The sequence below is a fragment of the Eupransor demetentiae genome (assembly GCF_963930865.1).
Taxonomy (GTDB): Bacteria; Bacillota; Bacilli; order Lactobacillales; family Lactobacillaceae; genus Eupransor; species Eupransor demetentiae.
The window spans coordinates 53,975-109,723 of record NZ_CAWVOH010000003.1; the positions used below are offsets into that span (position 1 = coordinate 53,975).

At 45.4% G+C, this 55,749-nt stretch carries 56 protein-coding genes and 6 tRNA genes (1 of these 62 running past the window's edge); 43 read left to right on the forward strand and 19 right to left on the reverse strand.

All coding sequences use genetic code 11. From position 1 onward, the window contains the following. From ABSY64_RS06540 to ABSY64_RS06565, 6 genes are all read left to right on the forward strand, one after another. A protein-coding gene (locus ABSY64_RS06540; RefSeq protein WP_349642286.1) for an ABC transporter permease crosses the window boundary here: on the forward strand, positions 1–791 show its 3' portion. 391 nt of this gene lie to the left of the window's left edge; only the last 791 of its 1,182 coding nucleotides appear in the window; its start codon lies off the left edge, out of view; it ends in the stop codon at positions 789–791. Positions 792–831: 40 nt separating this feature from the next. After that, a complete protein-coding gene (locus ABSY64_RS06545; protein ID WP_349642287.1) occupies positions 832–1,317 on the forward strand; it encodes a DUF805 domain-containing protein in 486 nt (161 codons plus the stop codon). An 83-nt stretch (positions 1,318–1,400) separates the two neighbouring features. Next, a complete protein-coding gene (locus tag ABSY64_RS06550; protein WP_349642288.1) occupies positions 1,401–2,111 on the forward strand; it encodes a CPBP family intramembrane glutamic endopeptidase in 711 nt (236 codons plus the stop codon). Between the two features lie 9 nt (positions 2,112–2,120). Beyond that, positions 2,121–2,855, forward strand: coding sequence for a CPBP family intramembrane glutamic endopeptidase (locus ABSY64_RS06555; RefSeq protein WP_349642289.1), 735 nt, complete (start codon positions 2,121–2,123; stop codon positions 2,853–2,855). 17 nt (positions 2,856–2,872) lie between these two features. Beyond that, positions 2,873–3,598 (forward strand): CPBP family intramembrane glutamic endopeptidase, encoded by a 726-nt coding sequence (locus tag ABSY64_RS06560; RefSeq protein WP_349642290.1) that lies wholly within the window; start codon positions 2,873–2,875, stop codon positions 3,596–3,598. A gap of 31 nt (positions 3,599–3,629) precedes the next feature. Then, entirely contained in the window at positions 3,630–4,379 is a 750-nt protein-coding gene (locus tag ABSY64_RS06565) for a CPBP family intramembrane glutamic endopeptidase (RefSeq protein ID WP_349642291.1), read from the forward strand. Positions 4,380–4,453: 74 nt separating this feature from the next. Here ABSY64_RS06565 and ABSY64_RS06570 read toward each other — a convergent pair whose 3' ends face one another. Further along, the gene (locus tag ABSY64_RS06570) at positions 4,454–5,293 is read right to left on the reverse strand and encodes an oxidoreductase (protein ID WP_349642292.1); all 840 of its coding nucleotides are present in this window, start codon (positions 5,291–5,293) and stop codon (positions 4,454–4,456) included. A gap of 189 nt (positions 5,294–5,482) precedes the next feature. On the opposite strand from ABSY64_RS06570, the gene ABSY64_RS06575 reads away from it, so the two are divergent. The 4 genes from ABSY64_RS06575 (at position 5,483) to ABSY64_RS06590 (ending at position 9,043) form a co-directional block, all read left to right on the forward strand. Further along, positions 5,483–7,216, forward strand: coding sequence for a DUF2075 domain-containing protein (locus ABSY64_RS06575; protein WP_349642293.1), 1,734 nt, complete (start codon positions 5,483–5,485; stop codon positions 7,214–7,216). A gap of 173 nt (positions 7,217–7,389) precedes the next feature. Continuing rightward, positions 7,390–7,617 (forward strand): hypothetical protein, encoded by a 228-nt coding sequence (locus tag ABSY64_RS06580; RefSeq protein WP_349642294.1) that lies wholly within the window; start codon positions 7,390–7,392, stop codon positions 7,615–7,617. A gap of 389 nt (positions 7,618–8,006) precedes the next feature. Continuing rightward, complete coding sequence (locus tag ABSY64_RS06585) at positions 8,007–8,600, forward strand: hypothetical protein (protein WP_349642295.1); 594 nt, start codon at positions 8,007–8,009, stop codon at positions 8,598–8,600. Further along, positions 8,597–9,043, forward strand: coding sequence for a hypothetical protein (locus ABSY64_RS06590; protein WP_349642296.1), 447 nt, complete (start codon positions 8,597–8,599; stop codon positions 9,041–9,043). Before ABSY64_RS06585 ends, ABSY64_RS06590 begins: the two co-directional genes overlap by 4 nt. Positions 9,044–9,128: 85 nt before the next feature. Here the strand turns inward: ABSY64_RS06590 and ABSY64_RS06595 are convergent, their stop codons facing one another. Continuing rightward, positions 9,129–10,160 (reverse strand): zinc-binding dehydrogenase, encoded by a 1,032-nt coding sequence (locus tag ABSY64_RS06595; protein WP_349642297.1) that lies wholly within the window; start codon positions 10,158–10,160, stop codon positions 9,129–9,131. Between the two features lie 106 nt (positions 10,161–10,266). On the opposite strand from ABSY64_RS06595, the gene ABSY64_RS06600 reads away from it, so the two are divergent. Beyond that, positions 10,267–10,689: a phosphate-starvation-inducible PsiE family protein gene (locus ABSY64_RS06600; protein ID WP_349642298.1), complete on the forward strand. Its 423-nt coding sequence runs from the start codon at positions 10,267–10,269 to the stop codon at positions 10,687–10,689. A 61-nt stretch (positions 10,690–10,750) separates the two neighbouring features. On the opposite strand, the gene ABSY64_RS06605 is transcribed toward ABSY64_RS06600, so the two are convergent. Beyond that, complete coding sequence (locus tag ABSY64_RS06605) at positions 10,751–11,260, reverse strand: TetR/AcrR family transcriptional regulator (protein ID WP_349642299.1); 510 nt, start codon at positions 11,258–11,260, stop codon at positions 10,751–10,753. Positions 11,261–11,383: 123 nt separating this feature from the next. Between ABSY64_RS06605 and ABSY64_RS06610 the strand changes: the two genes are divergently transcribed. The 5 genes from ABSY64_RS06610 (at position 11,384) to ABSY64_RS06630 (ending at position 17,238) form a co-directional block, all read left to right on the forward strand. Continuing rightward, on the forward strand, positions 11,384–13,651 hold the full coding sequence (locus tag ABSY64_RS06610) for an MMPL family transporter (RefSeq protein WP_349642300.1): 2,268 nt from the start codon (positions 11,384–11,386) through the stop codon (positions 13,649–13,651). A gap of 108 nt (positions 13,652–13,759) precedes the next feature. Continuing rightward, positions 13,760–15,538, forward strand: a complete 1,779-nt coding sequence (locus tag ABSY64_RS06615) for a glycerophosphoryl diester phosphodiesterase membrane domain-containing protein (protein ID WP_349642301.1) — start codon at positions 13,760–13,762, stop codon at positions 15,536–15,538. A 69-nt stretch (positions 15,539–15,607) separates the two neighbouring features. Beyond that, positions 15,608–16,975, forward strand: coding sequence for a DHA2 family efflux MFS transporter permease subunit (locus ABSY64_RS06620; RefSeq protein ID WP_349642302.1), 1,368 nt, complete (start codon positions 15,608–15,610; stop codon positions 16,973–16,975). An 82-nt stretch (positions 16,976–17,057) separates the two neighbouring features. Then, positions 17,058–17,140, forward strand: a tRNA-Tyr gene (locus tag ABSY64_RS06625). Positions 17,141–17,166: 26 nt separating this feature from the next. After that, positions 17,167–17,238, forward strand: a tRNA-Gln gene (locus ABSY64_RS06630). 67 nt (positions 17,239–17,305) lie between these two features. Here ABSY64_RS06630 and ABSY64_RS06635 read toward each other — a convergent pair. The 4 genes from ABSY64_RS06635 to ABSY64_RS06650 form a co-directional block, all read right to left on the reverse strand. Continuing rightward, positions 17,306–17,692 carry a hypothetical protein gene (locus ABSY64_RS06635; RefSeq protein WP_349642303.1) on the reverse strand — a complete coding sequence of 129 codons (387 nt, stop codon included), beginning with the start codon at positions 17,690–17,692 and terminating at the stop codon, positions 17,306–17,308. Further along, the gene (locus tag ABSY64_RS06640; RefSeq protein WP_349642304.1) at positions 17,673–18,074 is read right to left on the reverse strand and encodes a hypothetical protein; all 402 of its coding nucleotides are present in this window, start codon (positions 18,072–18,074) and stop codon (positions 17,673–17,675) included. Before ABSY64_RS06640 ends, ABSY64_RS06635 begins: the two co-directional genes overlap by 20 nt. Positions 18,075–18,141: 67 nt before the next feature. Continuing rightward, positions 18,142–19,428, reverse strand: coding sequence for a GTPase HflX (gene hflX, locus ABSY64_RS06645; protein WP_349642305.1), 1,287 nt, complete (start codon positions 19,426–19,428; stop codon positions 18,142–18,144). A 2-nt stretch (positions 19,429–19,430) separates the two neighbouring features. Beyond that, positions 19,431–20,105: a histidine phosphatase family protein gene (locus ABSY64_RS06650; protein ID WP_349642306.1), complete on the reverse strand. Its 675-nt coding sequence runs from the start codon at positions 20,103–20,105 to the stop codon at positions 19,431–19,433. Positions 20,106–20,277: 172 nt separating this feature from the next. Here ABSY64_RS06650 and ABSY64_RS06655 point away from each other — a divergent pair, with 172 nt between their 5' ends. Together ABSY64_RS06655 and ABSY64_RS06660 are read left to right on the forward strand one after the other, a co-directional pair. After that, entirely contained in the window at positions 20,278–20,727 is a 450-nt protein-coding gene (locus ABSY64_RS06655) for a hypothetical protein (protein WP_349642307.1), read from the forward strand. A gap of 78 nt (positions 20,728–20,805) precedes the next feature. Further along, entirely contained in the window at positions 20,806–23,337 is a 2,532-nt protein-coding gene (locus ABSY64_RS06660) for an excinuclease ABC subunit UvrA (protein ID WP_349642308.1), read from the forward strand. 42 nt (positions 23,338–23,379) lie between these two features. Here the strand turns inward: ABSY64_RS06660 and ABSY64_RS06665 are convergent, their stop codons facing one another. After that, a complete protein-coding gene (locus ABSY64_RS06665; protein WP_349642309.1) occupies positions 23,380–24,807 on the reverse strand; it encodes a hemolysin family protein in 1,428 nt (475 codons plus the stop codon). 380 nt (positions 24,808–25,187) lie between these two features. On the opposite strand from ABSY64_RS06665, the gene nrdH reads away from it, so the two are divergent. From nrdH to nrdF, 4 genes are read left to right on the forward strand one after another with little or no spacing between them, the layout of a single operon-like run. Next, entirely contained in the window at positions 25,188–25,427 is a 240-nt protein-coding gene (nrdH, locus tag ABSY64_RS06670; RefSeq protein ID WP_349642310.1) for a glutaredoxin-like protein NrdH, read from the forward strand. Positions 25,428–25,467: 40 nt separating this feature from the next. Next, positions 25,468–27,639, forward strand: coding sequence for a class 1b ribonucleoside-diphosphate reductase subunit alpha (nrdE, locus tag ABSY64_RS06675; protein ID WP_349642311.1), 2,172 nt, complete (start codon positions 25,468–25,470; stop codon positions 27,637–27,639). 52 nt (positions 27,640–27,691) lie between these two features. Further along, positions 27,692–28,144 (forward strand): class Ib ribonucleoside-diphosphate reductase assembly flavoprotein NrdI, encoded by a 453-nt coding sequence (gene nrdI, locus ABSY64_RS06680; RefSeq protein ID WP_349642312.1) that lies wholly within the window; start codon positions 27,692–27,694, stop codon positions 28,142–28,144. Next, positions 28,134–29,102 (forward strand): class 1b ribonucleoside-diphosphate reductase subunit beta, encoded by a 969-nt coding sequence (gene nrdF / locus ABSY64_RS06685; protein ID WP_349642313.1) that lies wholly within the window; start codon positions 28,134–28,136, stop codon positions 29,100–29,102. Before nrdI ends, nrdF begins: the two co-directional genes overlap by 11 nt. Before the next feature lie 48 nt (positions 29,103–29,150). On the opposite strand, the gene ABSY64_RS06690 is transcribed toward nrdF, so the two are convergent. Together ABSY64_RS06690 and ABSY64_RS06695 are read right to left on the reverse strand one after the other, a co-directional pair. Then, entirely contained in the window at positions 29,151–29,819 is a 669-nt protein-coding gene (locus ABSY64_RS06690) for a phosphatase PAP2 family protein (protein WP_349642314.1), read from the reverse strand. Between the two features lie 135 nt (positions 29,820–29,954). Beyond that, positions 29,955–30,098, reverse strand: a complete 144-nt coding sequence (locus tag ABSY64_RS06695; protein ID WP_349642315.1) for a hypothetical protein — start codon at positions 30,096–30,098, stop codon at positions 29,955–29,957. A gap of 89 nt (positions 30,099–30,187) precedes the next feature. On the opposite strand from ABSY64_RS06695, the gene mutY reads away from it, so the two are divergent. From mutY to ABSY64_RS06725, 6 genes are all read left to right on the forward strand, one after another. Continuing rightward, the gene (gene mutY, locus ABSY64_RS06700; RefSeq protein ID WP_349642316.1) at positions 30,188–31,228 is read left to right on the forward strand and encodes an A/G-specific adenine glycosylase; all 1,041 of its coding nucleotides are present in this window, start codon (positions 30,188–30,190) and stop codon (positions 31,226–31,228) included. Continuing rightward, positions 31,212–32,324, forward strand: coding sequence for an AI-2E family transporter (locus ABSY64_RS06705; protein ID WP_349642317.1), 1,113 nt, complete (start codon positions 31,212–31,214; stop codon positions 32,322–32,324). Before mutY ends, ABSY64_RS06705 begins: the two co-directional genes overlap by 17 nt. A 55-nt stretch (positions 32,325–32,379) precedes the next feature. Beyond that, positions 32,380–32,461 (forward strand) — tRNA-Leu (locus ABSY64_RS06710). Positions 32,462–32,535: 74 nt separating this feature from the next. Beyond that, positions 32,536–32,608, forward strand: a tRNA-Thr gene (locus ABSY64_RS06715). Between the two features lie 56 nt (positions 32,609–32,664). Next, the gene (locus tag ABSY64_RS06720; protein ID WP_349642318.1) at positions 32,665–33,345 is read left to right on the forward strand and encodes a YoaK family protein; all 681 of its coding nucleotides are present in this window, start codon (positions 32,665–32,667) and stop codon (positions 33,343–33,345) included. Positions 33,346–33,389: 44 nt separating this feature from the next. Further along, positions 33,390–34,274 carry an EamA family transporter gene (locus ABSY64_RS06725; protein ID WP_349642319.1) on the forward strand — a complete coding sequence of 295 codons (885 nt, stop codon included), beginning with the start codon at positions 33,390–33,392 and terminating at the stop codon, positions 34,272–34,274. Between the two features lie 34 nt (positions 34,275–34,308). On the opposite strand, the gene ABSY64_RS06730 is transcribed toward ABSY64_RS06725, so the two are convergent. Continuing rightward, positions 34,309–34,394 (reverse strand) — tRNA-Leu (locus tag ABSY64_RS06730). A 107-nt stretch (positions 34,395–34,501) separates the two neighbouring features. On the opposite strand from ABSY64_RS06730, the gene ABSY64_RS06735 reads away from it, so the two are divergent. The 4 genes from ABSY64_RS06735 (at position 34,502) to ABSY64_RS06750 (ending at position 37,726) form a co-directional block, all read left to right on the forward strand. Then, positions 34,502–34,843, forward strand: a complete 342-nt coding sequence (locus ABSY64_RS06735) for an SH3 domain-containing protein (RefSeq protein WP_349642320.1) — start codon at positions 34,502–34,504, stop codon at positions 34,841–34,843. Beyond that, on the forward strand, positions 34,840–35,613 hold the full coding sequence (gene tpiA / locus ABSY64_RS06740) for a triose-phosphate isomerase (protein ID WP_349642321.1): 774 nt from the start codon (positions 34,840–34,842) through the stop codon (positions 35,611–35,613). Before ABSY64_RS06735 ends, tpiA begins: the two co-directional genes overlap by 4 nt. 131 nt (positions 35,614–35,744) lie before the next feature. Beyond that, positions 35,745–37,070, forward strand: coding sequence for a phosphopyruvate hydratase (gene eno, locus ABSY64_RS06745; protein WP_349642322.1), 1,326 nt, complete (start codon positions 35,745–35,747; stop codon positions 37,068–37,070). Positions 37,071–37,165: 95 nt separating this feature from the next. Next, positions 37,166–37,726, forward strand: coding sequence for a DNA-3-methyladenine glycosylase I (locus ABSY64_RS06750; protein WP_349642323.1), 561 nt, complete (start codon positions 37,166–37,168; stop codon positions 37,724–37,726). Between the two features lie 37 nt (positions 37,727–37,763). Here the strand turns inward: ABSY64_RS06750 and ABSY64_RS06755 are convergent. Both ABSY64_RS06755 and ABSY64_RS06760 read right to left on the reverse strand, forming a co-directional pair. Next, positions 37,764–37,835 (reverse strand) — tRNA-Arg (locus ABSY64_RS06755). Positions 37,836–37,853: 18 nt separating this feature from the next. Further along, positions 37,854–38,489: a YigZ family protein gene (locus ABSY64_RS06760; RefSeq protein WP_349642324.1), complete on the reverse strand. Its 636-nt coding sequence runs from the start codon at positions 38,487–38,489 to the stop codon at positions 37,854–37,856. Between the two features lie 18 nt (positions 38,490–38,507). On the opposite strand from ABSY64_RS06760, the gene ABSY64_RS06765 reads away from it, so the two are divergent. From ABSY64_RS06765 to ABSY64_RS06800, 8 genes are all read left to right on the forward strand, one after another. Further along, positions 38,508–39,788, forward strand: a complete 1,281-nt coding sequence (locus ABSY64_RS06765; RefSeq protein WP_349642342.1) for an ATP-dependent helicase ComFA — start codon at positions 38,508–38,510, stop codon at positions 39,786–39,788. After that, positions 39,785–40,456 carry a ComFC family protein gene (locus ABSY64_RS06770; RefSeq protein WP_349642325.1) on the forward strand — a complete coding sequence of 224 codons (672 nt, stop codon included), beginning with the start codon at positions 39,785–39,787 and terminating at the stop codon, positions 40,454–40,456. The genes ABSY64_RS06765 and ABSY64_RS06770 overlap by 4 nt, the downstream gene beginning before the upstream one ends. A 45-nt stretch (positions 40,457–40,501) precedes the next feature. After that, positions 40,502–40,723 carry a DUF1146 family protein gene (locus tag ABSY64_RS06775; RefSeq protein ID WP_349642326.1) on the forward strand — a complete coding sequence of 74 codons (222 nt, stop codon included), beginning with the start codon at positions 40,502–40,504 and terminating at the stop codon, positions 40,721–40,723. A gap of 110 nt (positions 40,724–40,833) precedes the next feature. Next, on the forward strand, positions 40,834–41,823 hold the full coding sequence (locus ABSY64_RS06780; RefSeq protein ID WP_349642327.1) for a rod shape-determining protein: 990 nt from the start codon (positions 40,834–40,836) through the stop codon (positions 41,821–41,823). Between the two features lie 9 nt (positions 41,824–41,832). Continuing rightward, a complete protein-coding gene (locus ABSY64_RS06785; RefSeq protein WP_349642328.1) occupies positions 41,833–42,042 on the forward strand; it encodes a DUF2969 family protein in 210 nt (69 codons plus the stop codon). An 82-nt stretch (positions 42,043–42,124) separates the two neighbouring features. Next, a complete protein-coding gene (locus ABSY64_RS06790) occupies positions 42,125–43,333 on the forward strand; it encodes an FtsW/RodA/SpoVE family cell cycle protein (RefSeq protein WP_349642329.1) in 1,209 nt (402 codons plus the stop codon). Then, on the forward strand, positions 43,333–44,325 hold the full coding sequence (locus tag ABSY64_RS06795; protein WP_349642330.1) for a DUF2785 domain-containing protein: 993 nt from the start codon (positions 43,333–43,335) through the stop codon (positions 44,323–44,325). Before ABSY64_RS06790 ends, ABSY64_RS06795 begins: the two co-directional genes overlap by 1 nt. A 14-nt stretch (positions 44,326–44,339) precedes the next feature. After that, complete coding sequence (locus ABSY64_RS06800; RefSeq protein WP_349642331.1) at positions 44,340–45,482, forward strand: D-alanine--D-alanine ligase family protein; 1,143 nt, start codon at positions 44,340–44,342, stop codon at positions 45,480–45,482. A 37-nt stretch (positions 45,483–45,519) separates the two neighbouring features. Here ABSY64_RS06800 and ABSY64_RS06805 read toward each other — a convergent pair whose 3' ends face one another. From ABSY64_RS06805 to rpsD, 4 genes are all read right to left on the reverse strand, one after another. Continuing rightward, positions 45,520–45,954: a universal stress protein gene (locus ABSY64_RS06805; protein ID WP_349642332.1), complete on the reverse strand. Its 435-nt coding sequence runs from the start codon at positions 45,952–45,954 to the stop codon at positions 45,520–45,522. A gap of 341 nt (positions 45,955–46,295) precedes the next feature. After that, positions 46,296–47,585: a replication-associated recombination protein A gene (locus ABSY64_RS06810; RefSeq protein WP_349642333.1), complete on the reverse strand. Its 1,290-nt coding sequence runs from the start codon at positions 47,583–47,585 to the stop codon at positions 46,296–46,298. 9 nt (positions 47,586–47,594) lie between these two features. Beyond that, a complete protein-coding gene (locus tag ABSY64_RS06815; RefSeq protein ID WP_349642334.1) occupies positions 47,595–47,969 on the reverse strand; it encodes a DUF1694 domain-containing protein in 375 nt (124 codons plus the stop codon). Positions 47,970–48,064: 95 nt separating this feature from the next. Beyond that, positions 48,065–48,670 carry a 30S ribosomal protein S4 gene (gene rpsD, locus ABSY64_RS06820; RefSeq protein ID WP_349642335.1) on the reverse strand — a complete coding sequence of 202 codons (606 nt, stop codon included), beginning with the start codon at positions 48,668–48,670 and terminating at the stop codon, positions 48,065–48,067. Between the two features lie 303 nt (positions 48,671–48,973). Between rpsD and ABSY64_RS06825 the strand changes: the two genes are divergently transcribed. Beyond that, entirely contained in the window at positions 48,974–50,683 is a 1,710-nt protein-coding gene (locus ABSY64_RS06825) for a septation ring formation regulator EzrA (protein WP_349642336.1), read from the forward strand. Between the two features lie 38 nt (positions 50,684–50,721). On the opposite strand, the gene ABSY64_RS06830 is transcribed toward ABSY64_RS06825, so the two are convergent. Further along, the gene (locus tag ABSY64_RS06830) at positions 50,722–52,128 is read right to left on the reverse strand and encodes an APC family permease (protein WP_349642337.1); all 1,407 of its coding nucleotides are present in this window, start codon (positions 52,126–52,128) and stop codon (positions 50,722–50,724) included. Between the two features lie 146 nt (positions 52,129–52,274). Further along, positions 52,275–53,489 carry an APC family permease gene (locus ABSY64_RS06835; protein ID WP_349642338.1) on the reverse strand — a complete coding sequence of 405 codons (1,215 nt, stop codon included), beginning with the start codon at positions 53,487–53,489 and terminating at the stop codon, positions 52,275–52,277. Between the two features lie 195 nt (positions 53,490–53,684). On the opposite strand from ABSY64_RS06835, the gene ABSY64_RS06840 reads away from it, so the two are divergent. Beyond that, the gene (locus ABSY64_RS06840; RefSeq protein ID WP_349642339.1) at positions 53,685–54,245 is read left to right on the forward strand and encodes a guanylate kinase; all 561 of its coding nucleotides are present in this window, start codon (positions 53,685–53,687) and stop codon (positions 54,243–54,245) included. Positions 54,246–54,319: 74 nt separating this feature from the next. Beyond that, a complete protein-coding gene (locus ABSY64_RS06845) occupies positions 54,320–55,507 on the forward strand; it encodes an aminotransferase class I/II-fold pyridoxal phosphate-dependent enzyme (RefSeq protein WP_349642340.1) in 1,188 nt (395 codons plus the stop codon). The last annotated feature ends 242 nt before the right edge of the window (positions 55,508–55,749 follow it).

Genomic DNA, 55,749 nt, shown 5'->3' on the forward strand with positions numbered 1-55,749 from the left:
TTGATGTCGTGGCGGGTCACAAGTGGACCAGCTCCGATAACCAACAGGGCAACCAAGTGGCCATGATTTCTGAAAGTCAGGCCAAGCGTTTCTTCAATAGCACCAGCGACGCCGTTAAGGGTGCGGTAACAATTAACAACGCCTCTTATACGATTGTTGGGGTTTATAAGTCCAATCCGGATAACATCGACGTGCCAGAATTGTACGTGCCCAAGAAGACCTACTTCCGGGGCCAATCTTCTGAAACGGGAAACACCCTAGCAGTCGTTGTTGCCAAGGGCGGTAACGTTTCCAAGGTCGGAAAAGAAGTGCAGTCCCTCTTGCATCAAAAGGGTACTCACTATGATGAAGGATACTACTCCTTTACCGACATGGCTCAAATGCTCGAAGGAATTTCCGCCGTTATTGATTCCTTGACCTACTTCATTGTTTTGATTGGTTCAATTTCCCTTGTGATTGCCGGCATTGGCGTGATGAACATGATGTACATCTCGGTTTCCGAGCGTACGCAGGAAATTGGAATCCGTTTGGCAGTGGGGGCTACGTCGAGGCAAATTATGTGGCAGTTCTTGCTGGAAGCCGTGGCTTTGACGCTGACGGGTGGCCTAATTGGCTTTGTTCTGGGAGCGGTGCTAGCCATTGTAATTTCCCAGTTCTTGCCCTTTAACGCCATCGTTACTTTCGGCCACTTCTTGCTGGCCTTTGGCGTTTCAACGGCCGTCGGTATCATCTTCGGCCTCTTGCCAGCGCGACAGGCCGCTAATAAGAACTTGATTGATATCCTGCGCTGATTTGTTACACTGAAAGTAACGAGTCATTCAAGGAGTCACGATGTTTAAAGCTTACGGAAATTTTTGGAAACAGTATTTTGATTTCAAAGGCCGCACCAGCCGCAAAGGCTATTGGTGGGTTGTCTTGGCCAACGCTTTAATCAGTCTCTTCTTTTATGTCTGCCTCTTGATGGCAATGGGCCAGATGTTGGCTTCTAACGTCGATGCAACGCCGGGTGGCAAGTTTCCGGGGATGATTATTTGCATGTTGTCGATTTTAGGCTTGATTGGTCTATATCACCTTGCCATCATCATTCCTAGCTTGGCCATTTCGGTCCGCCGTTATCGCGATGCCGGCCTCAACCCTTGGTGGGTCTGGCTTTTGCCGCTGTCTGGCTTAGCCATTGTCGCCGCAGCGATGACACAAACTTTCAGTACGCAGTTGGGTTCACTCTTGCTGGCTTTCTATATCGTCAGCGTCGTGATGTCCCTTGCCAACTTAGTCATCTGCGCTCTACCCAGTGACTACATCGTCAAAAATAAGTAATTTAAATGAAACGTCCGCTTGGACGTTTTTTTAATGCTCTTAAAAATTTGCTATACTTTGATAGTATGCAAAAGGAGAAAAGAATGTTATTAAAAGTGAAGCAGGTGGGGATTTTTGTTGGAATGCTCATCTTGTATCTAATTGCCAGTGGCCTGATTGAAAATTCGGTTATCTTTCATGGCTGGTTGCGCTATGTCCTACTGGCAGTGGGGATTGTTGGTTCGATTGGCGTAGCTTATTTCTTGGCAAAGCTTATTAAGCGAGCTGAACCAGAATTTAGCATCTTACCCATTAATTTTAAAAATTGGCGTCGCTTTGTTTGGCTTTTGCTCATCTGGATTGGAAGTTTGTTTGTCATGGGGACGTGGAAATCCGTCGGTGATAAACTTATCGGCGTTTCGATTGAAAGTACGAGCACTAACCAAGAGTTAATTAGCAAGACATTCTCTTATTCTGGATTCTATTCGGTAATAGCAATGGCTATTACCCTTGTTTTAGTTGCCCCAATCATTGAAGAGCTACTTTTTCGTGGTTTATTCCTCGCTTATTTTGATTCTAAGAAGCACTGGTGGATCGGCGTTGTAACATCCGGGTTGCTATTTGGATTGGCCCACATTGTTTCCTCCGGAGTGCGTCTAGCAAGCCTTGTTGACTGGATTATGTATGCTATTTTGGGTGGAGCATTGGCGTTTGTTTATAAAAGGACACGTCATATTAGCAATGATATTTTGATACATATGATGCAGAACTCAATTGCGACACTCAGCTTGTTAATAACATTTTTACAACACTAAGGAGCTAACATGAATCAGTCATATAACGCCTTTCAAAAATTTGGGCTCTTCCTAACTCGGGCACTTGTCTTCTTCGGGTTTGTCCTTTGGTACATGTTAGCTTCGAGCTTTTTGCAATTGGCGATGATGGGCTACGGTGGAACCCTACGTTCCTCACTTGCCTTTGTTATGTCGCTTTTGCTATTTTGGGCCCTCCTGCGTCAGATTGTTAAATCAATCCGTAAGGTGAAAAAAGATTTCGAATTTAAGTGGCCAAATTTTGCGAATCGGAAAAAGGCATTGTGGATTGGCCTTTTACTGATTTTGATGCTTGTCTTGCAAATGGTATGGGGAGTCGTTAAGACCCACATTGGTGGCACTGAAACAACGGCTAACGAAGTGACTTTGAATAAATTAACCAGTGCAAACGGTATTTATTCTCAAGCCTTGATGTTTTTGCTGGCCGTAGTTATTGGACCTGTCGTTGAAGAATTGATCTTCCGTGGCTTGTTCTTAGCCTATTTTGACCGTTTTAAAGCTTTCTGGGTTGGACCAATTCTTTCCGGTTGCTTCTTCGGTCTCATGCACATCATCAATGAAAAATCTCTTTATCATGCTTTGATCGATATTCCTAGCTATATCATGATGGGAATTATCTTGGCCTACGTCTATAAGAAATCAAACAAGATTTCAAACAGTATTACTTTGCATGCTGGGAACAATCTGGTAGCTCAGATTCTCAGTTGGATTGCACATATCGGATAATCCTTAAAGGAAAAATCATGAACAATACTACTAAAAACGAAGGTAATCTCTTCGTTCAAATCTTAATTTTTATCGCTTACTTGCTTTGGTATTTGGTTATCTTTGCCGTTTTTCAAGCCTCGGTTTTGTCTGGGTTGGAAGTCGGTAAGGCCGTTACTGCCTTAGTGATCAGCGCGGCGCTTACCTGGTGGTTTTCCTATCAAATTACGAAAAGTATTCGTAAGGTTCAACCGGACTTTCAATTCAAGTTTAATAACTTGTTGAACGGGCGCAATTTGCTGATGTTGTTGGTGATTTTGATTGCGATGAACGCCGTCAACATTGGAATAACTTTGGCGGAAAACCATATCTTGGGCTTGGCTTCGACTGGTACGACCAGTAACCAGGCATTCTTGGATTATTTGTCGAGCGCACAGGGGATGCAGTCTTTGGTCCTAAGTACGATTTTCTACGTATTACTTGCGCCGGTTGCCGAAGAATTGCTTTATCGTGGTCTCTTCTTGGCCTACTTTGACCGCTTCAATGCCTTCTGGATTGGGCCTGTGCTTTCGGCGCTAATCTTCACCTTTGGACACTGGACTAACAGCAGTTCCGTTTTGAAAATGTTTTTGGATGCAGGAACGTATTTGGTCATGGGGCTGGTTCTTGCCTTTCTTTACAAGAAGACGGGCAAGCTTTCCAATAGTGTTGCCGTGCACGGCGTGAACAATCTCCTGTCGCAAGTCTTTAGTCACATGCTTTAATGCTTAGCCAAAAATCCACCTAGGGGAGAGAATGATGGATAAATCGGATAATCTACTGCACAGACCGGGCCTCTTGCTACAAAGAATCATTATTTTTTTGGTTTTCTTCATCATCGGACCCTTTGCCGCTTCACTAATCGACGAACCATTTTATAATCCGGAAATCGGCATGTCTGACCTAGTCGTTAGCGTTGCTTACGGGATTATTATCTATGTCGGCTTCATTGCCTTTATTCTGTACTTCATTCGGCAGGTGAATCCGGACCTCCAGTTCAAATTCATTAACTTCCGTAACTGGCGCAAAGCGATTTGGATTGTAGTCGTTTATCTTGCTAGTTCAATTCTAGGAACGCTGTGGGACCTCCTCCGGCAGCTCTGTTGGCCTCAGTTCTACCATGAAACGAGTGCGAATCAGTCAATCTTGAATGAAATGACGAAAAGCAATGGTTGGATTAGCTTTGTGGCCATGTTCGTGGGTGCTTGCTTTTTGGCGCCTGTAATTGAAGAGTTGATTTTCCGTGGTCTCTTCATGACCTACTTTGATTGCTTTAAAGCCTTTTGGATTGGGCCGATTCTTTCCGGGATTGCCTTTGGCATTTATCACATGGATTTAACTCATATGACGGTGCAGGACTGGCTGGATGTTCCTACTTATGCCATTATGGGACTGGGCTTTGCCTATGTTTATAAGAGCAGTGGTCGGATCTCGAACAGTATCGCCGCGCACTCCTTTAATAATATTGTCGCTATGATATTGGGCGCAATTTCCAGCTTCAAATAATAATACGAAGCCAACGTAATTTACTCACACAAAAAGCGCTAGGAAATTTCCTAGCGCTTTTGATTTGCTATTAATTACTTAAAATCAGCATCCTTAGCCAAGTCTGAATACTTATCGATGTCGGACAAGATTGACTTCAAGTTAGCAGTGGCACCTTGAACAGCTGCAGCACCCAATGGAAGGTGGAGTGGCAAGTGATCGAAGTTGTCGGTAACTTGTTCGTAGATGGCCTTAGCAGCCTTCTTAGGATCACCGGCTTCTTTACCTTGACCCTTTTCAGTTGCTTCCATGCTTTCCTTAACCAACTTGTAGTCGTCAGGGTAAGCCGTGTTGGTCTTGTTAGATGAACGTCCTGACCAGTCGGTACGGAAGGCTGAAGGTTCAACCAACATGACTTTGATGCCGTCTTCAGCAACTTCGGCTGACAAAGTCTGGTACATACCTTCAACAGCGAACTTGGTTGCGCAGTAGAAGGAAAGTGATGGGACACCAGCCAAACCACAAACGGATGACAAGCCGATGATGACACCGCTCTTTTGCTTACGCATGATTGGCAAGACCGCTTGGGTCATGTGGGCCAAACCAAAGACGTTAACGTCAAACATGTGCTTTACATCAACATCTTGTGCTTCTTCAAAGGTTGAGAAGTAACCCAAACCGGCGTTGTTATCCAAGACGTCGATGGTACCGAACTTCTTAACTGCTTCGTTAACTGCGTTTTGAATATCGTCATCGTCAGTCGTGTCCAACTTCAACTTCAAAATCTGACCGTGATCGTATTGATCGAGGTAGTCCAATTTCTCAGTACGGCGGGCAGTCGCAACCAAGTTAACTTCTGGTGACTTGGCCAAAAGCGTTGCCAATTCCTTACCAAAACCTGATGACGTACCTGTAACTAACCATGTCTTTGCCATGTGAATGAGTCCTCCTAAATGAGTAATTTATTTTTTACACCTCTATGGTAATACAACATGTCTGTGAAGTAAACCAATTTGACATAATCGGTCTTTATCTGGCATATTCTGCACAAAAAGGGTCAGCACGGTATAATAAATCGATATGTCTTTTTTGTAACAAATGCTGTGAGACGGGGAGAGAAGTAGATGGAACTCGATAAGCCAATTATCAAGGAAACAAGCTACAACAACGATGGAGTAGACGATTTCAAATTAAACGACAGTGAAAAGGAATTGATTTTACAATACCCAACAGTTTACATCGTTAACGATAAGAAAAAAGAAACCTTTGATGTATATGTTGGCGAAACTAATAACATTAAGAATCGTACATATCAACATTTACAAGAGGACCGTGACGATTGGGAAAAGTTTAACGCTTCAAATACGGCTAAATTGATTGTGATGGGTCATTCTCATTTCAATAAATCTTTGACTCTGGATATCGAAAATAAGATGCGCCTCTATATGACGGGCGTTGGTTCAGTCAAACGCTTGAATAACCGTCGTGGAAATCCACAGGGGCACTACTATACAAGTAATGAAGTTGACCAGGTTTTCCGTTTGTTGTGGGAAAACTTGCATAATTTGAACGGTCGTCTTTTCCCAAGTCGTGCTGAAGTTGAACAGTCAGCTTTGTTTAAGTCCTCGCCATTTCATCAATTAACCGACGACCAGATTAAAAGTAAAGACTACTTAATGCTGAAAATCACCGAAGCAATGAATCGTGATAGGACAGATCAACTAATGATTGTTGAGGGTGCGGCAGGAACTGGAAAAACAGTTTTGTTGAGTTCGTTGTTTTTTGATTTGCTTGCAGATAATGCTGAAGATGATGTGGCTGTCTATCAGCATAAAAAAGTCGCACTTTTGGTTAACCATGATGAGCAAGTAAAGGTTTATAAGAGTATTGCGAATAAGCTTGGGGATGATAAAGCTGTCATCATGAAGCCAAATGAATTCATTAACAAGTACTTCGGTAGTAACGAGCAGTTTGATGCAGTAATTGTGGACGAAGGTCATTTGCTGGCGACCCGAAATGGACAAGCATTCAGTAGGGACAAAGGAAAGACACATCTCGAAGTAATTCGAAAACTTGCTCGCGTAACTGTCTTGGTTTATGATCCGCATCAAATTTTAACGACAGAACAGTATTTCCCTAAAAAGGATTTTGTAAAGTTACGGAAAGATGTAGCTGAAAAAGGTAATCTCCTAACTCTTAAACACCAGATGCGGATTTCTGCTGGTCAGCAAACTATCAATTGGCTTGATGACTTTGTTTTTAAACATCATATTAATTCTATTCCAAGTGACTCAAGTTATGATTTGCAAATTTTTGATGACCCTGAAAAGATGTATGATGCGATTAAATATCGTGCAAATCAGCCAGAAAGTGAACTATCTCGAGTATTAGCAACGTATGATTGGGAATGGAAGCCCGATGGACAAGAGTATGATGTTGCAACTGGAGACTTTAGGCAGCCTTGGAATTACTATTACACAAAGCGTAAAGATCACGTTGCTTGGGCGGAAAATCCGGAATCCATTAATGAAGTCGGTTCGACTTTTACTATTCAGGGCTTTGATTTGAATTACGCTGGTGTAATTATTGGCGAGAGTGTTCAATACCGCGATGGGAAAGTGGTCTTTAATCCAAATAATTCATTCTCAGGCAAGGCTAAACAGAAACCTGGAAAAGGCGTCTTGGAAGACGAAGATGAACGACAATCAGTTCCATTTGAAAACCTGAACAATGAGCTGAATGTTTTGCTGTCTCGAGGCGTCAATGGCTTGTATATTTATGCGGTCGATGAGGCATTGCGGGAGAAGTTGTTGGAGGCTTTTGGTAAGAACGTGTATAACTCGGGTGAGAAGGGCTAAATATTCTAAAAAATATCTCTAATTACTTGGAAAAATTATTAATTATCTGAGAGATAACGCTGAAGATGGTCAGGATAGTATCAAGGGAATTGAATAGATTTTCAGAATTTGTCTTAAGCGAAGTAGATGAACTATTTTTAAAATAGATTTTACTGTAAATGTTGGTAATTTAAATGACTGAAAAAAAGAAACAAGGTCGTCCTGCAATATATGAATCTGCTACAACAGCACAAAATGAAGCTAATAAACGTTGGGCTCAGAAAAATAAAGAACGTAAGAAATATTTGAGTTATCGAACTTATTCTCGTTCCCTTATTAAAAAGCAAGCAACTCTGGAAGATTTTAACGAGCTGGAAGAATTGATTATAAATCGTAAAGCCGAAATGGAAGTTTCCGAATAGGGAAATATGACTGCCTTACCACCTATACGTCCATTTTTCTTCGGCTAATTTGCAGAAGAAGATTGATAAGGTGGCTGGGCTTCTCGGAAGAACAGTTGAGATTAGTTTTTGATTTATCATTTATCCACGGCAAGTGCTAAACTGTTCACTAACGAGGGAAGGTGAACACCATGAATTTGAATTTAGGACAATTAATTGCGCTGTTGAAGTTTAAGGCAGCAACTTTAATCTTGTGATTAAGAGAAGGGCTCGCAGATGCGGGCTCTTTTTTGTTTGTCATTTGTGCCAAATATCCGGCGACGTGTGCCAGAACTATTTTAATATGCCCATGTTCTTGCTAATTTAGTTGTCTAAGGGAAGAATTTGAAATTGATTAAGGGGAAATTGGGTTGAAAAGTTTTGAGGATAGAAATCAGATTACATATCGTTACCTTAAGCTTTTTTATTTTATCCTGGCATTTAGTGCCTTGACATTGAATACAGTTTTTTCAAGAGATTTATTAGCTTCTGTTCTTTCATTCGTTCTTTATGCTGTTCCGATTGCTTTTTCATTTTACGATTTGTATGGACGTTGGCCGAAAGATGATAAGAACAAAATCTTTTTACAGAGATATTATGAGCGAAATTTGATTGTTTGCTTTATTTTAATTACTTTTTACATTATTTTAGCTACAATATTGATAAGCAATAAAAAAATCATTGAAAACAGAAATGTTTTAATTGAGTACAGTATAAAAACTGGTTTATATTTGGCGTTACTAATACCCTTTATTTCTAATTTAAAAGCAACCAACCTTTCGATTAAAATGACGGATGAAGCATCTGCCGGTGTTGATTATTTGAATCGTTACGTTGAACGCGAAGCAACTGACTATCGAGAAAGAGATTGGACGGAACAAGCCAATCGCCAGCTTGAGATGAAGAAGTTTGTCCAGCAACAGATGAATGGCAAGCACAGGAAAAATGGAGGACCAAAACAATGATGATACTTGGGTTGTTCTTATTAATGACTATTTCAATTTATTATGGTTATGCTGTTTACACTGCCTATTCCGTCTTTCATGAGAAGTCTCTGAAGGCAAATAATTGGCTGCTCTATTTAGTTTTTCCAATAACTATCTTGAAATACAGTATTAAGGCTTGGCTTAAGACACTGGAAGAAGTGAATTATTCAGGAAGTCCTTCCAAAAAGTTTTGCCTCTCTATTTTTAGTGGTATGGCCTACTACTACATTGCGTTACAAATTACAGCAGCCTATTTGCTAGCCTTATATACTAATAAAGATTTTGCTAACGCTGTGGCCGCCAAAAAGTCCGTTGTTCCTGAAAATGACTTAATTCAAGAATCAAATTTGGAATTTAATCCAGCTGATTATGTTCGTGTAGCTCAAGATTTTCTAAAAGGGAAAAAGTTCCACCTTGCGTGATTTCTAACTGATTACGAAGGTAGCCACTTCAATTTTAGATCCACACAAAAAGGATCCGCATAAGCGAATCCTTTTCCATTTCGTATTATGACATGACGATCAAAGACTTGATGGCCTTGCGGTCGGTCATGGCTTGGTAAGCATCGTTGATGTGATCCAAGTCAAAGCTTTGCGTGAAGACCTTACCAGGGTTGATGTCACCGTTCAAGACGGCCTGCAACAAGACACCCTTGTCATAGGTCGTGACAGAAGCTGGGCCACCGGCCAAAGCAACGTTCTTGCCGAATGGTGCTTCGACTGTGGTGTGTGGCAAACCAACGCGACCCACCGTTGCACCGGGACGGGCAACGTCGAGGGCAGTTTTAGTTGATAGTTCGGCTCCGACACATTCGAGCACGGCGTCGGCACCAGCGCCATTGGTCAATTCCATGACCTTGGCAACGCCTTCATCACCACGTTCGGCCACAACATCAGTGGCACCGAATTCGATGGCCAACTTTTGGCGGTCTTCGTGGCGGCTCATGATGATGATTTTTTTAGCACCACGCAACTTAGCAGCGATAACACCACACAAGCCGACGGCGCCGTCACCAACAACGACGACCGTGTCACCCTTGCCAACGTGGGCAGTGCGCGCAGCGTGGTAACCGGTTGGCATAACATCGGCCAAGGTTTGGAAGGACTTGATCATGCCTTCCGTATAGTCTTCCGGCTTACCCGGAATCTTGACCAAGGCCCAGTCAGCGTGCTGGAAACGAACGTATTCGCCTTGGTTATCAGCTGAGAAGTTGTCATCATGATTCAAGCAAGAACCTTCGTAACCGGCCAAACAAGCGGCACAGTGACCACAGCCGTGGGTAAATGGTGCGATGACGAAGTCGCCCTTCTTGACCGTGTTGATGGCTGAACCCGCTTCCTCAACAATTCCAATCGCTTCGTGACCAGAGTTGTGCGCACCGGGACGAGGCTTGTCGATACCCTTGTAGTTCCATAGGTCAGAACCACAGACCGAGGCACGGTAGACTTTGATGATAACGTCGTCATCCTTTTGCAACTTTGGCTTGTCGATGTCTTGAATCTCGACCAAACCGGGTTTAACTAATACAGTTTCTTTCATGAATTAAAGTCCTTTCTAAAGCTATGGGTCTACTTTACAACTTGAAGCCAGGTTTAGGTCAAGAAAAAATCGAAAATCCGCCACTTCATGCTAAAATTTAATTACTATGAAAGAAAAAGTTTACCCACTAATCGCCAAAATTTTTGACATGATTATCACCGTTCTGATGCTGGCCTTCGGCCTCATCGTGGCGGCTTATTTCGCCTTGTCGATTTATGAATTGGGCTGGGATTTGGTCCATTACTCCCACTCAATCGATCTTTCGGATGTGATTCGAACCGTCTTGACAGCATTCTTGTGCTTCGAATTTGCCGTCATTATTAAAGAATACTTCCAGTACCAGGCCAAGATTAAGTTCGAAAATTATCTCTATGTTGCCATCACGGCCATTATTCGTTCGCTCTTGGTGTATCACGATAACGCCGTCAAAACGGCCTTGCTCTGCTTGGCGATTTTGATTTTGGTCGGCGCCATCGTGGTTTATCGTCGCTTTTATGGCGAACACGATACCGACGACGAAATTGTCTAATAAAAAAGTTCCCGCATTCGGGAACTTTTTTTGTGACTTTTCTTGATGCACTTCGTAATATTTAGCGAAGGGGTGGAAAGCGGTGTGTGGTGTAAATTTGGTCAAGAATTTTATAATCCTGCATGGGGTCGTAGGGGTTATGCTGGTTGTCATTCCACAGCGTGATAACGTAGACATTTCCCAGCAACCATAAGAAGTCAGAATCGCCGGATATCTTAAAGAGGTAATTCATGCAAGAACGTTCGAATAACTTTACAAATTCGGGATCTTTCATTTGTAGGTGCAGTACGACCAAAAATTCAGTGTCCTGGATCCCAGCCAAAGTTGTGAAGGGATGCTTGGTGAATTCTTTTAAATCAGTGTGTTTAAAGAATTCCGCTAGGCCATAATGAAAAACCGCATCTAAAATATCGTACTTATCCTTAAAGTGATGGTAAAAAGTATTTCGATTAATTTCAGCTTCATCGCAAATTGACTTAACCGTTAGCTTGGAAAAGGGCGTATTGGCCAGTACCTTGGCGAAACTTTCAAGTATGTGGGATCGCATTAATTCAGCTCGTTTATTGACCATAAAGTAGACACTTCCTCAAATCTGTCGTTTTTATAGACAGTATAACATTATTAACCCTTTACCCGCGCGAGTGCTAAGTTTAAAATATTCATTATCGTATTAAATATTTAGGAGGAAAACGCCATGTTAAAGCGTTTTGGGACTTGGGTTTACAATAATAAATTCAAGACAATCTTTATCTGGCTGCTTTTGTTAGCTGGTTTTGGAACATTCGCCGGTACGATGGGTTCACATTACTCATCCAACTTGACGATTTCAGGGATTCCATCAACTGACATTCAGTCCACTTTAAAGAAGGAATTTCATCAAAACCCTAATTCGGGAACCATGAAGGTGGTTATCCAACATAAGGGTGGTCAAGGAGCCAACGAAGAAAGCGTCAAGAATGACGTCAACAAGGCCATTGATAAGATCAACAAGGATTACTCATCTGACATCAAGTCAGTGTCAAACCCTTACTCAAATGGCATTATTTCTTCTGATAAGACCACGACTTACGTGGATATTACCTTTGATAAGGAATCAACGTCCGTTTCACGCAATGCCATTGATGGCATTCAAAAGGTCTTCAACAAGGACGTTAAGAACAGCGCAACAAAGGTAGCCTACACTGGTTCTGTTCAAATTCAAAAGATTGACCTTGGTGGGGCTTCAGAATTGATTGGAATGGGCATTGCCTTCATCTTGTTGTTGGTACTCTTCCGTTCATTCGTCACAGCTGGTTTGCCAATTCTTTCGGCCATCTTTGGTTTGGGAACTGGTGTCTTGTTGATTGTTATCGGTTCAAGCTTTGTTGATATGTCTGATGTTACGCAGACTTTGGCCGTGATGTTGTCATTGGCTGTTGGTATCGACTATGCTCTGTTCATCTTGAACCGTTACAAGACTGACTTGGCTGAGACAAACGGGGACAAGGCGGAAGCCTTGGGCCGTGCGGTTAGTGAAGCTGGAAAGTCAGTTATCTTTGCCGCTACGACGGTTATCGTTGCTGTTTGTGGTTTGAGCTTGGTCGGCATCGACTTCTTGTCAAAGATGGGCTTTGCTACTGCCGTAGCCGTCTTCTTCGCTTTGATGTCAGCTTTAACCTTCTTGCCAGCCATGATTGCTTTGTCTTCAAAGTTTATCAAGCCTAACAACCGTTCAACGGATGACATGGCTAAGAACCCTGGTAAGTTGACCAAGTTGATGACTGGTCACCCATGGATCATCCTGGTTGTCTCAGTAATCTTCCTTGGCTTGGTTGCTTTGCCTGCCCAGCACATGCGTTTGGGTATGCCTTACAACGGAACCTTGCCAACTGACCGCACGGAACGTCAAGCTTATGACATGATTTCAGACAAGTTTGGTGAAGGGGTTAACTCACCATTGATTGCGGTGGTCAAGCTCGACACCAAGAAGTCCGACAACGAACAAAACTTGGCTAAGATTGCTGAACACATTAACGATTACAACGGTACTAAGCAGTTGTCACCATTGTCAGTTGACCAAGCCAAGGCTGCCGAATTGCAGCAAACCCTTGGTGCCCAAGCTAAGCAAGAAATGGCTGCTAAGGCCCAAGCAACTGGTCAAATGCCAAGTCAAGCAGACCAAGATGCTGTTGCCGCTAAGGTGAAGGCCCAAATCATGGCCCAAGCTACGAAGCCTTACATGGTTTCTTCAGATGGCAAGTATGCCATGATCGTGGTCATTCCTAAGAAGGGTTCTGAATCCGTTCAAACTGAAAACTTGGTTAACAAGATCAAGGCTTACTCAAAGACGACGGATAAGAAGTACAACGCAACCATCACCATGACTGGTGTTAACGCTGTTAACTTGGACATCACTAAGAAGTTGAACGATGCAACGCCTGTCTTTGCAGGAATCATCATCGCTTTGGCCTTCTTCCTTTTGATGGGTGTCTTCCGCTCATTCACGATTCCGTTGGTTGCCATGGCTGGTTTCGGCCTATCATTGGTTGCTTCATTTGGTTTCACTACTTTGGTTATCCAAGATGCCTTTATGAAGGATCTCTTCGGTATTTCAAAGGGTGGTCCATTGATTGCCTTCTTACCAGTTATTGCCATTGGAATTCTCTTCGGATTGGCGATGGATTACGAAGTCTTCATGGTTTCACGTGCGCGTGAAGAATACGTGAAGACCAAGGATAATGACCGTGCAATTACGGTTGCCCTTCAAGATTCTGGTCCAATTGTTGTGACTGCTGCCTTGATTATGATTGCCGTCTTCGGTTCATTTGCGCTTAACAGCAATCCAACCATCAAGTCAATGGGCTTGACCCTTGCCTTTGGAATCTTCTTTGATGCCTTCATCGTACGTCTCTTGATCGTACCGTCAATGTTGAAGATTCTTGGAAAGTGGAACTGGGTATTCCCTGGTCAAAACAAGAAATAATAAGTACGCGAAAAGCAGCCTGCGGGTTGCTTTTTTTTGTAACCTTATTGTTAAGCTGAAAAATTTTAAAAGTGATACGATGGGGGAGATTAAATCCAGGGGGACTTTATGAAGACCATTCGCGCCATTGATCGCAGTCGGCGAGCATTTCAAAAGAATTGGGTGGCTTATCTAATTCTAGTGATTGCCGTCCAAGCGATTATTAAACATATCTTTATTCCAATCTACACTTTAATTTTTGAAGGCATTATGGCCCAGTTTGGGATTAACTACTTGTCCTACAACAATCTGGGCGTGCTGTTTCACTACATGGGACTGCCGGCCCTTGAATTCTTGATACTGGGCTTGTTAATCCTGCTGACGGCCTATGCGCAGTTTGCCTTTTTGATTGTGGTCATTCATCAAATTGCGACCGGACAGCCCTTGTCAATCAAACGAGTGGGTGGCATTATCTGGCGCTCGCTACGTAGCATTTCGCTGGGATCGACCATCCTTTTTGCCGGTTATATCTTAATAATCTTGCCTCTTGTGTCACGGCTTTTTGATTCCTTGCTCTTACGTAAGTTGGTTTTGCCGGACTTTATTTTGACGGTGATTATGACCAACGGACTTTACGCACCGCTCTTTATTTTGCTAATGTTGGCGCTCTACTACGTTGGCATTCGTTCGATTCGCGTTCTGCCCTTGATGTTGACGAAGCAAATGGCCTTCCACGAAGCTTGGTCGGCCTCTTGGAAGGAAACGCAGCACAAGTTCTGGTTTTACGCTTGGCGTATTATCTTGATCGGACTGTTGACCGAGATTCTTTCCTGGCTCTTTACGACCTTAGCCGTGCTCGCTCAATCTTATTTCGACGGTCATCTAGCTAGCAATGCTGGTCTGATTACTGCTTTATCGCTAACTTCGCTGGTTCAGGTTTTGATTCTTGTCGTGGTTGATGTCGGCACTGTTCTTTTTGCCATGGTGATTCTTTTTCCAACGGAAATTCCAATCATCAAGGACAACTATGTTTTGGACTTTCCTAACCATGCCAAGCTGGGCTCCTGGGTGCCAGTCACCATTGCGGTAGTGGTGGGGCTAGTCCTCTTAGTCTTTAACATGGTTTATCTGACCGACTCCTTCTCCGGTGCCAAAAACATGACCTTGATTTCTCACCGTGGTGTCAACGGTGACAACGGGGTACAAAACACCATTCCGGTTTTGGAGAAGACGGCCAAAGACAAGCCGGACTACGTCGAAATGGACATCCGCGAAACCAAGGACCATCAGTGGGTGGTCATGCACGACAGCAACCTCAAGCACTTGACCGGGGTCAATGCGAAGCCGGAAGACCTTACTTTGGATGAACTAACTCGCTTAACGGCTCGGGAAAACGGCCACGCCGCCCCAGTGGCCTCCTTCGATGATTACTTGGCCACGGCCGAACGAATTCATCAAAAGCTTTTGGTCGAGATTAAGACATCCAAGAAGGACAGTCCCGATTACATGCAAAACTTCAACAAGAAGTACGGCAAGCGTTTGGTCAAGGATGGCTCCATGCTGCACTCGCTGGACTATCACGTCATCTCTGACATTCGCGTCATGCAGCCTAAGCTGCCAGCTTCCTTCATCCTGCCTTACACCTTGGTCTTACCGAACACGCCGGCCAATGCTTACACGCTGGAACAAAGCACTTTGAACCAGCAAATCGTCGACCGTGCCCACGAAAAGGGCCAGAAGGTCTTTGCTTGGGACATCGACGAAGAAGACCAAATGCATAGCATGATTTACCTCAACGTAGACGCCCTGATCACGGACAACCTTTCCGTCGCTAAGTCGGTGGTTTACAATGAAGATCACAACCCGTCCTATGCTAAGAAGATGAAGCAATTCTTGAACATGGATTAGCAATCAGCCTACTAAGAAAAGCCCTGCGGGGCTTTTTGCTTTTACCTGGAAAAATGCTAAGGTAATGTTATGCAAAAACGGTTAAAAATTACAATTGCAGTGATGGTGATTGGCGCCTTCATGGGTGGCTTTTCATCGACTTTGATGAACATTGCGCTGCCAAATTTGATGCGCTCCTTCCACATTTCAGTTTCTGATGCCCAGTGGATTACGACGGGCTACATGCTGATTTCGGCGCTGGTGATTCCCGCATCTTCTTACCTCATCAAAAAATACTCGATGCGAACGCTATATTTGACCTTCGCATCGATTTTTATGGCGGGTTCCATCTTGGGCTTTGTAGCGCCCAACTTCTTTTTGGTGGTTGTCGCCCGAATGATTCAAGCCGCTGGGGCAGGGGTGCTCTTTCCCTTGGTCATGGTGGCGGGGCTGCGCTATGCTGATCCACACCATCGGGGCATGGTCATGGGACTGGTCGGGATGGTCTTTAACATGGCGCCGATTATCGGGCCGACGATTTCGGGAATGCTGTTGGACTTGGCCTCTTGGCGCTATCTTTTCGCCATCCTCGTGCCCATCATTGCCCTGACCATCGTGGCCGCCATTTGGGCTGTGCCAAATGATGAACCGGAGGAAGATGCTCACTTAAACGTTACGGGCTTAAGCCTGCTTTCCTTTGCTTTGGGCACTTTGCTTTACGGTTTGTCTAATGTCGGCCAGGATGCCTTCGTTTCCTGGCAGCTCGGTGGTAGCTTGCTTGCCGGTGTGCTGGGTACCGTTCTCTTCATCCGGCATCAGCGTAAGAGCACGATTCCGGTTATCGACTTCCGGATTTTCAAGGACAAACAGTTTAACCTTGCCAATTCGATGAATTTCTTGCTGACGGCGACCATGTTTGCTAACTCCATCATGCTGACCTTGATGATTCAGCAGGTGCTGGGCTTAAAAGCTATCACAACGGCTTGGGTAATTTTGCCAGGAGCGCTTTTGACCGGCTTTTTGTCGCCGATTTCCGGTCGTTTGTATGACCACATTGATATTAAAAAATTAACGGCCATCGGGCTAACTTTGGACATTATCGGAACGATTTTGCAGGTCAACGTTAAACTTTCAGATGCTTTCTGGGTCTTACTGGCCGCGCAGTTGATTCGTCAGTTCGGGTTGGTGATGATTTTGATTCCGATTCAAACCCAGTCGGTTCGGACTTTGCCTGCCGAGCTGATTTCGGATGCGGTACCCGCTTATTCGATGTTTCGCCAAATTGCCGCTTCGCTGGGAACGGCCTTGATTGTGGGAATTATTGCTGCAGCCGCTTCGATTTTTGCTAGCAATCCAAACCATGATTTGATTGGAATTAAGTTTGGTTATGGTTTGTCGCTGTGCTGGTTGACGATTACCTTTATTTTGTCGCGTGGTTTGAATAACAAGGACGACTAGAAGGCGGAACAACTTTTCTTTTGTTGGGGGACTTGTCAAACTTACTTAATGTTGATATAATATTTAAGTTGTTTGAGACATCGGGAGTGTAGCGAAGTCTGGCTAAACGCGACGGACTGTAACTCCGTTCCTTCGGGTTCGTAGGTTCGAATCCTACCGCTCCCATCGCCGCGCAAGCGGCCAAATTCAACTGCCCCTTGGCCAAGTGGTAAGGCAGAGGTTTTTGGTACCTCCATGCGCTGGTTCGATCCCAGCAGGGGCAACTAATTAAGCAGTCTTCGGACTGCTTTTTTTGCGCAATAAAAAAGGGCACCGCGCCGCGGTGTCCTTTTATTTGATTCGTGCCTCGAATTCTTTGCCAATCGGATAAAGAATGGGGATTCGGTGTAGGCCCAGCCAGACTAAAATGTTCTTAACCAAAAACTTGTCATCTTCTAGGGTTGAAAATTGGTCGGATACAGTTTGAAATTCAGTAAAGAAGTCTTCGGCGGTTAGTTGGTAGGGATCACTACTCTTTGACAAAACAAGCTCGCAGGCGGAAATTAGTTTTTCTAAAATTCGAGGATCTTCGAAACCCATAATCCAGAGATCCAAAGTCATTGAAACTGGCAGAAAATCGTCATCAGCAATGAAAATGTCGATTTCGTGCATGGCGTTTAATAAGACTGTCTCTGCTGCGGAACGCTGGTAGTAGCGTTCAGGAATTATGTTTTTCATCAGCTCCCCCTTCAATGTGAATATTTTTAGCCACGGGATAAACTCGAGGCATGATTCGACCAATCCAAGTTAGAATATAACGGATGTCACCGCCATCCTTTTTAGGGTCGTTGAAGGTGTTGGGGTAGAGTTTGGCAAAAGCGCGATGAAAATCCATATAGGTCAAGGTTAAAGGATCTCGGCCAGAAAATACCAATTTAGTCGTTTCATGCATAAGTTTATCCTTTGCCTCCGCATCGCGAATGCCCATCTGCCAGAGGTGTAAGCTCAACGAAACTGGATTTTCGGATGAATCATTCAACTTTTCGGTCATCTCCTGCAATGATTGAAAGAGAACTTCATCGTACTTGTTCATGTTTTGATCATCAATTTTATTTTCCATATACTAATTTTCTCAAAGCTAATCGAAACTGGCAAACTAAAAAGCCCCTCATCATGAGGAGCTTTTTTCAATCAACATACTTTTCATACTGCGGTAATTCAGCGCCAGTCAATTCGACTTCCAGCACTGTACCTTCCTCGTCGTATTCTTCGGACTGGAAGGTGTGGTGGGCAGCGAGCTGGGCGACCACCTTGTTATCGGAAAATGGAATCCGGAGCTTGACCAGTTGAAGGTCCGGGAAGATGGCCTTCTTAATTAAATCAAGCAAGTCATCCTGCGACTTTTCGTCCTTAGCCGAAATCGTCAAGGCCCCTTGGCCGTCGACGGTTGGGTAAGGGACTTCAGCCAAGTCAGCCTTGTTGTAAACCGTAATCATTGGACGATCCTTGATGCCGATTTTGGCTAAGGTTTCCTCGGTCGTTTCCATCATCTTCTTGTAATTGGGGTCGGAAATATCAACAACCTGCAAAAGCAAGTCGGCTGAACCAGCTTCCGCCAAAGTTGACTGGAAGGCCGCCACCAAATCGTGGGGCAACTTGGAAACGAAACCAACCGTATCCGACAGCAAAAACTGCTTCTTGTCGGGCAGCGTCAATTGTCGAACCGTCGTGTTCAAGGTGGCGAAGAGCATGTTCTTTTCGAAAACTTGCTTGCTGTCGTCTTCCTTTGCGCCGACGCCAAAGCGAGCGAGCAAACGGTTCATAATCGTTGACTTACCAGCGTTAGTGTAGCCAACGAGGGCGACACTGGGCATTCCTGACCCTTCCCGCTGAGCGGAACGGGTCTTGGCACCGGCTTGAATATCAGCTAATTCATGGCGAATGTGTACCATTTCGTTGGTGATGCGGCGACGGGACTGTTCAAGCTTGGTTTCACCAGCACCACGCGAGGTAAAGCCACCGCCACCGGCACCGGTTTGCTGATCCAAGCTAACGGACATGGAAGTCCGCAAGCGAGGCAACTGATACTGCAAGCGCGCTAATTGCACCTGCAACTTGGCCTGTTTCGTCTGAGCACGCTGCGCAAAGATATCCAAAATCAAACCAGTGCGGTCCACAACTGTGGCGTCAGTCCGGGCTTCTAGATTGCGAATCTGAGAAGGGGAGAGTTCGTCGTTGGTGACGATGAGGTCAACTTCGTAGGTTTTGACCGCGGCGGCCAATTCTTCAACCTTACCCTTACCGAAATAGGTACCGGGGTCCGGCCGGTCAGTTTTTTGCGTGAAGCTTTCACGCGGATCTAAGTTGTTGGCGCGGGCTAGTTCGGCTAGCTCGGTCATTTCATAATCTAAGTCGCCGTGATCCTTATAGGCCAAGCCGGCCAAAATCACGGGACGTAATTTTTCTTCTGTCATCTTTAATCAAAGACCTTTTCATCGTTATTAAATTCAACAATCTTAGCAGCATCTGAATTGACGTCTAAGTCGATGCGAGTCACCGCCCCGTTTTTAATTGATTCCTGGCTGAGTTCGGGGCGTCCCAAGAGGGTCGCAATCCCGCGAATGGTGGTACCGTGGGAAACAATCAAAACTTTGTCACCGTCTTGATGGCGCTTGCGGATATCGGCAAAGCCACGCTCAATGCGGCTTTGCCAGTCAGCATAGGATTCCGCCAGCTTGTAAGGGTCGTGGTCATGAAAGAGGTCCATCAAGCCCGGCATGCCTAGTTCTTGAACCATGCTGTTGTACGAAGGATAGTTTTCCTCGGTAAAGCCGTTTAAGTAGGTAATCGACATTTGCGAATCCATGCCCTCGAAGGTCCCGAAGTTTTCTTCACGAAAGTCGGGGAGTTGCACCGGCTTTTTAGGCGAATCGGCCTGGTTTTGGCTGAGGGCATACTGTGCCGTGTGGATGGCGCGGGTCAAGTCCGATGAGTAAGCACCGGCGAAGTGAACCTTAGCTAAGCGCTGACCTGCTTTTTTACCGTCCTGGATTCCTTTTTCAGTTAGCGGCGCGTCGGAAAAGCCTTGGAGGCGACGCAGCAAGTTGAAGTAAGTTTCGCCGTGGCGAACGAGATAAATTTGAATGGCCATGTAAACGTCCTTTGCGATTAGTTTCTTCCTATAGTTTAACATTGACGGCCAGGCTGTGCTTTATATAACAACGCTGTTAAAATTTTTACAAGCAATTAACAATCCGGGTGAGAGTCTATCTTTCAAATCGGGCCTTTGATAAGCTAAAGGTCATAAAGTTGAGGTAATCTTGATGAAAACGATTTGGAAGAATAATTTTGATAAGTTCTTGAATAATGCGGATAATGGCGTCCGCTTCATGCGAACCGTACTGGTCCTCTTTGCGGCACTTGTACTGGTGAATTTGCCTATGTGGACGCACGGCTACAGTTTTCCCTTAGAAACTTACGTGAACTTCGGTCGGGCTGTTTATGGCGAACAGTCAGTCGCTTATTATTCCGCAGGGCCTGCTTTCTGGGGAACCATCACGATGGTAGCGACTTTCTTCATCGCCTTTTTGTACATTAATTTGGTTCGCCGTCGGGCCAATCAAGTTGGCATGGGAAAGGTTACGCGGATGATAATGTCCGTTTGCATCGCCCTAAGTTTGCTTACTTATCTAGGTCTGGCAGACGGTCTTTTGAGCCTGGCGCTATTCGTACAAATTTTTTACCTTGTCCAACTAGCTTGGCAGCACAAATAAAAAGGCCGCAATTGGCGGTCTTTTTGCATTTTATAGGCGCCAGCGTTAGGCTAAAAGCAAGTTATCGAGGAGGTTTGCATGTCCGAAAAAATCGACAAGATTGAGGTGCGCGGCGGTCGCGTCCACAACCTCAAAAACATTGATATTGATATTCCTTTAAATAAGTTTGTGGCTATCTCGGGGCCCTCTGGTTCCGGAAAGTCTTCTTTGGCGATGGGGATTCTATACGCTGAGGGTTCCCGCCGCTATTTGGAGGCCTTGTCAACTTATACCCGTCGTCGGATCGGGCAAAATACCCGAGCTGACGTCCGCGAAGTGAAGCACATTCCCTCAGCCATTGCCTTACGGCAGCGTCCCGGTGTGCCATCGGAACGGTCAACCGTGGGCTCCATGTCTGAAATTTTCAACGTCGTTCGTTTGATCTTTTCACGACTGGGTTCGCCGGTCTGTCCGAACGGCCATCGCGTGGCGCCCTCACTCGCCATCGCCCAGGCCTTTGACCGACCTGCCAGCGATGATGGCCATCAGTGGGACATCCAGTGTCCAACCTGTGGGGTTTCCTTTTCTGTGCCGGAAGCCGAAGATTTTGCCTTTAACGGGAACGGTGCCTGTCCTGAATGTCATGGGACCGGTGAAGTTCGTTCCATCGATGACAGCAAAATCATCAAGGATGAAAATCTTACTATTGATGAAGGCGCAGTGGCTTCCTGGCGTTTGCCAGGTCGTTCCTTCATGGCTACCATTGCTCGTTCGCGGGGCGTGCGCACCGATGTGCCTTTCAAGGACCTATCGGATAAGGAGAAGGACTTCGTTTTACATGGTGAAAAGAAGCGTTACGTCGTGGATTTGAACACCTCGACTGGTCGTGTTTACCACAACGATAACTCCCTCTATGAAAACGCCTACGATGCCATTTATGACTCGTTGAAAACCGTTCACTCCGAGCGCTCGGTTAAGCAGCTGAATCGTTTCTTTCATTTTTCAACCTGCCCACTCTGCCATGGTTCTCGCTTGAATCCTAAGCTGTTACAGCAAACGGTAGCGGGCAAAAACATTGCGCAAGTCGCTGACTTACATTTGGGCGAATTAGCCGACTGGCGCGAGGCGACGCTCAAGTCCTTGCCTGCTAATATGCAGAAGATGGCTAAGATTATTTTCGACGAGCTGACCAATAACTTGCGTCCGCTCCTCGAACTTGGTTTGGACTATCTTGCTCTGTCTCGTGCTGGAAACAGCCTTTCAACAGGAGAGCTGCAACGAATTCAACTGGCTAAGACGCTGCGTACCGAGACAACCGGCGTCCTCTATGTCTTGGACGAGCCTTCGATTGGTTTGCACCCTGATAACGTGGCCGGCTTGATTAACGTTTTCCGAGAGTTGATTGAACAAGGAAACTCCTTGGTCGTGGTTGATCACAACGTTGATTTGATTGCCGCAGCGGATTGGATTATCGAAGTCGGTCCTGGCTCAGGGGTAAAGGGCGGTGAAATCATCGCTCAAGGCACGCCGGCTGAGCTTTCAAAGGACAAAAAGTCCCTTATTGGGCCATATCTGAACGGCACCGCCCAGATTATGCAAAAGAAGGTTGAGCCGACTGATCCGGCAGACACCACACAAACTAAGTTTGAAGTGAAGGGACTCTACAACCTCAAGGACGTTAAGGTTTCCTTACCAGAACACGAAATGACTGCCGTCACTGGTTTTTCCGGAGCTGGAAAGTCATCCTTGATTCTGGATTCGCTGGTGCCGGCCATTTCTGATAAGGGACAGGGTGAAAGCTTGCCCCAGCAGGTTAAGAGTCTTGAAACGAACTTGAATTCAGTAGTAGCCGTCGATGCCAAGCCGGTCGGGAAAAACACCCGTTCTTCGGTGGCGACTTACACCTCCATCATGGATAATCTTCGCCACCTCTTTGCCGGGCTACCCGAAGCTAAGGCTAAAGGCTACGGCTTGGCTGCCTTTTCTTATAATAGTAAGGAGGGGGCTTGCCCGAACTGTGGTGGTCTAGGGGTAGTTTCCTTAGACGTGCAGTACCTCGCCGACGTGGAAGAAATCTGTCCCGTTTGTCAGGGAAATCGTTTTAAGCCTGAAATCTCTCAGATTAAGTGGGGGGGCCGTTCAATCGTTGACCTCTTAAACCTTTCGGTTGCTGAAGCGCGTTCCGTTTTCAAGGAAGTGCCTAAGATTGAAAAGCAACTCAATCTGCTGGCTGAAATTGGCTTGGATTACTTGCATCTGGGCCAAAGTACACCGTCTTTGTCGGGTGGTGAAGCCCAGCGCCTCAAATTGGTTAAGCACTTGAACAAGTCTCAGAAAAAGACTCTCTTCGTCTTCGATGAACCTTCAATTGGCTTGCATCCCCGCGATGTTTGGACCTTGTTGGGTGTCTTCAACCGCTTGAAAGCTAAGGGGGCTACCATCGTCATCATCACCCACGATTTGGACTTGATGACCAACGCCGACTATCTTCTCGACCTTGGCCCCCGCGGTGGTTCTGCCGGTGGCCGAATCATGGCCGCCGGTCCCGTTGCAAAAGAAGTTCGCAGTGGCCACAGCTTGACCCTCGATTACCTCAAGCGCCACTTTGAAAAGTTCCACATCGCCTTTTAGAGCAAATAAAAAGCATCCCAAACGGGATGCTTTTTTTGATGATTATTTATCTTCGGACTTGTCTGACTTATTGTCGTCCTTGTCCTTGCCTGACTTCTTGTCATCGTCTTCATCGGCTTCTTCACTATCAAAGACACCGTTGCCGTCCGTATCCTGGGCGGGCTTTGGCAATTCCTTAACAGCGAATTCAGGGATGAAGGCGTTGTCGTAATCCAAGGCGGTGATTTGGAAGTTGGCGATTTGCATGCTGTCGCCAGCACGGAAATCAGGATCCTTCTTCAAAACGTAACCCGTCAAAGTAACGGCGTCGTCTTCGTCCAATTCCTTAACGCTAATACCGAAGTAACGCTGGAAGTCGTACAAAGTTGTCTTTCCAGAAACCTTGAAACGATGGTCACCCAGCTTTTCGATGTAGGCATCGGATTCATCATCCATTTCATCGCGGACAGAACCGAAGAGCTCTTCGTAGATATCCTTGTCGGTGATGATTCCGGCAGTTCCACCATATTCGTCGACTACAACGGCGATAGGGGAGCGCTTCATGATCATTTCGTCCATGACCGAGTGCAAATCCATGTTTTCAGGAACGGCGGGGATGTCACGCATGATGCGGGCAACCGATTCCTTGCCTGAAATACGGGCCTGGCGAACCAAGTCATAGTTGAAGACGTAACCCAAAACCTTATCCTTATCATTGTCAGCAACAACTGGGAAACGGGAATGCCGCTTCTTCAAGTACAAATCCACCCCTTGGTTGATTGAATCCGTAACATCAATGACGTCCATTGATGTACGGTCAATCATGATGTCCGCCGCAACCTTATCATTCATTTCAAAGGCACGTTGCATGAAGGTCAAATCTTCGTCGTCCAACTCACCAGCCGCTGCGGCGTGCTTGGACAAAGAAAGGATTTCAGTCTGTGAATAGATATCCTGATCGTTATCGACCGTAAAGCCAAGCAAGCGCGTTACGCCGTTTGACAAGTGATCCAAAATCCAAATCAATGGGAACAGGGTCAAGTGGAAGAAGCGGACCGGCTTAACAATAAGAAGCAAAACCTTAACGGGTTCTTCAATGGCGATGTTCTTAGGAACCAAATCAGTGAAGACGGCGTGAATAACCGTAAAGATGACAATGGCGGCCACAGAAGCAACTGGGTGAGCCATATCGGCAGGCAACAAGTGACTGCTTAAGATAATGTCAGCCACAGATTCTTCACCAAGCCAACCTAAGATCAGCGAAGTCAATGTAATTCCAACTTGAGCCGTTGAAAGATATTCAGTCAGGTGTTCCACCATGTGGATGGCTTGGCTGATGTTCTTTGAAGGCTTTGGACGGTCGTCCTGTAATGCTCGTAAGGCAGACAAACGTACCTTAACAAGAGAATACTCCGTTAGCGTAAACAGAATGGCCAATAACAAAATAAAGATGATAACAACAAATGTGGTTATCGAAGGACCGGTATCCAAAGTTTCTTACCTCGTTTCAGAATAAAATCAATAATGCCTCTATTATAGCAAATTTTAAGAGGACTGTTCGCTGTGAAAGTAGACAGTTGAATTCTCTTTGTACAATATTCACAATGACAAAAGCTAATTTAAACAATCCCAAGAGGATTTTCTAAAAAAATGAGGGCTTTTTGAGCGAATAAAATTGCATAAAATCAGGCCTCACATTCTTAAATTTCACAAAGTATTTTTTTTCGAAGCATCTTGCCCAGTAGTTCGGTTTTAACCGAACATTTGTTTTTGTGAGGACAAATATTGACCTTGAAGATTTACCTGAAAAGGCTAAACTGATAGTTGTCTTCACGAAAAAAATATAGAGAATATAAAGAAGGAGGCCAACTATGGCAGAAGTAAAGGTCTACACTAAAAATAACTGCGTACAATGCAAGATGACCAAGAAGTTCCTCGATCAAGCAGGAATTGGTTACGAAGAATTCAACATTGAAGAAGAACCACAATACGCACAAGAATTGAAGGATGCAGGTTTCCGCCAAGCCCCTGTCGTTATGGTACCCGGAATGGATTCATTTTCTGGATTCCGTCCGGATCAATTGAAGCAAATTAGCCAGATTACCGCTTAAGCTCTTTTTTTGTTGCTTAAATTTAGAAATGGAGAAGTGAATGTCGTTAAAAGATATCGATATTAACGAAGTGACCTACTTCGACTTGAATAACGAAGTTAATATCCCCAAGGACAACCAAATCCAATTGAGCAAGGACCAAGAAGCTTTGGCCGCTTTCATGAAGGAGAATGTTGAACCAAACGTTAAGCGTTTCCCATCATTAAAGGAACGTTTCGAATGGTTGTTTGAAAATAACTTCTTGGAACGCGACTTCATCGAAAAGTATGATCTTGCCTTCATTGAAAAGCTTTACGCTTTCTTGGAAAAGCAGGATTTCCACTTTGGATCCTTCATGTCGGCCTTTAAGTTTTATAACCAGTACGCTTTGAAAACCAACGATGGTGCCTACTATGTTGAAACTTATTTGGACCGTGTAGCGGCCAACGCGCTCTTCTTTGCTGCTGGTAACGAAGACTTGGCCATGTCCTTGGCTGACGAAATGATTCACCAACGTTATCAGCCGGCAACGCCATCATTCTTGAATGCTGGCCGTGCCCGTCGTGGTGAATTGGTTTCATGTTTTGTTTTGGAAACCACTGATGATATGAACTCGATTGGTCGTATCGTTAACTCCGCTTTGCAGCTTTCAAAGATGGGTGGGGGAGTTGGTATCAACTTGTCCAACCTACGTGAATCCGGTGCGCCCGTGATGGGCATAGCTAATTCTGCTGGGGGCGTTGTGCCCGTGATGAAGTTGTTGGAAGATTCTTTCACTTTTTCATCTCAAGTTGGGGCTCGTCAGGGTGCCGGCGTGGTTTACCTCTCGGTTTTCCATCCCGACATCATGTCTTTCCTTGCTACAAAGAAGGAAAACGCCGATGAAAAGGTCCGTGTTAAGACCCTGTCCCTTGGCTTGACCGTTCCGGACAAGTTCTACGAATTGGCTAAGAACAACGAGCAGTTGGCCCTCTTTAGCCCAGCTGACGTTCAGCGTGTTTACGGCGTGCCATTCAACTACGTTGATATCACGGCGGAATACGACAAGATGGTCGCTAACCCTGAAATTACAAAGCATTACGTGCCTGCCCGTAACTTGGAAGAAGAAATTTCAAAGTTGCAGCAAGAATCAGGTTATCCATACATCATTAACTTGGATACGGTTAACCGTGCCAATGCCACGGATGGCAAGGTGGTTTCATCAAACCTTTGTTCTGAAATTTTGCAGGCTGAAACGACGTCAACGCTTAACGATGAACAGATTTACACCAAGTTGGGTGAAGATATTTCATGTAACTTGGGTTCCATCAACATCGTCAACATGATGAAGACGCCGGACTTCGGTGCCTCTGTTGAAACGATGATTCGTGCCTTGACCTTCGTTTCCGATACGTCAAACTTGAACGTGGTTCCACCCGTTGAACACGGCAACAAGCTTAACCATGCCGTTGGTTTGGGAGCGATGGGCTTGGCTGCCTTCTTCGCGCAAAACCAGATGTACTATGGTGATGAAGAAGCCCTTGATTTCACCAATGTTTTCTTCATGACCTTGAATTTCTATTCAATCAAAGCTTCAATGCACATTGCTAAGGAACGCAAGGAAACTTTCCATAACTTTGAAAAGTCCGCCTATGCCGATGGTTCTTACTTCAACAAGTACCTGGAAGAAAACTGGCAGCCGAAGACTGATAAGGTTGCTGAGCTCTTTAAGGGCTTGGCTGTTCCAACGAAGGAAGACTGGAAGGAATTGCGTGCCGACGTGCAAGAGTACGGTATGTACAATGCTTACCGCCACGCCGTTGCCCCAACCGGTTCAATTTCTTACGTGAATAACACGACAGCTTCCTTGTTGCCAATCGTTAACCGCGTTGAAGAGCGCTCTGAAGGAATGATTGGAAAGGTTTATTACCCAGCCCCTGGATTGTCAAACGAAACCATGCCATACTTTAAGTCAGCTTATGACACGGATATGCGCAAGGTGATTGACGTTTACGCGACTGCTCAGCAGCACGTCGACCAGGGAATGTCCTTGACGCTCTTCATGCGTTCGACGTTGCCAGAAGGCATGTACGAATGGAAGAACGGCCGTACGAACAAGATGACGACGCGTGATCTTTCCATCTTGCGTAACTACGCCTTTAAGCAGGGCATCAAGTCCTTGTACTACATTCGTACCTTCACCGATGATAACCAAGAATCTGGTGTCAACGAATGTGAGTCTTGCTCAATTTAATTTAATGGTGGCTTTCGCCGCCGTACATAAGTAAACTTGAAAGGAGAAAAGGATGAGCCAGGTTAACGTTCTGTATACCTCAACCGAAGGCAATACAGAAGCATTTATCGACAAGCTGGCTCTGGAAGCCGAAAAGGCGGGCGATGATTTTCATCCACGAGCAATTGGGGATGAAACGGAAGTTGCAGTTGAAAAGCAGCCCTATGTCGCCCTTGTGCCCACCTATTTAACTGGTGGCACTGGAACTGGTCCGGAAGTGACCGAGATTTTCACCAACGCCCTTGGCGAATATATCGAAGAAGGCAACAATCAGCGCTATCTGCGCGGTGTTATCGGTTCGGGTAACCGCAACTTCAACGATCAGTACATTTTAACGGCCAAACGTTACGCTAAGAAGTTTAACGTGCCCTTAATCGACCATTACGAATTACGCGGTAGCAAGTTTGATGCCGCTCGTATTTACCCAAAAATCAAAGCAGCATTGGAGAGCAAACATGGAGCATAGAAAAAACGGCGCCTACATCGCCATTAATTGGAACCACATCGAAGACGAATTGGATAAGGCAACTTGGGAAAAGTTGACCCAGCAGTTCTGGTTGGACACGCGTATTCCAATTTCAAATGACTTGCGTAACTGGCGTCACGACCTGTCACAAGAAGAACGCGACTTGGTTAACTATGTTTTTGCTGGCTTGACTACGCTGGATACTTTGCAGTCACAAGATGGAATGGCTTCTTTGCGAGCCGATGCTATCAACCAAAAGGAAGAAGCCGTCTTGAACAACATCCAGTTCATGGAATCAGTTCATGCTAAGTCTTATTCTTCAATCTTTGAAACTTTGAACGACAAGGCCACCATTGATCAGGTTTTCGATTGGGCCGATACCAACGAATTTTTGCAGTACAAGGCGAACAAGATTGATGACATTTACTTGAATGGTACGCCTTTGCAAAAGAAGATTGCTTCTGTTTTTTTGGAATCCTTCCTCTTTTATTCTGGATTCTACACGCCACTTTACTATTTGGGCCACAACCGTATGTTGAACGTTGCCGAAGTCATCAAGTTGATTTTGCGTGATGAATCCGTTCACGGGACTTACATTGGCTACAAGTTCCAAATTGGCTTTAAGAAGTTGAGCGCCGACGAACAGGCTGAATTGCAGTCCTGGATGTATGATTTGCTCTACGACCTGTACGAAAACGAAATGAAGTACACGGCCTTGCTATACGACGGACTAGGCTGGACTGATGATGTCGCTTCCTTCTTGCGCTACAATGCCAACAAGGCCTTGATGAACATGGGACAGGATCCATTGTTCCCCGATACTGCCGAAGATGTTAACCCGGTCGTTATGAACGGAATTTCAACTTCAACGGCTAACCACGACTTCTTCTCAGGAGTCGGAAACGGTTATCTGCTTGGTGAAGTTGAAGCCATGGACACTTCCGATTACGATATTTAAGCACAAAAAAAGCGTTGAGCTCTTAGCTCAACGCTTTTTATTTAACGATTAAATTTCATCGCGGGCGAATAACTTGAAGTTCTTCTTCAAGTAACGGGCATAGCCTGGATAAAGACCAGCACACATGATAACCCATGCGTAGGCGAATAGGAAGCCACCAATCGTGTCAGTCAAGAAGTGGGCTGACAAGTACATACGAGATAGCATCAACATGCCACCAATCGTAAGCAAGAGCCACTTGACGATGATACGCGTTACGGCTGAGTTAATGTTGGGCGTCACCAAGATAAACATGATGAAGACAACCACGAAGAAGCCGAAGACGTGTTGGCTGGGGAAGGAAGGACCATTATCAGTCAAGAGATGACCGAGTGGACGTTCGCGATGCACGACGGCTTTAATGATACTTGTAGCAATATCACCAAACCCAAGTGTTAGAAGCGTCCAGAGGGCGGGGATCTTCAAATCTGCAAAGAAGAGAACGACGGCTAATAAGAAGACATAAATGATATCCATTGCCGGTGCTCCTAAGAAGGTCGCAATTGCCATGACAATGTCACCGTAAGGCGTTTGCACACCAGCCCAGAACTGACGAACAGTCTCATCGATTTGAGAAGGAAAAGCAAAGTTGGTACCAACGAGGACTGCAAGAATCACCGCCGCGATGATGGCGAGGATTGCCCGGCGTTTTTGTTGAGGCATTACTGCAATAATCATAAATTTGATTTCTCCAAGACTAAAGTTACTTATGTTAACAGTATAACTGTCACAAGCGGGCTAGACAAGGACAAAAGGAGTGAGCTGGCATAAATTGCTCGTAAAAATAAAAAAACCAGCAATTAAGCTAGCTTCTTACTTGATAACAGGGATTTCCTTGTTCTTACCCTTGGCCCATTGCTGCAAAAGTGCAATGTTTTCTTGACGCTTCTTCTTCTTGGCGTCATGACCAACCTTACGGGCACGAGCAAATGAATTAAGCGGTGTCTTTTCAGCCATAATCGTACTCCTTATATTTAAAGTTCTTTTCAATACAAAAGTAAATTATACTTTAAAGGTAGCGTGAATTCAAGTGTTATAATATCGCTATGGAAGAATGGACTGACAAAGAAATTCAGGGCTTTCGTAAAGCCCTTTTAGATTGGTATGATCAAGAGGGCCGCCACGACCTTCCTTGGCGGAAAAAACGCGATGCCTACGGTACTTTGGTGTCAGAATTGATGCTGCAGCAAACGCGCGTGGATACCGTTGTTGATTACTACAATCGTTTTATGGAAGCTTTGCCAACGGTGGAAGCTTTGGCGGCCGCGCCAGAAGACCAGGTTTTGAAACTGTGGGAAGGACTGGGCTACTATTCACGAGCTCGCAACTTACAGAAGGCGGCCAAGTACGTTGTCAACGACTTGCACGGTAACTGGCCTCAGTCTTCCGATGACTTGGCGGAGTTGCCAGGCGTGGGTCCTTACACGGCAGCCGCGATTGCTTCCATGGCCTTTGGCGAAGTTGTGCCTGCACTGGACGGCAACATGTACCGTGTCTTTTCTCGTTTGCTTGAAATTGATGCCGATATTGCTCAGCCCAAGAGTCGCAAGATTTTTTATCAAGCGGTCGCACCAATCGTTGATCCTGAACAGCCAGGCGACTTTAACCAAGCCATTATGGATTTGGGTTCTTCTTATATGAAGACAAAGAATCCGGATACCCTACACTCGCCCGTTAAAGAGTACAATGCCGCCTATCGTGACGGGATTGAAGAGCAGTTCCCGGTTAAAAGCAAGAAGGCCAAGCCGGTTAAAGTTTTGTACCAAGCCCAGGTCACTCGCCGGGGCGAGAAGCTTCTTTTTGAAAAGCGACCAGCAGAGGGCTTGCTCGCCAACTTCTGGACTTTTCCGCTTAAGGAAATCAATTCGGTCGAAGATCTGGCTGGCGAACAACTACATATTAAACCCGTTGTCCACGTATTTTCCCACCGTCGTTGGGAAATTTGGTTAACGGCCATTGACCAAGCCGAACCCAAGGAAAATCAACGCTTTTTCAGTCCGGAAGAGTGGCAGGCTCTTTCCTTGCCCAAGGTTCAGCACAAATTAATTGATAAACTACATGAGGTTGACGATGTTTCCGAACACTAATTTAAAAAAATTATTTTATTGGACGATTGAATTGCTGGCGCTAGCCGTCTTGCTCTTCATCGCTAGCCGCCTCGACTTTTTGATGCGGCCCATTTCGCTCTTTATTGGAACGGTTTTCATGCCGCTTTTGATTTCAGGCTTCTTGTACTACGCCTTGAAGCCAATTTTGAAGTTGGTCGAGCGCATTAAAATCAAGGACTGGCAGTTGCCCCGTCCTTGGGCGGTGATCATTACTTTTGTTTTCTTCCTATTAGTGGTGGTGGGCGCCGTCATGATTTTCGTGCCGATTATCCTAAATGAAATTACGAATTTGATTAAAGCCGTGCCAAGTTTGGTTAATCATGCCCGAACTTGGACGACGGAGATTATTAATTCCCGTTGGTTTGAACGCTTGAACATTTCGGTTTCAAGTTCTGATGTGCAGCGCAATGTTTCCAAATACGCTTCATCCTTTGTTTCGATTACTGCCGGTACTTTGAAGACGGTGCTTTCAACCGCTACGACGGTCACCATCAACATCTTCACGATTCCCATTATCTTGTTCTATATGTTGAACGATTCAAACCGCATGGTGCCGGCCTTGCAGAAGCTTTTCCCAGCACAGCGTAACGAACAAGTTGCGGACTTGGCCGGTCAGATGGACCGCACCATCGAGCGTTACATCTCAGGCCAAGCCGTTCAAATGCTCTTCGTTGGTTTTTCCATGAGTATTGGTTACGGTTTGGTCGGTTTGCCTTATATTTGGTTGCTCGGTTTCATCGCTGGGGTGGCCAACATCGTTCCTTACGTGGGACCTTGGATTGGTGTTATCCCGGCCTTGATTGTGGCTGCGACGATGTCTTGGAAACAAGTGGTCTTCGTTTTGATTATCATGGCAATCGTCCAGCAAGTGGTCGGTTCGATTATCTATCCTAAGATGATTGGAAACGCCTTGAAGATTCATCCTTTGACGATTATGTTGCTTTTGCTAGGGGCCGGAAATATCTGGGGAATCCTGGGTATGATTCTGATTGTGCCGGTTTATGCCATTGCGCGAACTGTCTTGCTTTACATCTTGGCTATGCGCCGGGTAAATATCATCAAAAAAAGCGAATAAATTTCTTGACGTGTCTGCTGAATTTAGGTAATATTAAATGGTTGTTTCACGCCCTGCGGGTGTGGCGGAACTGGCAGACGCGCTGGATTTAGGTTCCAGTGGAGTAATCCGTGCAGGTTCGATTCCTGTCACCCGTATCCCAACAAATTTTTTGAATTTGTTGTTGAAGTACCTAATATTACTTGGTATAATATTTGAGTGCTTCAGATATGCCGACTTAGCTCAGTTGATAGAGCACCTCACTAGTAATGAGGGGGTCGCCGGTTTGAGTCCGGCAGTCGGCACTAGCAAAACCATCGATTATTCGATGGTTTTTTCTTTACCTAAAAAGGAGTAGCCCATGAATCCAGAGAAAAAAGAATTCGAAGTCTATGAAAGCGTCCTTTTCGCCAGCTTTTTAACCATGGCTGCCGGTGGTTTGGATGCTTATTCCTACTTGCTACATCACCAGGTTTTCTCAGGGCTACAGACGGGGAACTTGATTTTGTTTGGTCTGCACTTAGGTAAGGGCGATTGGCTGGGCTCTTTCCAGTACTTCTTGTCCCTGCTAGCCTTCATCATTGCTACCATGATTGTGCGTTGGGCACAGCACCATAACAAAGCCGTGGATCGCCAAACTGCTTTTGGCAAACGTTTGATTTTGATTGCTGAAATTACTTTGATTGCTTTGGCGGGGATCTTTACTTTACTGACGGAGAGCTTTTGGCCGACCATCTTGCTTTCGATGGCCGCCGCTGCCGAGTTACAAGAATTCCGCAAATTAAAAGGCGGTCCCTTCACGCCACTCATGATGACGGGAAATGTTCGCAAGATTTCGGAGGGGATGTACGACTGGTTCACGCTCAAGGATCGTACGGCACGCCGCCATGTTTTTGAAACGATCGCCATTGTGGGCGGCTTCTTCTTCGGCGCCTTCCTTGCAGGTTTGGCCGTTCGTTTCTTTGGTAATTGGTCGATTCTGGTGCCGATTTTGAGTTTAGTTTTGGCGCTGCTAGTTGATTTGGGTCATCGTTCAAATTGAAGATTTAATTAATTGCTAGTTAGTTCGATGTATAGGGAGCATGAATGGATTCAAAGACTAAAAAAGGCTTACTAATCGCGATTAGTGGGGCTGCTTGTTGGGGTGCTTCAGGTACCGTAGCAGAATATCTTTTTGCAGCAACTAAGATTCAGCCGATGTGGTTAGTAACGGTTCGCCTACTTGTGGCCGGCCTACTGCTGTTGCTTTTGGCTAAGTTACGTAAAATTGATGTTTTCGCTGTTTGGCGGCGACCTAGGTCTGCTGTCCAATTGTTACTTTTTGCACTCTTAGGAATGCTGCCATCCCAGTCCGCCTATTTTATGGCAGTCAAGACTGGAAATGCTCCAACTGCGACGGTGATTCAGTTTTTGGGCCCGATTTTTATTATTTTATATTTGAGTGTATCTCGGAAAGTTGTTCCAACTAAGCCCGATGCGTTGTCTGTTGGACTTGCGGTTTTGGGAACATTTTTCCTGGTAACCGGCGGACATTTAGACAAATTAGCGCTTTCTTCTAGCGCAATTTTATGGGGTGTTGCCGCTGGATTGGCTCAAGCAAGTTATACGTTGCTGCCTGGAAAATTGTTAAAGGATTATGATGAAATGACGATTGTGGGTTGGGGAATGTTGCTTGCAGGTATACCACTTTCAGGCAATTTAGGCTGGACAGCGCTCCCTCAATTTAACGTAAGCAGTTATCTTGGAATTGCTTTCATTATTATTTTTGGGACCATGGTTGCTTATTTCTTTTATCTATTGAGTCTGCGTTACCTGAAACCAAGCACGACGGGGATGCTCAGCTCTTTTGAACCTTTGACGGCAACTTTTCTATCGGTCTTATTTCTTGGCGTAACGTTTAACTGGGTTCAGGCGCTTGGAATCGGTCTGATTATCTCAACGGTTTTTATTTCATCAAGAACTTCAAAATAAAAAGACGACCCCGCAAGGTCGTCTTTTTATATAGTGCAGCCGGCGGGAGTCGAACCCGCACGTCCTAAAGCGGACACAGGATCCTTAATCCTGCGCGTCTGCCAATTCCGCCACGGCTGCATCTGATAACTCCTAAAATCTTACCCGGCTTGACCCTATTTGTCAAGCAGACTTAGGCAGTCAAAAGGCGAATTTTTTGATAAAATAGAGCTGATTGGAGATTTCAGATGAAGTTATTTAAATGGCGTCGCAGGGAAGAAAATGCCCAGAGCGACGAAGTTCAAGAACAAGTAGATTTTTTGCAGACAGAAAACGACACTTTGCTTGATCAGGTGGAGAGTTTGAAGTTAGACGTATCCGAGTTGACCGCTGAGAACCAGCGCCTTTTGGACCGCCTCAACCGTAGTAAGTTCCAGCGTAGTATCATCAAGACTGTTGGTGGTTTTCTAGCCTTGGTGCTGTCCTATATTTTGCTGATTTTGGTGCATGAAAATCCAAATCACATCGTTTGGCTGCTCCTAATCGAAGCAATCTTTATCTTTTTGATGTTGCGAGGTGATGAAAAATGAGTCAGTCATTTCACCGCGTACCCTTTGTTCTCGCCAACTGGAAGATTAACAAGCTCCAGGGCGAAGTGAAGGATTTCATCGAAAAAGTAAACGACAAAGTACCAGCTGCTGACGTGGTTGAAACGGGGATTGCGGCCCAGGATATTTTCTTGGCCGACATGATTCGTGAAACGGCGCAAAGTCCTGTTCAGGTTGTTGCTGAAAACGTTCACTGGGAAGATTCAGGAGCCTTTACGGGTGAAACTTCACCCCGTGCTTTGGCCGACATCGGCGTGAACTATGTTTTGATTGGTCATTTTGAGCGGCGTAAGTTCTTCAACGAAACGGATTCAACTGTTAACTTGAAGGTTACGGCGGCTCTGCGCAATGGCCTAAAGCCCATCATCGACATTGATGAAGATATGTCAGCTTACGCCCAATTCATGGATGCCGAGCCAGCGGTCGCACAGGTTGCTGCGGCCCTTGCCGGCGTTTCGGTTGACCAAATTCGTAACATTACGATTGCCTATGAACCAACCTGGGCCATCGGATCAGGCGAAGCTGCTTCGGCTGAGCAAGCCCAAAAGGCTGCCCACCTAATCCGCCAAACTTTGGCCCACTTGTATTCGCCATCGATTTCGGAAAAGGTCCGAATTTTATACGGTGGTTCGGTCAACCCGGATAATGCCAGTGAAATCATGAGCCAACCTGATATTGACGGTGTCTTGGTTGGAAAAGCAGCCTTGGATCCAGATCAATTTTTGAAATTAGCCCAGATTGCAAAGGGTTAAAAGACTTGTTAGCTCGGCATTTTGCCGGGCTTTTTTATTACTTAAATGATTGTTTATATTTTAACGTTTGAGTGTTACAATGACTTTGGATTTGTTTTTACAACCAACAATTAAAAGGAGAACAAAAAAACATGTCTTTAATTTCTGATATTGTTGCACGCGAAGTCCTTGACTCACGTGGAAACCCAACTGTCGAAGCCGAAGTTATCACCGAAGTAGGTGGTTTCGGTCGTGGTATCGTGCCATCAGGTGCTTCAACCGGTGAACACGAAGCGGTTGAATTGCGTGACGGCGACAAGTCACGTTACATGGGTAAGGGCGTTACTAAGGCCGTTGCCAACGTTAACGATGCAATCGCCAAGGCTTTGGTTGGTAAGTTTGATGTAACTGACCAACGTGCCATTGACCAAGCTATGATCGATCTTGACGGAACTCCTAACAAGGGTAAGTTGGGTGCCAACGCTATCTTGGCCGTTTCAATCGCTGCTGCACGTGCCGCAGCTGACGAATTGGGTATGCCTTTGTTCTCATACATTGGTGGTATGAACTCATACGTTTTGCCAACCCCTATGATGAACGTTATCAACGGTGGTGCTCACTCAGATAACAAGGTTGACTTCCAAGAATTCATGATTATGCCTATCGGTGCTCCTTCAATGAAGGAAGCTGTCCGTTACGGTTCAGAAACTTTCCACCACTTGAAGAAGTTGTTGGAAGCTGACGGTAAGGCAACTTCAGTTGGTGACGAAGGTGGATTTGCTCCTGACTTTGCCAACAACGAAGAACCATTGCAGTACTTGATTAAGGCCATCGAAGCCGCTGGTTACAAGCCAGGTAAGGACATCGCCATTGCGATGGACTGTGCTTCATCAGAACTTTGGGATGCCGACAAGAAGAAGTACGTTTTGCGTTGGTCTACTAAGGAAGAACTTTCAACTGCAGAATTCGTTAAGTACCTTGAAGACTTGGTTGACCGTTACCCAATCATTTCTATCGAAGATCCTATCGATGAAAACAACTGGGACGACTGGGCTTCAATCACTAAGGAACTTGGCAAGAAGGTTCAATTGGTTGGTGACGACTTCTTCGTTACGAACACTGAATACTTGGCTAAGGGAATCCGCATGGGTGCCGCTAACTCAATCTTGATCAAGGTTAACCAGATCGGTACTATGTCAGAAACCATGGATGCCATTGAAATGGCTAAGGAAGCTGGCTACACTGCTATCGTTTCTCACCGTTCAGGTGAAACGGAAGACACTACCATCGCTGACTTGGTTGTTGCTACTAACGCTGGCCAAATCAAGACTGGTTCAATGTCACGTGGAGAACGTACTGCAAAGTACAACCAATTGATGCGTATCGAAGAATTGCTCGGAAGCACTGCCAAGTACAAGGGTGTTCACTCATTCTACAACTTGTCAGCTGATGCTCGTGAAGCAATCATGGACAAGTAATTCTTATTTAAAAAGCGCCTGCGGGTGCTTTTTTTATTTGGATTTCGTATTATCTAAAAAAGGGACCTGCGTCCCATGAAATGGAGATGATACTGATGGTAAAACGCTGTAATTGGGCGCAAGCTAGTCTAAATGATGAAGACATGTTGGCCTACCACGACAAGCAATGGGGGAAGGCCCATCATGATGAGCAGCAGCTGTTTGAATTACTCTGCATGGAGATTTTCCAAGCGGGCTTGTCCTGGAAAACGGTTTTGCATAAGCAGGCTGCTTTTGAGGAGGCCTTTCATCATTTCGATTTAGCTTTTCTGGCCCAGCAGGGGGATGCCTTTGTGGCGGAATTGATGGCCAATCCAGCAATTATCCGCAACCGAATGAAGATCCAAGCCTGTCTGAAGAATGCGCGGTTATTGGTCGAATGGCATGCCCAAGGCCGGCAGTTAAATGATTTTCTCTGGTCCTTTACTGATGGCGAAATTCAAAGTCAGGTGAACTTGCCGGGTGAAACGCTACCGGCTAAAAGCGAATTATCGGAGCGTGTTACGAAGGGCTTTAAGCAAGCTGGCTTTTCCTTTATCGGGCCCGTTATCATGCAGTCCTATTTGGAAGCGACCGGTGTTTTGAATAATCATCAGGTTGACTGTGATTTTAAGTAAAGAAAAAAGCAAGCACATCATGTGCTTGCTTTTTTAGTGCGCGATCCGGGAGTCGAACCCGGATTGCAAGAACCGGAATCTTGCGTGCTATCCATTACACCAACCGCGCGAACTATTACATTGTATCCTATTTAACAGGGATTTCCAAGTAAGTCGGGTCGCCGATGGCAAAGGATAAGTTGTCCGAAAAATGGTTTCTAAGTTCGGCTTCGAAGTCCTTAATTTTTTCATCTTGGACGGCAACAATTTGGTGTACCTCAGTGTCAAATTGGGTGTCCAGAATATGATAGTCATGACTCTTTAGCCAGTAAGTCAGGGCGTCATTGTTCTTGTAATCAATATTGATGGTGACCTTGGTTTGAAAAAGACGTTCCACCATGCCGATGGCTTCCAAACCTTGGGCAGTTGTGCCAGCATAAGCGCGAATTAAGCCACCGGCACCGAGCTTGATACCACCAAAGTAACGCGTAATCACGGCTGCCACATTGCGGACGTGGTTTTTTTGTAGGACTTCAAGCATGGGGACGCCGGCCGTTCCAGAAGGTTCGCCGTTGTCGCTGTATCGCTTGATTTCGTCGTTAGGCCCGATGACATAGGCAAAGACATTGTGGGTGGCTTTGTAGTGCTTTTTGCTGATTTCTTCGACAAAGGCCTGCGCCTCTTCCTCGTTGTTCACTCGAGCGAAGTTTACGATAAAGTCCGATTTCTTAATAGTTTGTTCCCAAAGAGCCCTTTGGGGAGCGATTGTGAAAAAACGTTCCATGCTTCGTATTATAGCATGATGGCAAATGAAGAATGGTACGGCCGCCGCTTGGTGGTCCCAAAAATTGATTATGAAGCGACAATGGGGGAGGCAAGCGAAGCCATCGTCAAGGGCAATTGCACGCGCTGTGGCCAAAAGAATTTATTTGATCTGCCACGTGGCGAGCAGTACTGCCGTGCTTGTTTGAACTTGGGACGGGTGTCGACGCTAGATTATCTGGTGTCGCAGCCAGAAAGACATGCATTTGTTGGGCAAGCGCTGTTGACTTGGCAAGGACAGCTCACTGAACAGCAGACGGCGGTGAGCCAGGAATTAATAGCATCTTTAGAGGCTGGGCGTGATCACCTTGTGTGGGCCGTCACCGGTGCGGGTAAAACCGAAATGCTCTTTCCTCTTATTTTAAAGGCTTTGCAGAGCAGGAGGAGGGTCGCTTTGGTTTCCCCGCGTTTGGATGTGATTAATGAATTGGCCCCGCGAATAAAGGCCGCTTTTGAAGCGACCGATTTAATTGTTTTGCATGGGCAAACGGAGGAGCCCTATCGCTACACGCAGCTTGTTTTAGCAACGACCCATCAGTTGTTGCGCTTTTACCAGGCCTTTGACCTGATTATTGTTGATGAGGTGGATGCTTTTCCTTTCCGTGGTGATCCGACCTTGGCTTACGCTCTCCAAAATGCTCGTTTGTCCGACGGTACGGTGGTCTACCTGACGGCTACGCCCACGCCAGACTTACTAAGGCAGCACAAGCGAGGGCAACTGGCCTGTTCCTATTTGCCCTTACGCTTTCACCAACATTTGCTACCGGAGTTAAAAATAAAACGTGTTGGCAATTGGCGCAAAGGGGCGCCGGGGCACTTGCTGAAGTGTTTGCGGGAATTTCAGCAGCAACAGCAGCGTTTTTTGATTTTTGTGCCTAAGATTACTGATTTAGCGTTGGTTCAAAAATATTTGGCTGACTTTCCCGCCATGGTGGGGACAACGGTCTACGCTGCTGACCCGGACCGCATTGAAAAGGTGACCAAGATGCGCAATGGCGAGTATCAGTACCTGATCACCACCACAATCCTTGAACGTGGGGTGACTTTGCCTGGCATTGACGTCCTGATTTTAGGTGCTGATGACCCGGTTTTTTCAGCGAATGCTTTAGTGCAAATGGCTGGAAGAGTGGGTCGCAAGGCTAACCGCCCTGATGGCTTGGTGCAGGCCTATTGCCAGCAGATGACCTGGCCGGTTTGGCAAGCACGCAAGCAAATTCAGGATATGAATCGACGTGGTCAAAAACTAAAGGGGGAAGAATGAAGTGTTTACTTTGCAATCAGTATCAGCCAGCTGGGCAAAATATTTTTCAATTGTTGGGCATACTAGAACGGTCAGAATTTCTCTGTGAAAATTGCCAAGCTTCTTTTGAAGCTATCGAGTCAGGCTACTGTGATGGCTGTGGCCGTGCAGAGCCCGACCAAGTCATCTGCAGCGACTGTCAACGTTGGCGAGCTAAGGGGATGAAGCTATTGCAGCATCGTGCCTTGTACCGTTATCAGACGGGGATGCAAGATTACATGCAAGCCTACAAATTTCAGGGGGATTATGAACTGCGCAAGGTTTTTCAAAAGCAGATGAAAGGGTTCATTCGAAAACAGCAATACGATTTATTACTACCAATTCCAATCGCCGAAAAGACTTGGAAATGCAGAGGCTTCAATCAAGTGGAGGGGATGCTTGAGGGCCAAAAATATGCGCTCTTATTAGCCGTTGCCCAAGCCGAAAAAATTTCCCAATCGTTACATAATCGTCAGGATCGTATCAAACAGGCCCAGCCCTTTTTACTGAAGAATCCTGAGCAGGTTGCCGGCAAAAGAATCCTATTAGTCGATGATGTTTACACGACGGGACGAACCTTGTATCATGCTGCTGATTTGTGCTGGCAGGCCGGCGCCAAATCGGTGCGGTCAATTTCGCTAGCCCGCTAAATCCTGTGATAAACTAAAAGAAATCACTCTTGAAAGCAGGCCACCATGTCCCCTTTATTTATGATCGTCCTTACCATTCTTTCGATTTACTATACTTTTTACCTCATGCGTCCACTTAATTTCGCCAAAATTATGCCTTACACGCCCCGACAAGCAGCCATGCTAAAAGTGGTCCTGGCAACGGTGATTGGTTTCACCTTTTCGTCCTGCCTAATCACCATCGTGGGCTGGGCTATTCAGTTGCCGGGCAGCATTTTAAAGTCCTAAGCTCGGACCTGTCTAATCCAGACAAATGTGATATAATCTAAGAGATTATGTAAGTCTTTTTACTACTATTTAGAGCAGACTTAACTACTGTAATTGTTGGAGAAATAAGCATGGCAAAAGATATCGGAATTGATTTAGGAACTGCCAACGTTTTGATTTACGTTGAAGGGGAAGGGATTGTTTTAAACGAGCCATCAGTTGTGGCCATTGACGACAAGACTGACCGTGTTCTTGCAGTTGGTTCGGAAGCCTACCGGATGGTTGGGCGTACCCCAGGTAACATCCGGGCCGTTCGTCCTTTGAAGGACGGGGTTATCTCAGATTTTGATGTAACGGAAGCAATGTTGACCTACTTTGTGAACAAGCTTAACGTTAAGGGCTTCATGTCAAAGCCTAACATCATGATTTGTGCGCCAACCAACATTACTGAAATTGAACGTAAGGCAATCATTCAAGCCGCTGAAAAGGCTGGTGGAGCCAAGGTTTACCTGGATTACGAACCAAAGGTTGCTGCCATTGGAGCTGGTTTGGACATCTTCAAGCCGGTTGGTTCAATGGTGATTGATATCGGTGGTGGAACCTCTGATATCGCCATCCTTTCATTGGGTGACATCGTTGTTTCAGAATCAATCCGGATTGCCGGTGACCGTATGAACGTTGACATCGTCAACTACTTGAAGCGTCGCCACAACTTGGTTGTTGGAGAACGTTCAGCCGAAACGATTAAGATTGAAATTGGTTCAGCGTTGCAAAGCGACGATCCACAGACGATGGAAGTTCGTGGTCGTGATAACTTTGATGGTATGCCTGAAACGGTTACGATTAACGCCAACGAAATTGAAGAAGCCTTGCATGAGACTTTGGAACAAATCGTGGATGCCGCTCACTCTGCTTTGTCAAAGTTGCCGCCTGAACTAGCAGCTGACATCATTGACCGTGGGATTATGTTGACCGGTGGTGGTGCTCTCTTGACTGGTATGGACCGTCTTTTGGCCCAACATCTTGAAGTGCCTGTCTTTGTTGCCGAAGCACCTTTGAACAACGTTGCCAAGGGTACTGGTGCTTTGTTGGAACACATGATGACAAAGCCAAAGCGATAAGGTGGCCCCATGAGCAAAAAGAGTCAGAGCTATCAAGTTAAATTGAATCCCCAAGAAGATTTGGTTGAAGTTTTAATCAATGACGAATTGATTGGAACCATCCAAGAAGAAGCGGGATTATACAGTGGCTTAATTGGTGACCAAAGTGTTATCAATTCGGCTAAGTCAGTTGATGAAGCGCTACAGGCAATTTTGGCAAGTTTTAATTTATACCATTAATGGTCCAACGCTAAAAGAATCCTTTGCGTAAGCAAGGGATTTTTGTACATAATGCTAAATTTTTGATGAACAGGTGAAAAACATGCAACAGTCAGCCCATCGTTCGAGTCGATCTTCCGCATCTGAACTAGATTGGGGAATCATTCTAATTTTAATTCTCTTCTTGCTAATTGGCGTTTCTTCGCTATACCTAGCAATTGTTAATGGTGGCAAGGATGCTTCACCAATTCGTGCGGTTATTATGCAGTTACTCTACTGGGCGATTGGGGTTGGAGCAATTGTCTTTATTGTTCGTTTTGATGCTTCTCAACTGTGGCGTCTGGCACCGATTGCTTATGGTGTCGGGATTTTCCTTTTGATTGCGGTGCTCTTCTTTTATAGCCGTGGAATTGCCGCTGATACCGGCGCCAAATCCTGGATGGCGATAGGGCCCGTTTCCTTACAACCGTCTGAATTAGCCAAGCCAGCCTTTATTCTGATGCTGGCCAAAACCGTAGCGACTCACAACCGTCTTTTTCCTGTTCACACGGTTCGTACGGATTGGATGCTGATTGGAAAGATGGTCGGGGTTTTCTTGCCTTATGCCATCCTCATTGCTGCCCAAAACGATTTGGGAACTTTGTTGGTTTTCATGGCCATCTTGGGCGGTGTTACCTTGGTTTCTGGAATTACTTGGCGTATTCTGGGTCCGGTTGTTATTGCCGCTGCGGCCTTCGGGTCAACCTTGATTTTCCTGGTGACTTCATCCGTTGGTCGTAATATTTTGGGTGGTATGGGCTTTCAGGCCTACCAGTTCCAGCGTATTGATGCCTGGTTGCATCCTGCTCAAGATACCTCGAACGGTGGCTACCAAATGTACCAGAATTTGAAGGCGATTGGTTCCGGCCAACTCTTTGGTTCTGGCTGGGGAAATCTGCGCGTCTTTGTGCCGGTTCGTGAATCTGATTTGATCTTCTCGGTTGTTGGAGAAAGTTTCGGCTTCATTGGTGGCGCTTTCCTCATCATTCTTTACTTTGCCTTGATTTACTTGATGATCCGGGCAACTTTTAAGGCCCGCAATGCCTTTTACGCCTATATCGCGACTGGTGTCGTGATGATGGTGCTCTTCCACGTCTTTGAAAATGTCGGCATGAGTATTGGTTTGCTGCCACTGACTGGAATTCCTTTGCCCTTTATTTCGCAGGGTGGTTCTTCTCTCTTGAGTAACATGATTGGAGTCGGTTTAATCCTTTCTATCGGTTATCAGCAGCAAAGCAACACCTTTAACGAAGCAACAGGATTCTCAATCTAATGCAGTACTTAGCGGAAATAAAAAGTAAACTCGCCGAATTGCGCGATAAGAGCCAAAAGGGTCTGATTTTCGAATCCTTGGGCGAACTGATGACGGCCATTAAGGATGACGTTTCTTATGAAAAGGCTAGTCCAGTAATCCTTCCGGATGGCGGTGCTGAGGCACTCGAAGTCATCGAAAGCTATCAGGAACAATGGTCCCATGATAAGGAGGGTCTACACCGGCATGTCATCGCTGATGAGGACCTACCCCTGTTGTTGAACCAGTTGGCCAGTCCTCAGCCTAAGTATCGTGACACTGGCGCCTTCTTCTTTTTGGGTGGTGCAGTGCAAAACGGCCATTTAACCACTGACCAAATGTCCTGGTTAACTTCTGAAATGGTGCGCGATGATCAACTGTTTGCCCATCTTTTGGAAAGCCAGAATCAGGCCGCCTATCAGCGTTCCTACTCCTTGGCTTTGTTGGCTTTGCTCTTAAACGAAAACCGGATTGCTGAGAAGCCTTTCGTTTCTAAGAAGTTACTTGATCACATTGTTGACCAAGTTGCCTTAATTGCTTTGATGGAGGCCGATACGCGTGGCTTTGTTGATCAGAAGGGCTGGGTGCATATTTTTACCCACCTTTCCAATGTTTTGAACGAGCTTTTTCACATCAATACTCTGTCCCGTGCAGACAAAATCTTTTTGATGGCCGCCTTGATGGCCAACTTCCGTTCCTTGTCAACGCCCTTGACGATGGGCGAAGTGACCCGTATCATTACCACCTTTATGGACTTGATTAAGCGGCACGACATTTATGCCGAGTACTTCCTTACCAATTTGAAGCTCTGGCGTAAAGATATTGTCAACGAACCCTTTGTCCAGACCCGGCAACGTTGGCAGCAAATGTACAATCGCATGCAGTTCTTCCACGAAATCATTGTTTGTGGAGAAAAGGAAGTGCCTGCAGCGATTATGTCCTACGTATTAACCACTAAGAATTACTTATCATAAGAATGGAAGATGTTATGACGAAAAAAAATGTAGTGCTTTTGTTTGGCGGTAATTCATCGGAACACGACGTTTCGAAGCGTTCGGCGCAGAACTTTTATGATGCTTTGGAAGCGAGCGGCAAGTACAAGACGACCGTGGTTGCCATTGCGCAAAACGGTTACTGCATTGATCCAGACCGTTCGATGAAAATCATGCAGCAAGAAGACGAGCAGCCTTTGGTTGATGCTTACATGCAAGAAATTGACCAGAATGATATTTTGGCCCCAATCGCTGCCTTGCAACGAATTCCGGCCATCGATGTTTTCTTCCCAGTTGTCCATGGAAACTTGGGTGAAGATGGTACCTTGCAAGGGCTCTTCCGCCTCTTGCAAAAGCCATTCGTGGGTGCCCCTTTGCGTGGCCACGCCATTTCCTTCGATAAGGTGTTGACCAAGGAAATTTTGACGGTTAACAATATCCGTAATACGAAGTACCGTGTTGTTCAGCAGGATGAAGCCGACGAAATTTCATGGGCCGACATCGAAGCAGAGCTTGGTTCGGTAGTCTTTGTTAAGGCGGCTAACCAGGGTTCATCCGTTGGAATTTCCCGTGCCGACAACGAAGTTGACTTCAAGGCGGCGATGGCGGATTCCTTCAAGTACGATCACAAGATTTTGATTGAAGCGGCGGTTGAAGGACCACGTGAATTGGAAGTCGGTGTGATTGGGAACCAAGAACCGCTGGTTTCAGAAATTGGAGCGCACCACGTGCCCGGCCAGGAAAATGGTACGGGTTGGTACGACTACAAGAGTAAGTTCGTCGATAATTCAGCCGTTGAATTTGAAATTCCTGCACGCTTGCCAGAAGCCGTTACGGAAGAAATCAAGGAAATGGCTTTAAAGGCCTACAAGGTTTTGAATCTTTGTGGAGAGGCCCGAATGGACTTCCTGATTGATGCTGACAACGTGCCATATTTGGGTGAACCAAACACTTTGCCTGGTTTCACCAACATGTCGCTCTTCAAGCGTCTCTGGGATTATTCCAATATTGATAATGCCAAGTTGGCGGACATGTTGGTCCAATATGGTTTGGAAGAATTCGATTACAATAATGAATTGAGTTATGCCTTTGAAGCCCTTGGCGAAGAAAAGCTAGGAACTTTCAAGTCAAACAAATAAAAAAGCAGACCGTTGCGGTCTGCTTTTTATGTTGGGTTTAACGAACAATTAAAACATCAATTTGTGCTACGCGGCTAACGTAAGAAGTAACGGAACCTTCAACAAAGCGCTCAACAGCGTTTAGGCCAGATGCGCCCATGATGATTAGGTCGGCATTCAATTCTTTTGGCAAATCGCGAGCAATTTTTGACTTGGGGGAACCAAATTCGATAGTGTAATCCACGTTTTTGACACCTGCGTCAGTAGCTTGCTTGCGATACTTTTCCATGCTTTGGCGCGCTTGATCAGCCATGGCATCCACCATGTTGTTATCAAACGAAGATACACTTTCAAAAGCCTTCGGATCAATGACGTTTGCCAAGGTGATGATGGCTTGGTCCTGACCATTTACCATTTGAATTGCACGGTTCAAGGCTGCTTCGGATTCTTTGGAGCCGTCCATGGCTACCAGAATGCGTTGGTATTGTTGCATTTCAACTTCCTCCTCTTACACCCTCAGTATACCGCAAGACTTACTTACTGACTGCACAAAAAAGCCCATCCGAAGATGGACCACGGGTCATGCCCGGAATACTTCATTGGTACCGTTAATCGTTGCGCAGATTTTCCTCGAAAATTATCGAGGTGGGTGATTCAGTTAACCGCCAGACTACCGAAAGAAAGGGCTTGTCTTTAAGATTAACTATCCTCATCCAAATAAAAGGTTGTAAGGAAAAAGCTGATGATGCAACAATGCGTATACCGAAGTAGTTCATTGCATATTGTAACGCGAATAATCTTTGAATTAAAGACTTGACAGGAATTGCCTAAATTCTATTTTAAGCCATCCTGTTGCCGTTTTTTAAGGCTGCTGTTGACTTCTTTAAGTTGCTGTTCAGCCTTTGAATTGCCCTTGGGCTGGAAGTACTGCTTCTTTTTTAGCTTGTCGGGAAGGTACTGCTGGGCAACCCAGTCATTATCGTAATCATGTGGGTAGAGATAACCGTTTCCGTGTCCCAATTTCTTGGCACCGGAATAGTGAGCGTCGCGTAAGTGGGCTGGAATGTCGATGCCGTTGCTGTGCTTAAGGTCAGCCAGCGCAGCATCCATAGCGGCATAGGCCGAGTTGGATTTTGGTGAAAGAGCCAATTCAATGACTGCGTTTGCAATTGGTATTCGCGCTTCGGGTAAACCAAGCGATTGCGCCGTTTGAATAGCCAAAATTGCTCTTTGTGCAGCAGGAGGGTTGGCCAAACCGATGTCCTCGTAGGCGATGACGGACAGGCGCCGAATCAGGATTGGTAGATCGCCCGATTCGATAATTCGGGCTGCGTAATGCAGAGCGGCATCCACATCCGAACCACGAATCGACTTTTGTAATGCCGAAATCACGTCATAATGGGCATCGCCGTCTTTATCGGCCGCCAAAGATTGTCGTTGCGTCGTTTCTTCGATGACTGGCAGGGTAATTTGAATCACACCCTCGGCATCAGGTTTAGTTGACAAGACCGCTAACTCTAGCGAGTTCAAAGCGCCACGCAAGTCGCCGTTTGTCGCGCGCGTCAATAACTGCAGTGCGTCAGGTGCCAAATTAACCTTGTAGTCACCCAAACCATTTTCCTTGTCATGCAGCGCTCGATCAATGGCCTTGGCAATATCCTCTTCGGAAAGTGAGTGGACCTGGAAAATCTGAGTACGGGAGCGAATGGCTGGCGTAACGTTGATGTAGGGATTTTCCGTCGTTGCGCCAATTAGAATAATCTGCCCAGATTCTAGCAGCGGTAAAAGAAAGTCCTGCTTAACCTTGTTTAAACGATGGATTTCATCCAATAGTAAAACAACAGTTCCCGACATCTTGGCTTCTTCAGCCACGATTTGCAGGTCCTTTTGACTATCAGTTGCCGCGTTCAAAGAACGGAAAGCATACTTGGAAGAACCCGCAATGGCCGAAGCAATCGAGGTTTTCCCTGTTCCAGGAGGGCCGTATAAAATCATGGAGGATAGACGGTGGGCCACCACCATTCGCCAAATAATTTTTTCGGGTCCGATTAGGTCCTGTTGGCCAACAATATCTTCAATTTTCTTGGGCCGCATACGAAAGGCGAGCGGCTTTTGCTGTGCCATGTTTTTTCCTTAGTTATAGTAAATTTGATCGAAATTAACCGCGTGATCAGCCGCAAGAACAACGGCGACGGGATCAGCTTGCTTGCTGACAGTTGAACTGTCAGATAAGAGCGTGAAAGGGTGATTCGTGCTCGTTGCCATCGTCAGGTAGGCAGTGAAATCATCACCGAGCAAAGCCTGGTTGATTAGCAGCTTCCCTTCGCTATTTTCTTGCATTAAGTTACGGAGCCAAGCTTGAACATTTGCATCATCGACTTGGGAAACTTTGACAGCCGCCATGACACGTTCGCGGAAGGTGCCCAGATAGCGATTCTGCTCATCTGGGTTAACTTTGGGGGCGCCACCTGTCATTTGTTCTTGCTGTAAACGTTCGTTGATGTCCATGGGCATCTCCTTTTTAATTGCTCCCTCTATTATACGTAAAAAATAGCCACAAAAAAACCACCCCGAAGAGGTGGCTTAAACCGAAAAGATTAATCTTAACGGTTGTAGAATTCGACGATAAGCGCTTCGTTAATGTCGGCATCCAATTCTTCGCGTTCAGGCAAACGAACAAGCTTACCTTCCAACTTATCAGCATCGAATTCAACGAATTGTGGACGTGACACAACTGATTCGATAGCGATTTGGATAGGAACAATGTTCTTTGACTTTTCGCGAACTGAGATAACCTGACCAGGCACTACTTCGTATGAAGGGATATCAACGCGCTTGCCATCAACCAAAATGTGGCCGTGGTTAACAAGTTGACGAGCTTGTGCACGAGTAGTTGCCAAACCGAGACGGTAAACCAATGAATCCAAACGACGTTCCAACAAGATCATGAAGTTAGTACCGTGGGTACCTTGACGGATCTTACCAGCTTTGTTGAACAAAGTGTGGAATTGACGTTCAGTCAAACCGTAAGTGAAACGCAACTTTTGCTTTTCGCGCAACTGCATTCCATATTCGGAAACCTTACCGCGACGGCCTTGGCCGTGATCTCCTGGGGCGTAGGCACGGCGAGACAATTCCTTACCGGTACCTGACAATGAAACACCTAAACGACGTGAAATACGCCATTTTGGTCCTGTATAACGTGACATGCAAAATGTCCTCCAAAATGTATTTTGCTGTACATTGAAGGGTAGGCACCAGATGCGTGCAGCGTCAAAATTTTACGTTTCTCAGGGACAGTAGCTATGCCCTTACTAACGAATCGAGACGCTGTTGACGCGCTTCTTTGCCTACTGCTACTCAATAAACAACTTCAATAAGTATACCAGCTTTTCGGTCCTTTGCCAAATTCTTAAGAAAGCGATAAAAGGGCTCTAGAACAGCTTTCAAATGAAAAAAATAGTGTATCGTTTAACTTAGAATATTAAATAAGTAGGATTGGGATAGAAATTATGTGGATTACCATCTTAATCACTGCAATTGTGGTCGTTTTCTTGGGTGGAATCGCCATTCTTGTAGTACAAAGAAGAAATTTAGCTAAGGCATCGGTCTTAGAACAACGTAAAAAAGATTTGGTCAACTTGAAAGTTCACGATCAATTGGTCGATGCCCGTAAGATGGCTTTGACTGGTAAGTCTTTGGCTGATTACCAGGACTTGGAAGGACGCTATGGTAAGATTCGTAATACTAGCTTCCTGAATATTGATCAAGGGTTGAACCTTGTGATGTCGGATGCTTCTGGTTTTAACCTCTGGAAAACTCAAAAAGAGCTAAAGGAAGTTACCCAGTTAGTTGATGACACGGATGATGAAATTCAGGCAATCCAGGATGGCTTGGTTCAGTTGCAAGATGCCACACAGCGCCACGAAAAGGCATTGGAAGAATTGCAAGGTTCTTATACCATTGCCCGTCAGACCCTAAAGAATCAAAAGAACACTTTTGGACCGGCCTACCCAGCCTTAATGAAGTTTATCGACCAGTTGGAAGCGGACTTCAAGCACTTTTCAGATTACACCAAGAGTGGGGATCAAGTTGCCGCCGGTGAGATTTACGAACAGCTGGGCATGGAAAGCACCCAGCTTGAAACCATGCAAAACGATGTCCCCCAACTTTTCCAAAGCTTGAACCATCGCTACGTTGATCAGTTGATGGAATTGGCGGATGCCTACGATGCCCTAGTTCGTGATGGGATTGTTTTTGAAGGCGACGCCATTCCGAATGAATTGAATCAACTGGATAATGATCGTTTGGAAACCTTGGACTTATTGGCTGACTTGAAGCTAAAGGAAGTTAAGGACCACAATTCAGACATCGAAATGCGTATCCAATCCCTTTATGACTTAATGCAAAAGGAAATGGATGCTCGCAAAGCCTACGTCACGAACCGACCAAAGGTTAGTGATCAACTTGCTCGTTTAAAGGAACAAAACCAAGTTTTGGCCCTCGAATTGGATCGTTTGCGCTCAAGCTTTACCTTTAACCATCAAGAGGTTGAAAAGCGTAATGAATTGTTGAACCAGATTGAACAGGTTGAGGCTAGCATTCAAGCGGCTCGACAAGAAATCGATTTGCGTCGTTTAACCTATAGCCAAGCGCTTGAACTACAAAAGCAGTGGGTGGCAAACTTTGACCAACTTGAAAAAGATCAGGTTGAAATCTGGCAGTCTGTCCGTCAGCTCGAACCCGCTCGCGAATCGGCTCGTAAGATGACCGAAGAAGAAGTTGATCAGGTTAAGAGTATTCGTCACCGTCTCGAACGAATGAATTTGCCAGGTCTACCAGCGGTTTACCTTGAGTACTTCTACAACGTAACTGGCGAAATCGAACGTCTTAACCAGAGCGTGAGCCAAAAAGTAACGGACATGGACGAAGTTCAGCGTCAAATGAACATTGTTGCGGCTGACCTCGATACTCTCAAGGAAAAGACCCAACAAATCATGGATGAAGCGAACTTAGCTGAACAGCTCATGCAGTACGCTAATCGTTACCGCGCTAATAGCAGTGATGTTGAGCGTGCTTATCGTGAAGCTGACCGTATCTACCACCAAGATTTCCAATATGGCCGTGTGATGGATATCCTTGGTAAGGCTCTTGATCAAGTCGACGTAGGTATTTATGAAAAAATCGTAAATTCTTACCAGCGTCATCGTCCAGAAATTTAAGCTAGTAAAAAGCAGCAATCATTATGATTGCTGCTTTTTTATTTCTGATTCAAGGATGAATGGCGAATGCCATAGGTGAAGTACCAGATAATTCCAAGTGTAATCCAGATAGCGTACATCCAAAGCGTTTCGTGAGGCAAACGTAGAATTAAGAAGAGACTAATCAAACCAGTCAAGAAAGGCAAGACGGGGTAGAAGGGAACCTTGAAACCGTCGTGCTGCAAATCTTTGCGTCGGCGAAGAAAGAGAACGCCGAAACTAATCAACATGAAGGCTGACAAAGTTCCGATGTTAATCAAGGCTGCCAAGGTGTCCAAAGGAACCAAACCAGCAAAGATTGATTCAACAACCACAGCCAGAACTAAGGCGCGGTTTGGAATCTTGTTTTTGATGCTAATCTTCCCAAGACCTCTTGGCAAGAGACCATCACGCCCAAAGGAGTAGGCCAAACGTGACGAGGCATAGACCAAAGCCAAAACCGCGGTAAACATTCCGGCTAGGGCACCAACAGTGATAACCATCGAGAATTGGTTTTGGTGAACGGCTTGAAGGGCAAAGGCTGCGGGATCATCAACGTTCAACTTCTTGTAATTAACCATTCCAGTCAAGACGATGGCAAACAAAGTGTAAAGCGTTGCTGAAATCACAACCGTTCCCAAGATTCCACGTGACATGGTCTTTTTGGGGTTCTTAACTTCAGCAGCGTGGGCCGCAATGGTATCGAAGCCCAGGAAGGCAAAGATGATACTTGCAGTTGCGGCACCAATGCCACCCAAGCCTAACCAACCAGTACGGAATTCCTTTGGATAGAAGGGTACGTAGTTGCTACCCTTAACGAAGAAGGCACCAACCACAATAAAGAGAACTAGGATGATGATTTTTAGGTAAACGGCACCGTTTTCGATTTTCTTGGAAGTGTTCAAACCGCGAGCGATAATGAGACTAACGAAGACAATCAAGAGTACGGCAATCAGGTTAATGACACCACCCGCGGCAGGCCCCGCTTGCAAATACTTCGGTAGGGGGATGCCAAACATTTTCAAAAGATTGTTACAGTAAGCGGCAAAACCAGTTGAAATAGCGGATACGGCCAAGAAGTATTCAACAATTAAGGACCAACCCAGTAACCAGCCGATTAATTCACCATAGATAACCGACCCATAGGAGTAGGCTGAACCGGCAACGGGCATGGCAGAAGAAAATTCCGCGAAGGCCATGCCGGCCATCCCAGAAAAGAGGGCGGCAAGCAAAAAGGAAATGGCAACAGCTGGACCAGCATGCTGGGCTGCTTCAATCCCTGGCAAAATAAAGATTCCGGAACCGATAACGGTACCAACCCCAAGCCCAATCAAGTCTTTGGTGGATAGAACTCGCTTCATTTGTGAATCTTTGGCGAGGTAGCCATCAACGGATTCCCGTTGAAAGGCACGTTTCAATAAATTCATAGTCTTTTCTCACAATTCTAATTAATTTAACATAAATCCATTCTACTATCACTAGCTTTGAATGTCGAAAGTTTTTTGATTTTAAGGAGTCAATTTTACGCAACAAAAACTTTCCTACTATTATAAAGGAAAGTTTTTCTTAGTCATCATTTATTACTTAAAGATGAGTGCCGAATGCCGTAACTGAAATACCAAATGATGCCAACCACTACCCAGGCAGCGTATAACCATAGGGTTTCGTGGGGAAGTCCGAGAATTAAAAGGAAACTCAAAATTCCAGTCAGAATTGGCAAAATCGGATAAAGCGGCATTTTGAAACCCTCATGTTGAAGGTCCGCCCGTCGGCGGAGTGGAATAATGCCAAAACTAATAAACAAGAACGCGGTTAGAGTCCCAATGTTGATTAAGGAAGTCAGGGCACCAACCGTGATCACCATTGAAAATTGGTTTTGATGAACGACTTGTAGCGCAAAGGCGGCCGCATCATCGACATTCAAGCGCTTGTAGTTAACCATGCCCGTGAGAACGAAGGCGAAGAGCGTATAGAGAACTGCAGAAATCACGACGGTACTCAAAATTGAACGCGACATGGTTTTCTTGGGATTTTTCGCTTCAGCAGCATGGGCCGCAATGGTATCAAAACCAATAAAGGCAAAAATAACACCAGAAGTGGCACTAAAAATTCCACCTAGTCCCAGTGGACCGAAATGGAATTCCTTCGGATAAAAGGGCACGTGGTTGCTATGCTTGACGAAGAAGGATCCTAGAATAATAAAGAGTAATAGAATCGCGATTTTGATGTAAACGGCAGTGTTTTCAATTTTCTTGAAAAGACTGAGTCCGTTAGCGATGATGAGACTAATCACGAGGATTAAAAGAACGGCCAGTAAATTAATGACACCACCACGGGCCGGTCCCATCTGTAAATATGTAGGAAGCGGAATGCCCATTGAGTCCAAGAGATTGTTAGAATAGGCGGCAAAACCGGTTGAAATTGCCGAAACTGACAAGAAGTATTCAACAATCAAAGACCAACCGAGCAGCCAACCAATTAGCTCGCCGTATATGACGGATCCGTAGGAATAAGCTGAACCCGCAACGGGCATCGCCGAGGAAAATTCAGCGAAGGCCATGCCAGCCATTCCTGAAAAAATCGCAGCGATTAAAAAAGAAATAGAAACAGCTGGCCCAGCATGCGTCGCGGCTTCAATACCGGGAAGAATGAAGATTCCAGTTCCGATTACGGCTCCAATTCCTAGGGCAATTAAGTCACGAGTTGTTAAAACTCGTTTGAGTTGCGAGTCTTTGTTGAGGTACCCGTCGATTGATTCGCGTTTGAAAGCACGTCTTAATTGGTTCATATATTTCTCACAATCCTAATTTATTACACATATAGTGTTGATTAATTCTATTATGAAAGGGATTGTAAATTGATGAAATTTGTTAAATAAGCTCACACATCAATCCATAACGAAAATATTTAGCATGTTAAAATATGTTTCGTACTATATAAGTAAGCCGTGTTTTTCGATTTAAGAAATAGGGGGGTGACCATCATGCAAAATGGAAAAGTAATTGTCGTTTTTGGTCCAACAGGAGTCGGTAAGACGACCATCACACATTATCTGAATGAAAAATGGGGCATTCCCCAAGTCATCACGCATACCACCCGTGCGCCGCGCATCGGTGAGGTGAACGGGCAGGATTATTATTTTGAAAGTCCGGAAAGTTTCGCTAAGAATCACTACCTAGAAGATGTTACCTATGCCGGCAATCATTACGGTTCATCCTGGGAAGGTTTGGAAAGGGCTTGGGAGCACCACAAAATTGCTAGCATCGTTCTTGATTCGGTCGGGGCTGAAACCTACATGAAAGAATTGGGGGATGATGTCGTCCTGCTTTATGTAACCATTTCTAATCCTAAAATCCTGATGGAGCGTCTTAAGCGGCGAGGCGATCTGCCGGCTGCAATGGCGAAGCGCTTGAATTCTGCTGATTTTGAACGTGACTTGGCTTTGCCAGACGCTTTGAAGGGGAAAGCAACTGTCATTAAGAACGATGATTGGCCGCTAACAAAAAGTGCCTTGGATAGGCTCGTTGAAAAATTAGAATCTTGATTTTATTGACTTTAAGATATTTTCGTTATAGGATAATGTCAATTATTAAAGAGTTTTAATAAAAGAGGAAGATTATGCCAACAGCCAAAGAAGCCATTTTGAAGAAGATGAACAAGAACCTTCTAGCAATGAAGCCCGGAATCATCCGTGCTTTTGATGAGAAGGTCAGTTCAATCCCAGATATCGTAAAGCTGACATTGGGAGAGCCTGACTTTGATGTTCCGGATCATATTAAAGCGGCAGCGATTAAATCAATTGAAGACAATGATTCCCACTATGCCCCTTCCAATGGAAGTATGGCTTTGCGCCAAGCAATTAGTAGCTTCATGAAGGACCGATACGGACTCGACTACAAGGCGGATTCCGAAATCATTGTAACTGTTGGTGCGACTGAGGGGATTTTTGATTCCTTGACTGCCGTACTTAACCCTGGTGACGGTCTTTTGGTTCCTTCGCCAATTTTCCCCTTTTACGTCAGCGATGGTCAGTTAGAAGGTGTCGATACCATTAGTGTGGATACTTCTGATGATGGGTTTAAGCTAACGCCAGCTAAGTTATCCGCGACGATTGCGGAGTATGGCGATAAGATTAAGGCCTTGGTCTTGAACTTTCCCTCAAATCCAACTGGTGTAACTTACTCAGCCGATGAATTGAAGGCACTAGCCGATGTTATTTCAAAGACCGACATTGTCGTCATTTCGGATGAAATCTATGCCGAATTGTCATACGACCAGAAACATGTCTCCATTGCAAAGTTTTTGCCAGACCAAACTTTGGTATTGAATGGCGTCTCAAAGTCACATGCAATGACTGGATACCGGATTGGTTTTATTGCAGGACCAGCAAACTTGATTTCTTTGATCACTATCGTTCATCAATGTACAACTACGACTGCCTCTAATCCAGCTATGGCCGCTGCGGTCGAAGCCTTTGGTACCGAAGCTGGAAAAGAAGATACCAAAAAGATGAAGGAAGCTTATCGTCAACGTCGCGATTTCTTATATGAAGCTTTGACAAAGCTTGGCTTCCAGATTGCTAATCCAGGTGGTGCATTCTATCTCTTCGCTAAGATTCCTGAAGGCCAGAACCAAGATGACATGGCCTTCTGTGTGGAACTTGCTGAGAAGGCAAAGGTCGCTTTCATTCCAGGGTCAGCTTTTGGTAAGGGTGGCCAAGGATACGTTCGTTTAAGTTATGCGGCATCAATGGATAACCTCAAGAAAGTTGCTAGCCGAGTAACCAAGTTTATGAATGATAAATAATCATACGAATATTTATCGAATGTATGCATAGTTCATGATCAGAAGGCGAACAATATTATTTAAATAACTTACTAAAAACGGTTATAACGAAAGTCTCAAAAAACGATCAAAAACCCCTTGCGCGCAGGGCAGTAAGCTGGTAGACTATTTATTGTTCTTGAGGGGGGCCGAGGCAGCGACGAGCGAAAATAAAGCTTGTCAAAGCTCAGGCAATCTGCTAGAATAATTAAGTCGCACCGAGC

What these genes read in the sequence shown, in the direction of transcription:
- ABSY64_RS06545 (WP_349642287.1), top strand. Translation starts at nt 832, where the DNA reads ATGTTTAAAGCTTACGGAAATTTTTGGAAACAGTATTTTGATTTCAAA.
- ABSY64_RS06550 (WP_349642288.1), top strand. Translation starts at nt 1,401, where the DNA reads ATGTTATTAAAAGTGAAGCAGGTGGGGATTTTTGTTGGAATGCTCATC.
- ABSY64_RS06555 (WP_349642289.1), top strand. Translation starts at nt 2,121, where the DNA reads ATGAATCAGTCATATAACGCCTTTCAAAAATTTGGGCTCTTCCTAACT.
- ABSY64_RS06560 (WP_349642290.1), top strand. Translation starts at nt 2,873, where the DNA reads ATGAACAATACTACTAAAAACGAAGGTAATCTCTTCGTTCAAATCTTA.
- ABSY64_RS06565 (WP_349642291.1), top strand. Translation starts at nt 3,630, where the DNA reads ATGATGGATAAATCGGATAATCTACTGCACAGACCGGGCCTCTTGCTA.
- ABSY64_RS06570 (WP_349642292.1), bottom strand. Translation starts at nt 5,293, where the DNA reads ATGGCAAAGACATGGTTAGTTACAGGTACGTCATCAGGTTTTGGTAAG.
- ABSY64_RS06575 (WP_349642293.1), top strand. Translation starts at nt 5,483, where the DNA reads ATGGAACTCGATAAGCCAATTATCAAGGAAACAAGCTACAACAACGAT.
- ABSY64_RS06580 (WP_349642294.1), top strand. Translation starts at nt 7,390, where the DNA reads ATGACTGAAAAAAAGAAACAAGGTCGTCCTGCAATATATGAATCTGCT.
- ABSY64_RS06590 (WP_349642296.1), top strand. Translation starts at nt 8,597, where the DNA reads ATGATGATACTTGGGTTGTTCTTATTAATGACTATTTCAATTTATTAT.
- ABSY64_RS06595 (WP_349642297.1), bottom strand. Translation starts at nt 10,160, where the DNA reads ATGAAAGAAACTGTATTAGTTAAACCCGGTTTGGTCGAGATTCAAGAC.
- ABSY64_RS06600 (WP_349642298.1), top strand. Translation starts at nt 10,267, where the DNA reads ATGAAAGAAAAAGTTTACCCACTAATCGCCAAAATTTTTGACATGATT.
- ABSY64_RS06605 (WP_349642299.1), bottom strand. Translation starts at nt 11,260, where the DNA reads ATGGTCAATAAACGAGCTGAATTAATGCGATCCCACATACTTGAAAGT.
- ABSY64_RS06610 (WP_349642300.1), top strand. Translation starts at nt 11,384, where the DNA reads ATGTTAAAGCGTTTTGGGACTTGGGTTTACAATAATAAATTCAAGACA.
- ABSY64_RS06615 (WP_349642301.1), top strand. Translation starts at nt 13,760, where the DNA reads ATGAAGACCATTCGCGCCATTGATCGCAGTCGGCGAGCATTTCAAAAG.
- ABSY64_RS06620 (WP_349642302.1), top strand. Translation starts at nt 15,608, where the DNA reads ATGCAAAAACGGTTAAAAATTACAATTGCAGTGATGGTGATTGGCGCC.
- ABSY64_RS06635 (WP_349642303.1), bottom strand. Translation starts at nt 17,692, where the DNA reads ATGAAAAACATAATTCCTGAACGCTACTACCAGCGTTCCGCAGCAGAG.
- ABSY64_RS06640 (WP_349642304.1), bottom strand. Translation starts at nt 18,074, where the DNA reads ATGGAAAATAAAATTGATGATCAAAACATGAACAAGTACGATGAAGTT.
- hflX (WP_349642305.1), bottom strand. Translation starts at nt 19,428, where the DNA reads ATGACAGAAGAAAAATTACGTCCCGTGATTTTGGCCGGCTTGGCCTAT.
- ABSY64_RS06650 (WP_349642306.1), bottom strand. Translation starts at nt 20,105, where the DNA reads ATGGCCATTCAAATTTATCTCGTTCGCCACGGCGAAACTTACTTCAAC.
- ABSY64_RS06655 (WP_349642307.1), top strand. Translation starts at nt 20,278, where the DNA reads ATGAAAACGATTTGGAAGAATAATTTTGATAAGTTCTTGAATAATGCG.
- ABSY64_RS06660 (WP_349642308.1), top strand. Translation starts at nt 20,806, where the DNA reads ATGTCCGAAAAAATCGACAAGATTGAGGTGCGCGGCGGTCGCGTCCAC.
- nrdH (WP_349642310.1), top strand. Translation starts at nt 25,188, where the DNA reads ATGGCAGAAGTAAAGGTCTACACTAAAAATAACTGCGTACAATGCAAG.
- nrdE (WP_349642311.1), top strand. Translation starts at nt 25,468, where the DNA reads ATGTCGTTAAAAGATATCGATATTAACGAAGTGACCTACTTCGACTTG.
- nrdI (WP_349642312.1), top strand. Translation starts at nt 27,692, where the DNA reads ATGAGCCAGGTTAACGTTCTGTATACCTCAACCGAAGGCAATACAGAA.
- nrdF (WP_349642313.1), top strand. Translation starts at nt 28,134, where the DNA reads ATGGAGCATAGAAAAAACGGCGCCTACATCGCCATTAATTGGAACCAC.
- ABSY64_RS06690 (WP_349642314.1), bottom strand. Translation starts at nt 29,819, where the DNA reads ATGATTATTGCAGTAATGCCTCAACAAAAACGCCGGGCAATCCTCGCC.
- ABSY64_RS06695 (WP_349642315.1), bottom strand. Translation starts at nt 30,098, where the DNA reads ATGGCTGAAAAGACACCGCTTAATTCATTTGCTCGTGCCCGTAAGGTT.
- mutY (WP_349642316.1), top strand. Translation starts at nt 30,188, where the DNA reads ATGGAAGAATGGACTGACAAAGAAATTCAGGGCTTTCGTAAAGCCCTT.
- ABSY64_RS06705 (WP_349642317.1), top strand. Translation starts at nt 31,212, where the DNA reads ATGTTTCCGAACACTAATTTAAAAAAATTATTTTATTGGACGATTGAA.
- ABSY64_RS06720 (WP_349642318.1), top strand. Translation starts at nt 32,665, where the DNA reads ATGAATCCAGAGAAAAAAGAATTCGAAGTCTATGAAAGCGTCCTTTTC.
- ABSY64_RS06725 (WP_349642319.1), top strand. Translation starts at nt 33,390, where the DNA reads ATGGATTCAAAGACTAAAAAAGGCTTACTAATCGCGATTAGTGGGGCT.
- ABSY64_RS06735 (WP_349642320.1), top strand. Translation starts at nt 34,502, where the DNA reads ATGAAGTTATTTAAATGGCGTCGCAGGGAAGAAAATGCCCAGAGCGAC.
- tpiA (WP_349642321.1), top strand. Translation starts at nt 34,840, where the DNA reads ATGAGTCAGTCATTTCACCGCGTACCCTTTGTTCTCGCCAACTGGAAG.
- eno (WP_349642322.1), top strand. Translation starts at nt 35,745, where the DNA reads ATGTCTTTAATTTCTGATATTGTTGCACGCGAAGTCCTTGACTCACGT.
- ABSY64_RS06750 (WP_349642323.1), top strand. Translation starts at nt 37,166, where the DNA reads ATGGTAAAACGCTGTAATTGGGCGCAAGCTAGTCTAAATGATGAAGAC.
- ABSY64_RS06760 (WP_349642324.1), bottom strand. Translation starts at nt 38,489, where the DNA reads ATGGAACGTTTTTTCACAATCGCTCCCCAAAGGGCTCTTTGGGAACAA.
- ABSY64_RS06765 (WP_349642342.1), top strand. Translation starts at nt 38,508, where the DNA reads ATGGCAAATGAAGAATGGTACGGCCGCCGCTTGGTGGTCCCAAAAATT.
- ABSY64_RS06770 (WP_349642325.1), top strand. Translation starts at nt 39,785, where the DNA reads ATGAAGTGTTTACTTTGCAATCAGTATCAGCCAGCTGGGCAAAATATT.
- ABSY64_RS06775 (WP_349642326.1), top strand. Translation starts at nt 40,502, where the DNA reads ATGTCCCCTTTATTTATGATCGTCCTTACCATTCTTTCGATTTACTAT.
- ABSY64_RS06780 (WP_349642327.1), top strand. Translation starts at nt 40,834, where the DNA reads ATGGCAAAAGATATCGGAATTGATTTAGGAACTGCCAACGTTTTGATT.
- ABSY64_RS06785 (WP_349642328.1), top strand. Translation starts at nt 41,833, where the DNA reads ATGAGCAAAAAGAGTCAGAGCTATCAAGTTAAATTGAATCCCCAAGAA.
- ABSY64_RS06790 (WP_349642329.1), top strand. Translation starts at nt 42,125, where the DNA reads ATGCAACAGTCAGCCCATCGTTCGAGTCGATCTTCCGCATCTGAACTA.
- ABSY64_RS06795 (WP_349642330.1), top strand. Translation starts at nt 43,333, where the DNA reads ATGCAGTACTTAGCGGAAATAAAAAGTAAACTCGCCGAATTGCGCGAT.
- ABSY64_RS06800 (WP_349642331.1), top strand. Translation starts at nt 44,340, where the DNA reads ATGACGAAAAAAAATGTAGTGCTTTTGTTTGGCGGTAATTCATCGGAA.
- ABSY64_RS06805 (WP_349642332.1), bottom strand. Translation starts at nt 45,954, where the DNA reads ATGCAACAATACCAACGCATTCTGGTAGCCATGGACGGCTCCAAAGAA.
- ABSY64_RS06810 (WP_349642333.1), bottom strand. Translation starts at nt 47,585, where the DNA reads ATGGCACAGCAAAAGCCGCTCGCCTTTCGTATGCGGCCCAAGAAAATT.
- ABSY64_RS06815 (WP_349642334.1), bottom strand. Translation starts at nt 47,969, where the DNA reads ATGGACATCAACGAACGTTTACAGCAAGAACAAATGACAGGTGGCGCC.
- rpsD (WP_349642335.1), bottom strand. Translation starts at nt 48,670, where the DNA reads ATGTCACGTTATACAGGACCAAAATGGCGTATTTCACGTCGTTTAGGT.
- ABSY64_RS06825 (WP_349642336.1), top strand. Translation starts at nt 48,974, where the DNA reads ATGTGGATTACCATCTTAATCACTGCAATTGTGGTCGTTTTCTTGGGT.
- ABSY64_RS06830 (WP_349642337.1), bottom strand. Translation starts at nt 52,128, where the DNA reads ATGAATTTATTGAAACGTGCCTTTCAACGGGAATCCGTTGATGGCTAC.
- ABSY64_RS06835 (WP_349642338.1), bottom strand. Translation starts at nt 53,489, where the DNA reads ATGAACCAATTAAGACGTGCTTTCAAACGCGAATCAATCGACGGGTAC.
- ABSY64_RS06840 (WP_349642339.1), top strand. Translation starts at nt 53,685, where the DNA reads ATGCAAAATGGAAAAGTAATTGTCGTTTTTGGTCCAACAGGAGTCGGT.
- ABSY64_RS06845 (WP_349642340.1), top strand. Translation starts at nt 54,320, where the DNA reads ATGCCAACAGCCAAAGAAGCCATTTTGAAGAAGATGAACAAGAACCTT.